Source organism: Aquibaculum arenosum, assembly GCF_029222965.1.
Taxonomy (GTDB): Bacteria; Pseudomonadota; Alphaproteobacteria; order Kiloniellales; family DSM-21159; genus Aquibaculum; species Aquibaculum arenosum.
This window is the reverse complement of the sequence record NZ_JARHUD010000013.1, coordinates 1-53891: the sequence shown is the minus strand read 5'-3', so window position 1 is coordinate 53891 and position 53891 is coordinate 1. Positions and strand designations below refer to the sequence as shown.

Annotated in this window: 50 protein-coding genes; 34 read left to right on the top strand and 16 right to left on the bottom strand. The window is 64.0% G+C overall.

What is annotated here, in order from left to right:
• Nucleotides 1–309 precede the first annotated feature (309 nt).
• Complete coding sequence (locus P2G67_RS15695) at nt 310–1023, bottom strand: PRC-barrel domain-containing protein (RefSeq protein WP_275824235.1); 714 nt, start codon at nt 1021–1023, stop codon at nt 310–312.
• Between the two features lie 258 nt (nt 1024–1281).
• On the opposite strand from P2G67_RS15695, the gene P2G67_RS15690 reads away from it, so the two are divergent.
• The 15 genes from P2G67_RS15690 to gph all read left to right on the top strand — a co-directional run bounded on the left by P2G67_RS15690 (nt 1282) and on the right by gph (nt 15290).
• Nucleotides 1282–1929, top strand: coding sequence for a GOLPH3/VPS74 family protein (locus P2G67_RS15690; RefSeq protein ID WP_275824233.1), 648 nt, complete (start codon nt 1282–1284; stop codon nt 1927–1929).
• A gap of 3 nt (nt 1930–1932) precedes the next feature.
• Nucleotides 1933–2388 carry a CopD family protein gene (locus tag P2G67_RS15685; RefSeq protein ID WP_275824231.1) on the top strand — a complete coding sequence of 152 codons (456 nt, stop codon included), beginning with the start codon at nt 1933–1935 and terminating at the stop codon, nt 2386–2388.
• Nucleotides 2389–2398: 10 nt separating this feature from the next.
• Nucleotides 2399–3232, top strand: coding sequence for a class I SAM-dependent methyltransferase (locus P2G67_RS15680; protein WP_275824230.1), 834 nt, complete (start codon nt 2399–2401; stop codon nt 3230–3232).
• 123 nt (nt 3233–3355) lie between these two features.
• A complete protein-coding gene (locus P2G67_RS15675; RefSeq protein ID WP_275824229.1) occupies nt 3356–3820 on the top strand; it encodes an SUF system Fe-S cluster assembly regulator in 465 nt (154 codons plus the stop codon).
• A gap of 34 nt (nt 3821–3854) precedes the next feature.
• Nucleotides 3855–5309 (top strand): Fe-S cluster assembly protein SufB, encoded by a 1455-nt coding sequence (gene sufB, locus P2G67_RS15670; RefSeq protein WP_275824228.1) that lies wholly within the window; start codon nt 3855–3857, stop codon nt 5307–5309.
• A 56-nt stretch (nt 5310–5365) separates the two neighbouring features.
• Complete coding sequence (sufC, locus tag P2G67_RS15665; protein ID WP_275824226.1) at nt 5366–6115, top strand: Fe-S cluster assembly ATPase SufC; 750 nt, start codon at nt 5366–5368, stop codon at nt 6113–6115.
• 42 nt (nt 6116–6157) lie between these two features.
• Nucleotides 6158–7462 carry a Fe-S cluster assembly protein SufD gene (gene sufD / locus P2G67_RS15660; protein WP_275824224.1) on the top strand — a complete coding sequence of 435 codons (1305 nt, stop codon included), beginning with the start codon at nt 6158–6160 and terminating at the stop codon, nt 7460–7462.
• A 23-nt stretch (nt 7463–7485) separates the two neighbouring features.
• Complete coding sequence (locus P2G67_RS15655) at nt 7486–8751, top strand: aminotransferase class V-fold PLP-dependent enzyme (protein ID WP_275824222.1); 1266 nt, start codon at nt 7486–7488, stop codon at nt 8749–8751.
• Nucleotides 8751–9221, top strand: a complete 471-nt coding sequence (sufU, locus tag P2G67_RS15650; protein WP_275824221.1) for a Fe-S cluster assembly sulfur transfer protein SufU — start codon at nt 8751–8753, stop codon at nt 9219–9221. Before P2G67_RS15655 ends, sufU begins: the two co-directional genes overlap by 1 nt.
• A complete protein-coding gene (locus P2G67_RS15645) occupies nt 9218–9685 on the top strand; it encodes an SUF system Fe-S cluster assembly protein (RefSeq protein ID WP_275824220.1) in 468 nt (155 codons plus the stop codon). The genes sufU and P2G67_RS15645 overlap by 4 nt, the downstream gene beginning before the upstream one ends.
• A 50-nt stretch (nt 9686–9735) precedes the next feature.
• Nucleotides 9736–10074: a HesB/IscA family protein gene (locus P2G67_RS15640; RefSeq protein ID WP_275824218.1), complete on the top strand. Its 339-nt coding sequence runs from the start codon at nt 9736–9738 to the stop codon at nt 10072–10074.
• A 330-nt stretch (nt 10075–10404) separates the two neighbouring features.
• Entirely contained in the window at nt 10405–11721 is a 1317-nt protein-coding gene (locus tag P2G67_RS15635) for an ABC transporter substrate-binding protein (RefSeq protein WP_275824216.1), read from the top strand.
• Between the two features lie 75 nt (nt 11722–11796).
• Nucleotides 11797–13524: an ABC transporter permease gene (locus tag P2G67_RS15630; RefSeq protein ID WP_275824214.1), complete on the top strand. Its 1728-nt coding sequence runs from the start codon at nt 11797–11799 to the stop codon at nt 13522–13524.
• Nucleotides 13525–13553: 29 nt separating this feature from the next.
• The gene (locus tag P2G67_RS15625) at nt 13554–14600 is read left to right on the top strand and encodes an ABC transporter ATP-binding protein (RefSeq protein WP_275824212.1); all 1047 of its coding nucleotides are present in this window, start codon (nt 13554–13556) and stop codon (nt 14598–14600) included.
• A 9-nt stretch (nt 14601–14609) separates the two neighbouring features.
• A complete protein-coding gene (gene gph, locus P2G67_RS15620) occupies nt 14610–15290 on the top strand; it encodes a phosphoglycolate phosphatase (protein ID WP_275824210.1) in 681 nt (226 codons plus the stop codon).
• A gap of 20 nt (nt 15291–15310) precedes the next feature.
• Here the strand turns inward: gph and P2G67_RS15615 are convergent, their stop codons facing one another.
• The 4 genes from P2G67_RS15615 to P2G67_RS15600 all read right to left on the bottom strand — a co-directional run bounded on the left by P2G67_RS15615 (nt 15311) and on the right by P2G67_RS15600 (nt 21434).
• Nucleotides 15311–15694, bottom strand: a complete 384-nt coding sequence (locus P2G67_RS15615; RefSeq protein WP_275824208.1) for a hypothetical protein — start codon at nt 15692–15694, stop codon at nt 15311–15313.
• Between the two features lie 71 nt (nt 15695–15765).
• On the bottom strand, nt 15766–16233 hold the full coding sequence (locus P2G67_RS15610) for a YMGG-like glycine zipper-containing protein (protein WP_275824206.1): 468 nt from the start codon (nt 16231–16233) through the stop codon (nt 15766–15768).
• Between the two features lie 12 nt (nt 16234–16245).
• On the bottom strand, nt 16246–20610 hold the full coding sequence (locus P2G67_RS15605; RefSeq protein ID WP_275824205.1) for a peptidoglycan-binding domain-containing protein: 4365 nt from the start codon (nt 20608–20610) through the stop codon (nt 16246–16248).
• A 140-nt stretch (nt 20611–20750) separates the two neighbouring features.
• Complete coding sequence (locus P2G67_RS15600) at nt 20751–21434, bottom strand: helix-turn-helix domain-containing protein (protein WP_275824203.1); 684 nt, start codon at nt 21432–21434, stop codon at nt 20751–20753.
• Nucleotides 21435–21762: 328 nt separating this feature from the next.
• Here P2G67_RS15600 and P2G67_RS15595 point away from each other — a divergent pair, with 328 nt between their 5' ends.
• From P2G67_RS15595 to P2G67_RS15585, 3 genes are all read left to right on the top strand, one after another.
• The gene (locus P2G67_RS15595; RefSeq protein WP_275824201.1) at nt 21763–23619 is read left to right on the top strand and encodes a PAS domain-containing sensor histidine kinase; all 1857 of its coding nucleotides are present in this window, start codon (nt 21763–21765) and stop codon (nt 23617–23619) included.
• Nucleotides 23612–24223: a response regulator FixJ gene (gene fixJ, locus P2G67_RS15590; protein WP_275824199.1), complete on the top strand. Its 612-nt coding sequence runs from the start codon at nt 23612–23614 to the stop codon at nt 24221–24223. The genes P2G67_RS15595 and fixJ overlap by 8 nt, the downstream gene beginning before the upstream one ends.
• Nucleotides 24224–24336: 113 nt before the next feature.
• A complete protein-coding gene (locus tag P2G67_RS15585) occupies nt 24337–26235 on the top strand; it encodes a propionyl-CoA synthetase (RefSeq protein ID WP_275824197.1) in 1899 nt (632 codons plus the stop codon).
• Here the strand turns inward: P2G67_RS15585 and P2G67_RS15580 are convergent.
• Genes P2G67_RS15580 through P2G67_RS15570 form a run of 3 tightly spaced genes read right to left on the bottom strand, consistent with a single transcriptional unit; the run spans nt 26217 to nt 28347 of the window.
• On the bottom strand, nt 26217–27023 hold the full coding sequence (locus tag P2G67_RS15580) for a phosphate/phosphite/phosphonate ABC transporter substrate-binding protein (RefSeq protein ID WP_275824195.1): 807 nt from the start codon (nt 27021–27023) through the stop codon (nt 26217–26219). The genes P2G67_RS15585 and P2G67_RS15580 overlap by 19 nt on opposite strands.
• Nucleotides 27024–27034: 11 nt before the next feature.
• The gene (locus tag P2G67_RS15575) at nt 27035–27475 is read right to left on the bottom strand and encodes a GFA family protein (protein WP_275824193.1); all 441 of its coding nucleotides are present in this window, start codon (nt 27473–27475) and stop codon (nt 27035–27037) included.
• Nucleotides 27472–28347: a helix-turn-helix domain-containing protein gene (locus P2G67_RS15570; RefSeq protein ID WP_275824191.1), complete on the bottom strand. Its 876-nt coding sequence runs from the start codon at nt 28345–28347 to the stop codon at nt 27472–27474. Before P2G67_RS15570 ends, P2G67_RS15575 begins: the two co-directional genes overlap by 4 nt.
• Nucleotides 28348–28547: 200 nt before the next feature.
• On the opposite strand from P2G67_RS15570, the gene P2G67_RS15565 reads away from it, so the two are divergent.
• Entirely contained in the window at nt 28548–29576 is a 1029-nt protein-coding gene (locus P2G67_RS15565) for a fatty acid desaturase (protein WP_275824189.1), read from the top strand.
• 16 nt (nt 29577–29592) lie between these two features.
• Here the strand turns inward: P2G67_RS15565 and P2G67_RS15560 are convergent, their stop codons facing one another.
• The 6 genes from P2G67_RS15560 to P2G67_RS15535 all read right to left on the bottom strand — a co-directional run bounded on the left by P2G67_RS15560 (nt 29593) and on the right by P2G67_RS15535 (nt 37084).
• A complete protein-coding gene (locus P2G67_RS15560; RefSeq protein WP_275824187.1) occupies nt 29593–31131 on the bottom strand; it encodes a trimethylamine methyltransferase family protein in 1539 nt (512 codons plus the stop codon).
• Nucleotides 31132–31401: 270 nt separating this feature from the next.
• Nucleotides 31402–31869: an Hsp20 family protein gene (locus tag P2G67_RS15555; protein ID WP_275824186.1), complete on the bottom strand. Its 468-nt coding sequence runs from the start codon at nt 31867–31869 to the stop codon at nt 31402–31404.
• A 152-nt stretch (nt 31870–32021) separates the two neighbouring features.
• Nucleotides 32022–33398, bottom strand: coding sequence for a sensor histidine kinase (locus P2G67_RS15550; protein ID WP_275824185.1), 1377 nt, complete (start codon nt 33396–33398; stop codon nt 32022–32024).
• Complete coding sequence (locus P2G67_RS15545) at nt 33385–34062, bottom strand: winged helix-turn-helix domain-containing protein (protein ID WP_275824184.1); 678 nt, start codon at nt 34060–34062, stop codon at nt 33385–33387. Before P2G67_RS15545 ends, P2G67_RS15550 begins: the two co-directional genes overlap by 14 nt.
• A gap of 248 nt (nt 34063–34310) precedes the next feature.
• Nucleotides 34311–36086, bottom strand: a complete 1776-nt coding sequence (locus P2G67_RS15540) for an NAD(P)/FAD-dependent oxidoreductase (RefSeq protein ID WP_275824183.1) — start codon at nt 36084–36086, stop codon at nt 34311–34313.
• A 50-nt stretch (nt 36087–36136) separates the two neighbouring features.
• Nucleotides 36137–37084, bottom strand: coding sequence for a MurR/RpiR family transcriptional regulator (locus P2G67_RS15535; RefSeq protein WP_275824182.1), 948 nt, complete (start codon nt 37082–37084; stop codon nt 36137–36139).
• Nucleotides 37085–37375: 291 nt separating this feature from the next.
• Between P2G67_RS15535 and P2G67_RS15530 the strand changes: the two genes are divergently transcribed.
• The 11 genes from P2G67_RS15530 to P2G67_RS15480 all read left to right on the top strand — a co-directional run bounded on the left by P2G67_RS15530 (nt 37376) and on the right by P2G67_RS15480 (nt 47603).
• Nucleotides 37376–38200 carry an ABC transporter ATP-binding protein gene (locus tag P2G67_RS15530; RefSeq protein WP_275824181.1) on the top strand — a complete coding sequence of 275 codons (825 nt, stop codon included), beginning with the start codon at nt 37376–37378 and terminating at the stop codon, nt 38198–38200.
• Between the two features lie 11 nt (nt 38201–38211).
• Complete coding sequence (locus tag P2G67_RS15525; RefSeq protein ID WP_275824180.1) at nt 38212–39057, top strand: ABC transporter permease; 846 nt, start codon at nt 38212–38214, stop codon at nt 39055–39057.
• Between the two features lie 77 nt (nt 39058–39134).
• Nucleotides 39135–40292, top strand: coding sequence for an ABC transporter substrate-binding protein (locus tag P2G67_RS15520; RefSeq protein WP_275824178.1), 1158 nt, complete (start codon nt 39135–39137; stop codon nt 40290–40292).
• A gap of 79 nt (nt 40293–40371) precedes the next feature.
• Entirely contained in the window at nt 40372–41457 is a 1086-nt protein-coding gene (locus tag P2G67_RS15515) for a Gfo/Idh/MocA family protein (protein WP_275824176.1), read from the top strand.
• 79 nt (nt 41458–41536) lie between these two features.
• Complete coding sequence (locus P2G67_RS15510) at nt 41537–42739, top strand: amidohydrolase/deacetylase family metallohydrolase (RefSeq protein WP_275824175.1); 1203 nt, start codon at nt 41537–41539, stop codon at nt 42737–42739.
• A gap of 12 nt (nt 42740–42751) precedes the next feature.
• Nucleotides 42752–43945, top strand: coding sequence for a hypothetical protein (locus P2G67_RS15505; protein ID WP_275824173.1), 1194 nt, complete (start codon nt 42752–42754; stop codon nt 43943–43945).
• The gene (locus tag P2G67_RS15500) at nt 43942–44721 is read left to right on the top strand and encodes an SDR family oxidoreductase (protein ID WP_275824172.1); all 780 of its coding nucleotides are present in this window, start codon (nt 43942–43944) and stop codon (nt 44719–44721) included. Before P2G67_RS15505 ends, P2G67_RS15500 begins: the two co-directional genes overlap by 4 nt.
• 11 nt (nt 44722–44732) lie before the next feature.
• The gene (locus P2G67_RS15495) at nt 44733–45734 is read left to right on the top strand and encodes a Gfo/Idh/MocA family protein (RefSeq protein ID WP_275824171.1); all 1002 of its coding nucleotides are present in this window, start codon (nt 44733–44735) and stop codon (nt 45732–45734) included.
• The gene (locus P2G67_RS15490) at nt 45734–46075 is read left to right on the top strand and encodes a hypothetical protein (protein WP_275824170.1); all 342 of its coding nucleotides are present in this window, start codon (nt 45734–45736) and stop codon (nt 46073–46075) included. Before P2G67_RS15495 ends, P2G67_RS15490 begins: the two co-directional genes overlap by 1 nt.
• Nucleotides 46072–47193 carry an alanine racemase gene (locus tag P2G67_RS15485; protein ID WP_275824168.1) on the top strand — a complete coding sequence of 374 codons (1122 nt, stop codon included), beginning with the start codon at nt 46072–46074 and terminating at the stop codon, nt 47191–47193. Before P2G67_RS15490 ends, P2G67_RS15485 begins: the two co-directional genes overlap by 4 nt.
• 41 nt (nt 47194–47234) lie before the next feature.
• Nucleotides 47235–47603, top strand: a complete 369-nt coding sequence (locus tag P2G67_RS15480) for a RidA family protein (protein ID WP_275824166.1) — start codon at nt 47235–47237, stop codon at nt 47601–47603.
• Nucleotides 47604–47644: 41 nt separating this feature from the next.
• Here P2G67_RS15480 and P2G67_RS15475 read toward each other — a convergent pair whose 3' ends face one another.
• The gene (locus P2G67_RS15475) at nt 47645–48763 is read right to left on the bottom strand and encodes a serine hydrolase domain-containing protein (protein WP_275824164.1); all 1119 of its coding nucleotides are present in this window, start codon (nt 48761–48763) and stop codon (nt 47645–47647) included.
• Between the two features lie 93 nt (nt 48764–48856).
• Nucleotides 48857–50038, bottom strand: coding sequence for a serine hydrolase domain-containing protein (locus P2G67_RS15470; RefSeq protein WP_275824163.1), 1182 nt, complete (start codon nt 50036–50038; stop codon nt 48857–48859).
• A gap of 357 nt (nt 50039–50395) precedes the next feature.
• Here P2G67_RS15470 and P2G67_RS15465 point away from each other — a divergent pair, with 357 nt between their 5' ends.
• From P2G67_RS15465 to P2G67_RS15455, 4 genes are all read left to right on the top strand, one after another.
• Entirely contained in the window at nt 50396–51904 is a 1509-nt protein-coding gene (locus P2G67_RS15465) for a peptidoglycan-binding domain-containing protein (protein ID WP_275824162.1), read from the top strand.
• 154 nt (nt 51905–52058) lie between these two features.
• Complete coding sequence (locus P2G67_RS15460; RefSeq protein WP_322099729.1) at nt 52059–52658, top strand: class I SAM-dependent methyltransferase; 600 nt, start codon at nt 52059–52061, stop codon at nt 52656–52658.
• On the top strand, nt 52634–52789 hold the full coding sequence (locus P2G67_RS16410) for a hypothetical protein (protein WP_322099728.1): 156 nt from the start codon (nt 52634–52636) through the stop codon (nt 52787–52789). The genes P2G67_RS15460 and P2G67_RS16410 overlap by 25 nt, the downstream gene beginning before the upstream one ends.
• An 86-nt stretch (nt 52790–52875) precedes the next feature.
• A complete protein-coding gene (locus P2G67_RS15455; RefSeq protein WP_275824161.1) occupies nt 52876–53610 on the top strand; it encodes a class I SAM-dependent methyltransferase in 735 nt (244 codons plus the stop codon).
• The last annotated feature ends 281 nt before the right edge of the window (nt 53611–53891 follow it).

The window sequence follows — 53891 nt, the reverse complement described above, 5'->3', positions numbered from 1 at the left end:
CGGTGTTCACCACCGACAGCCGCCCGACAAAGATACCGTCGCTATCACCAGTCATAGCGACAGGGAACAACACTCACATCAAACCGTCAGCACCAAAATCGGCGGCGCTCACCGGAGGGTTACTTTTATGGTGATAATTTCACTTGTTTTTTGGAGGCTAACTCTCGCCACACACGTCAATTCAGAACACACAAAAAGCCCCTCGGACTTCTGTCCGAGGGGCTTCGGTAACATGCGCTGAGTGTCAGCGATTGTGTTGGCAACAATCTACACGAACACCGCAGCCATAGCTTTGTTTGAGCGGAAGATTTACCCCTGTGGCTCCTCATACTCCGGCATCGCCTCGATCTCTTCCTCGGTGAGATCGCTGGGGTATTCCTCGTCCTCGTTCTGGGTAAATTCCACCCGATCGAAACCGACCGCGACCTCCTTCTCCATAAAGCCGAGGAAGCCGCCGAAACCGACCAAGAGGCCCTGCGGTTCACCGTCGGAGTCGATCAGGAGGTCGTTAATGGTGGCGATGCGCTCGCCGTCCTGGTTGACCAGATGGCCGCCGACGATGTCTTCGGCCGGTACGCCTTCAACCACGATCCCTTCAGCATCGCCGCCGTGGGGATGCAGCTGGCTCAGGTCGACCGGCGCCGTGCTTTCCATGGCGTCGTCTGTGTCTGCGCCCGTATCAGTGCCCGTGTCCGTGCCGGTACCCGTATCGGTGCTGGGGGCCTCGTCCATGGAGCTGTCTTCCATGTCCATGTCCGTATCCGTGCCGGTATCGCTATCCATTCCGGTGTCGGGCGTCTCGGCATCGTCGGCAGCAGGGGGAGGAGTGTCGCTGTCCATGGATTCTGCATCAGAAGACCCGCCGGTATCGGAGCCTTCCTCAGTCACGCCCATATCCTCGGTGGTCGACTCTTCCATTGTTTCGGACGTGGCGGCCGGCTCTTCATCGCTTTGCGCCAGCGCCGCGCCCGAGGCGAACAGGAAGGCCGTTGCAGAAACCGCGGTTAACAGGGTCTTTTTCATCTTTACTCTCCACGTCCATTGACGGTCGAAACGGCAGGGGCCGGGACGGCGCACCTGCCGACGTTACACATCCCAAACCCTGTGCACCGCCTTTCGGTTCCCGTCGTCCGCGCAATCAGTGTCGGCAGCTGCGAGAAAAATGCGGCCCGTCCCCTGCTTACCCTCTGGTAATTCACGTCAAAGCAAGTGATCATGCCCAGCGTCGCGATAAGACCGGCCGGCAGGTCGATATAAGGGTCCGGACCAGGGGGAGGCACCATGCTTACAATTGCCGAGGAATTCCTGCTGCTCTCACATGATGAGCAGAGTGGCCGCATGCTCTATGCATCGCAGCCCATCACGCAGATCGCGCTGGTCGGCGCGGTGCTGATGGACCTGGCCATGCATGATCGGATCGATAACGATCTGGAAAAGCTGATGCTGGTCGATGCCACACCGCTGGGTGAGCCGGCGCTCGACCACGTGCTGGGACGGATTGCCGAAGAGAAGGACCAGGAGCGCTCGGTGCGGGACTGGATCGATCGGCTGGCACCGGAAGCGGAGACAATCCGCGAGCTCTCGCTCAAGCGCCTGATCGACCGCGGCATCCTGCGCGAGGAAGAAGGTCGCTTCCTCTGGGTCTTCGCTACCCGGCGCTACCCCCTGATCGACAACAAGGAGCAGACGGAAGTCAAGCTGCGCATCGCACAGATCCTGATGACAGACGACATCCCCGATGCCCGAGACGTCGCCATTCTCAACCTGGCCGACGCCTGCGGCCTCTTGCACGAGGTCTTCAGCAGCCACGAACTCTCCCGCCTGGAGGAGCGCATCGAGCAGCTGACCCGCCTCGACCTGATTGGCCAGGCGGTGAACGCCACGATTGAGGAGCTGCGCGCCGCACTGGTCACAGTCATGCCACGCTGATCCATGCTGGCACTGCTCCTGGCCCTGCATGCCTTGGCCGCCGTTGTCTGGGTCGGCGGCATGTTTTTCGCCTACCTGATCCTGCGCCCTTCCTTGGGCAGCTTCGAAGCGCCCCAGCGCCTTCGCCTCTGGCACGGCGTCTTCGGGCGCTTCTTTCCCTGGGTCTGGGCCGCTGTGGGCATCCTGCTGGCCAGCGGCTATGCCATGATCTTCGGTCACTTCGGTGGCTTCAGCGGGGTGGGCGTGCCCGTGCATATCATGCACCTGACCGGCCTGATCATGATGGCGCTCTTCGCCCATTTATTCTTCGCGCCCTGGCGCCGCTTCCGGCAAGCTGTGGAGCGCGAGGACTTCGCCGCGGCAGGGCAGCAGCTGAACGGCATTCGCCGGATCGTCGCCATCAATCTCGCGCTGGGCCTGCTGACCGTGATCCTCGGCGCCGGCGGCCGTTACTGGTAGGCGGCAGCGCATGACCGACAAGGGCGACATTGCCGGGCACTACGCGCGCGAGGGACGCCTGAGCGAAAAGATCCTGGAGCTCGCTCGCCAGCACCGAGTCAGCCCCGAGGGGCCTCTGACCGTCGCAGACCTCGCGACCTTCGATCAGTTCCATCTGCGCGCACGACAGGGGACAGCGGAACTCGCTGAGCTCGCGCAGCCAGCGCCGGGCAGTCTGGTGCTCGACATCGGGGCCGGCATCGGCGGACCGGCGCGTCAGCTTGCCGAAAGCTGCGCTGTCACAGTGGTCGCCCTGGACCTGACCGAAGCCTACTGCCGCGATGCTGCAACCTTGTCTGCGGCGGTCGGACTGGAGCAAAAGGTGCTGGCCTGCTGCGCCGATGCAGGGCGCCTACCCTTCCCCGACGCGACCTTCGATCTGGTCTGGACCCAGCACGCGGCCATGAACGTGCCGGACAAGCAGGCGCTTTACCGGGACGCTGCGCGCGTGCTGAAGCCTGGCGGTCGCTTTGCCCTGCATGACGTCATGGCCGGACCGGCGGGGCCGCCGCACTATCCCACGCCCTGGGCAAGCCGAGCCGACCAATCTTTTCTTATGCCGCCGGAGCGGATCCGGGAACTCATCGCGTCAAGTGGCCTGACGGAGCTGGCCTGGGAAGATCGTACCGACGCCCTCTTGGCCGACGAGCGTGCGCAGGCCGCGCGACAAAGCGGCGCAGAGCGGCCGCCGGGGCCCTACATGCTGTATGCGGGCTTTCTCGAGCTGTCCCGCAACGTGCGCCGCTCCCTGGTGGAAAACCGCGCTCGGGTCGTCATCGGCCTCTTCGCCAAGCCGGAGGCCTAGAGCCCGTACGCAGGATCCGTTGCCGGAGCATGACGGACACTACCGGCTCCTTTTCCCTTGATTTATCCCCCTTGGTCCGTACATCAGAAACCGGACTGATTAACTCCGATTTAGGAGCGCCGGATGTTTCGGCTCAACCGCCTGACTGATTATGCCGTTGTGGTCATGGCCCGCATGGCCAACGACGGCTGCAAGGTGCGAACGGCGCCGCAGATCGCAGAGGACACCGGCGTGCCCCTTCCGACCGTGGCCAAGGTGCTGAACGCCCTGGCTCGCGACGGACTGATCGTGTCGCAGCGGGGCGCTTCCGGCGGCTATCGCCTCGGCGCACCGCCAGAGCGCATCACGGTGGCCGCGATCATCCAGGCACTGGAGGGCCCGATTGCGCTCACCGCCTGCGTCGACGGACAGTCCGGGCATTGCGAAAGCGAGTCCCTCTGCCCCATGCGGGGCAACTGGGATCGCGTGAACAACGCGATAAGAGGCGCACTGGAAGGCGTCACCCTCGAAGACATGACGGCGGGCCTTTTCGTCCCCATGGGCGAGAGACGGTCGCCGGCCGCGCTGCAGCAAGCAAGCGGCAAGTAGATAAGTTCCCCCAGAGGGTCGAAAAGGAGAGATCATGGCGGCAAGTGTCGAGACCGTCGAAAAGGTACAGTCGCTGGGCGAACGCTATAAGCACGGCTTCGTCACCGACATCGAGATGGAGACAGCGCCGAAGGGTCTGAGTGAGGACACCGTGCGCTTCATCTCGGCCAAGAAGAACGAGCCGGAGTGGCTGCTGGAATGGCGCCTAAAGGCCTTCAGACACTGGCTTGAGATGCCTGAGCCACAGTGGGCCAAGGTGGACTTCCCACCTATTGATTATCAGGACGCCTACTACTTCGCAGCGCCGAAAAGCGACGACGACAAGCCAAAGAGCCTCGACGAGGTGGATCCGAAGCTGCTCGAAACATACGAGAAGCTTGGCATTCCCTTGAGGGAGCAGGAAATGCTGGCCGGCGTCGCGGTAGACGCCGTGTTTGACAGCGTCTCCGTGGCCACCACCTTCAAGAAGAAGCTCGAAGAGGCCGGCGTCATCTTCTGTTCCATCTCGGAAGCGGTGCAAAAGCACCCCGAGCTGGTGCAGAAGTATCTGGGCTCGGTCGTGCCGGCGGCGGACAACAAGCACGCCTGCCTGAACTCGGCTGTCTTCACCGACGGCTCCTTCGTCTACATCCCCAAAGGGGTGCGCTGCCCGATGGAGCTCTCTACCTATTTCCGCATCAACGCGGAGAACACCGGCCAGTTCGAGCGCACGCTGATCATCGCCGACGAAGGCAGCTACGTGAGCTACCTGGAAGGCTGCACCGCGCCGATGCGCGACGAGAACCAGCTGCACGCCGCCGTGGTCGAACTAATTGCGCTGGACGATGCAGAGATCAAGTATTCCACCGTTCAGAACTGGTATCCCGGCGACGAGAACGGTGTCGGCGGCATCTACAACTTCGTCACCAAGCGCGGCCTGTGCGCCGGGCGCAACTCCAAGATTTCCTGGACGCAGGTGGAAACAGGCTCCGCCATCACCTGGAAGTATCCGAGCTGCATCCTCAAGGGCGACAACTCGGTAGGCGAGTTCTACTCCATCGCCATCACCAACAACATGCAGCAGGCCGACACCGGCACCAAGATGATCCACCTGGGGCGCAACACCCGCTCGCGCATCATCTCCAAGGGCATCGCAGCGGGGCGTTCGGCCCAGACCTATCGTGGTTTGGTGAGTCTGGGCGGAGGCGCGGAGAACGCCCGCAACCACACCCAGTGCGATTCGCTGCTGATCGGCGATCGCTGCGCGGCCCATACCGTGCCCTACATCGTCAGCAAGAACCGCAGCGCAAACCTGGAGCACGAGGCGACGACCTCGCGCATTTCCGAGGATCAGCTCTTCTACTGTCGCCAGCGCGGCATCGGCGAGGAGGACGCTGTTGCCCTTGTGGTAAACGGCTTCTGCCGCGAGGTCTTGCAGCAGCTGCCCATGGAGTTTGCCGTTGAGGCCCAGAAGCTGGTGGGTATCAGCCTCGAGGGCTCGGTCGGGTGATTGCGCGTTCCGAGCAGGGCGCCAAGATGAGTTCTTAGGTCAGGAAGAATAGCTAAATGCTGGAAATCAAAAACCTTCACGCCACAGTCGATGGCACGGAGATCCTCAAGGGTATCGACCTGTCTATCGGGGCCGGCGAGGTACACGCCATCATGGGGCCCAACGGCTCGGGCAAGTCCACTCTCTCCTATGTCCTCTCGGGCCGCGATGGCTACGAGGTGACCGAGGGCGAGGTGCTGCTCAAGGGTCAGAACCTGCTGGATCTGGCTCCTGAGGAGCGGGCCGCCGCCGGCGTCTTCCTCGCCTTCCAGTACCCGGTTGAGATCCCCGGCGTGCCCAACACCACCTTCCTCAAGGAAGCGGTCAATGCGGTGCGCAAGTCCCGCGGCGAAAGTGCGCTCGACGCCATGCAGTTCCTCAAGGTCCTTCGCGCGAAGGTCAAGGAGTTGGGTATGTCTGACGAGTACCTGAAGCGCGCGGTTAACGCCGGCTTCTCCGGCGGCGAGAAGAAGCGGAACGAGGTGCTGCAGATGGCCATGCTGGAGCCGGCGCTCGCCGTCCTGGACGAAACCGACAGTGGCCTCGACATCGACGCACTCAAGGCGGTGGCCGATGGCGTCAACGCACTGCGCGGGCCGGAGCGCTCCATGCTGGTGATCACCCACTATCAGCGCCTGCTGGACTACATCGTGCCAGACCGCGTGCATGTGCTGTCGCAGGGTCGGATCATCCGCAGTGGCGGACCGGAGCTGGCCAAGGAGCTGGAAGCGAAGGGCTATGCCGACATAATCGAAGCGGCGGCGTAAAAAGGTAAAGGTTTCAACATTATGGCCACAGAGGCTCTGACAGTGAGTGAGATCGAAGGACGCTGGCGCGATCTCGCCGGAACCCTCCCCGGCGCGGGCATCGACTGGCTGGATGACTTCCGTGCCCAGGGGCTGGAACAGTTCCGTGCCAGCGGCCTGCCCGGCCCCAGGCTGGAAAGCTGGAAGTACACCAACCTGCCCCGCGCTTTGCGCGATCGCAGCTATACACCAGCCGCGACGGCGCAGCGGACCAGCCTCGATCGGGTGGCCTCGCTCTTGCCGGCGGAGAGCACTCGCTTGCGTTTGGTCTTCCTCGACGGCCGCTTTTCCGCCGAGCATTCCCAGCTCGCCGATCTGCCGGAGGGAGTCACTCTCGCGCCGCTTTCCCGAGTGCTCCGCGACGCACCGCAGCGGCTGGAAGGTCTGCTGCAGGCAGCAGACTATGACCGGGAGCGTGCGCTGCAGGCTTTGAACGATGCCCTCTTCGACGAGGGCCTGCTATTGAGCGTGTCGTCGGGCATTCAGCTCGATACCCCCGTGGAAGTGATCTTTGTCGGCGGCACCAGCGACGAGGCGGTCGAGAGCCACCAGCGCCTGGTGGTCAGCATTGGCCGTGGCGCTGAGGCCACGCTGGTCGAGCATCATCAAAGCGTGGGCAGCGGCAATGGGCTGCTCAACCTGGTCTCCGACATTCATGTGGCGGCCGGAGCTGGCCTGACGCATCTGCGCGTTCAGGAAACCGGGGATGAGAGCGTTCATCTGGCAGGCACGCACCTGCAGCTTGAGCGGGACGCCCGCTATCGCAGTCTGGCCTTCACCAGCGGCGCGGCCCTCTCGCGGCACGAGATCGATGCGACCCTTTTGGGTGAGAATGCTGACGTCACCCTCGATGGCGCCTATCTGCTGCGCGGGCGTCAGCACGGTGACACCACCAGCGTGATCCGCCACACCGTGCCCCACACTTCGGCTCGCCAAACCTACAAGGGGGCGCTGGACGACCGGGCCCGCGGGGTCTTCCAGGGGCGGATCGTCGTGGAGCAGGACGCGCAGAAGACCGATGGCCGCATGTTGAACAAGACACTGCTGCTCTCGGAAAAGGCGGAGATCGACAGCAAGCCCGAACTGGAAATCTTTGCCGACGACGTGCAGTGCGCCCATGGCGCCACCGCCGGCGAGCTCGATGCGGACGCGCTCTTCTACCTGCGCAGCCGCGGGCTTAGCCAGGAAGGCGCTCGGGCCCTGCTGGTAGAAGCTTTCGTTGCCGAACTGATCGAAGACTTCCCTGTGGAAGCCCTGCGCCCGGCCCTGCTGGAGCGGTTGCAGCACTGGCTTCTGGGCACGAGCTGAGGCGAAGAGGAGAGAAGCCTTACATGTCGACCCTGATGCAGGCCGCGCCCGGCGGCAACTCAGTGAAAGCGCTGGATGTGGAGCGGGTGCGTGCCGACTTCCCGATCCTGGAGCGCGAGGTCTACGGCCGACCGCTGGTCTATCTCGACAGCGCCGCCAGCGCCCAGAAGCCGCGCGCCGTGATCTCCGCCATGACGGGGATTATGGAGACCTGCTACGCCAACGTGCACCGCGGCGTGCATCGCCTCAGCCAGGAATCCACCGACATATTCGAGGGTGCTCGCACCAAGGCGGCGGGCCTGCTGAACGCGGCGAGCAGCGATGAGATCGTGTTTACCCGCGGTGCCACCGAGGCGATCAATCTCGTGGCTCACAGCTTCGGTGATGCCTTCCTGGAAGCGGGTGACGAGGTCATCATCAGCGCCCTGGAGCATCACTCCAACATCGTCCCCTGGCAGCTGCTGCGCGATCGCAAGGGCATCGTGCTCAAGGTCATTCCTCTACTGGACGACGGCACTTTGGACCGTGAGGCCTTCAGCGCGCTGCTGGGCCCGCGCACCAAGCTGGTCGCCCTCACCCACATCTCCAATGCGCTGGGCAGCGTGGTGCCGGTGAAGGAAATGATCGCCGAAGCCAAAGCCCGGGGCGACATCACGGTGCTGGTGGATGGCTGCCAAGCGGTGCCGCACATGGCAGTGGATGTGCAGGATCTCGGTGCCGATCTCTACACCTTTTCCGCCCACAAGCTCTACGGCCCCTCGGGCATCGGCGTGCTCTATGGGCGTAAGGAGTTGCTGAACGCCCTGCCGCCCTATCAAGGTGGCGGCGAGATGATCTCCTCCGTCACCTTCGAGAAATCGACCTGGAAGCCGGCCCCGCACAGGTTCGAAGCCGGTACGCCGGCCATCGTCGAGGCGGCCGGTCTGGGCGCGGCCATCGACTACGTGCAGAGCCTCGACTATGCGGCCATCCAGGCGCACGAGCAGGGGTTGCTGTCCTACGCCACCGCCAGGCTCTCGGAGATCGAAAGTCTGCGCATCTACGGCACCGGCCCCGACAAGGCGGCGATCGTCTCCTTCACATTGGACCAGGCGCATCCGCACGACATCGGCACGATCCTTGATCGGGCGGGCGTGGCGGTGCGGGCCGGGCACCACTGCGCCCAACCAGTGATGGATCGCTTCGATGTCGCCGCCACGGTGCGGGCCTCCTTTGGCCTCTACAACAGCGAAGCGGAGGTCGACGCCCTGGTCGCGGCCGTGCACAAGGTTAAGGAACTCTTCGGCTGATGCTCGACGAACTGCGTGAACTCTACCAGGAAGTCATCCTCGACCACGGCAAGCATCCGCGGAACTTCCGGCACCCGGATGAGTCCAACCGCAACGCCCATGGCTACAACCCCATGTGCGGCGACACGCTCTTCATCTACCTGACGGTGGACGAGGACGGCGTGATCCAGGACTGCGCCTTCAAGGGTAAGGGCTGCGCCATCTCCCTGGCCTCGGCATCGTTGATGACCGAAACCCTCAAGGGCTTGAAGGAAAGCCAGGCCCGGGCGCTTTTCGAGCGCTTCCACTGGCTGTGCACCCATGACGAGCCGCCGGAGCATGAGCCCGAGGACCTGGATGCGGAGGCGATCGAGCGACTGGAGGTTCTCGCCGGCGTTCGGGAGTTCCCGGTGCGGGTCAAATGCGCCACGCTTGCCTGGCACACCATGACGGCCGCCCTCGACGGACAGCAGGAGGTCTCGACGGAATGAGCGAAGATCAACGCGACAAGCTGCGCAGCGATACCCTGCCGGACGATCTGCCGGCGCGGCCGCACTACAACCCCTACCTCTGGGCCGGAGGCGGGATGTCCGAACCGGTGGAGGAAGGCTTTACCGCCCGTGCCGGCGAACCGCGGCAGGAAGGCGAACCGGTCGCGACCCAGGAACAGGTCGTGGAAGCGATGCGCGACGTCTACGATCCGGAGATTCCGGTCAACATCTATGACCTGGGCCTGATCTACGATCTCACCATCGCCGCTAACGGCGACGTCGGCGTCACCATGACGCTGACCGCACCGGCCTGCCCCGTGGCCGGCGAGATGCCGGGCCAGGTGGCCGACCGTGTGGCCATGGTCGAGGGCGTTGGCCTGGTTTCGGTCACGCTCACCTGGGATCCGCCTTGGGACAAGGACCGCATGAGCGAGGATGCCAAGCTTGCGTTGGGGATCTTCTAATCCGGCCAGGCAATGGCTACATTCGGGAGGAACGGAAAGGACGAGTGTCTATGACTGGTAGCGTACTGACCCTGACGGATCGCGCCGCCGATCGCGTCAAACACTTGATGAGCAAGAGCCCCGAGGACGGGGTTCTCGGGCTGCGCGTCGGCGTGAACACGCGCGGCTGCTCCGGGCTGAGCTACTTCGTCGAGTACGCCAAGGAGCAGAAGAAGTTCGAGGACGTCGTCGAGGACAAGGGCGTCAAGATCTTCGTCGATCCGACCTCCGTGATGTTCATCCTCGGCAGCGAGATGGACTATGTGGAGGACAAGCTCGAGTCCGGCTTCGTCTTCAAGAACCCGAATGAAACCAGCCGCTGCGGCTGCGGGGAAAGCTTCGCCGTCTGACACTCCGGCCGAGGCGGAAACTCACGCCTCGGCCTGTTTTTGAGATGGCGCGGTTTACCAGATCTGGCTCCGGTTTCACGGCACCCTTAGGTCCGGACCCGCGGGCGCGACCTCTGCCTATGGTTATCCTGCGCTCATCCTCTCAGTACTGATCCCCTCAACCCCTCTCAGCCAACCCCTTGCGCCGGCGAAGGCCTGCGCAGGGGTTCGAAAAATCTTGAGCGCGCTATTGCTTGATCCCGCGCGCGACATGGGCAGACTGTGCCCCACGCCACCCCGAAAATCATCAAGAGGCGGACAGACCGCCACACTCGATTGGGAGGAAACACTATGAAGAAACTGTTGCTGGGCACCGCTCTGGGCCTGCTCGCCGTCTCCACGGCCTCAGCCGACACAATCACTGTGGTCACGTCCTTTCCCCAGGACCTGACGGGTCCCTTCAAGGCGGCCTTCGAGGAAGCGCATCCGGACCACGAACTTGAGGTGGTGAACCGGAACACCAACGCCTCTGTGGCCTTCCTCCAGGAAACCCGTGACTCGAACACCACGGATATCTTCTGGGCCTCGGCCCCCGACGCCTTCGAGGTGCTGAAGTCCGAGAACCTTCTGGCCAAGGTCGACATTCAGGCCGAAGGCATCCCGGACGAGATCGGCTCCTATCCGATCAACGATCCGGATGGCTTCTATTACGGCTTCGCCGCCTCCGGCTACGGCATCATGTACAACACCCGCTATGTCGAGGCGAACGAACTCCCGGTCGCGCAGGAGTGGGAAGACCTCATGAGCGCCGAGTACAACGGCCATGTGGCCATGTCCGCGCCCTCGCGCTCCGGCACCACGCATCTGACCGTCGAAACCCTGCTGCAGGGCGACGGCTGGGAAGAGGGCTGGGCCAAGTGGAAGTGGATCGCTGGCAACATGAACACCGTGACCGAGCGCAGCTTTGGCGTGCCCGACGCGGTTAACTCCGGCAGCGCCGGATACGGCATTGTCATCGACTTCTTCGGTCTCGCCTCCAAGGCCACCGGCTTTCCGGTGGAACTCGTCTACCCCAGCGTGACCGCGATCGTGCCGGCAAACATCGGCGTCATCGAGAATGCACCTAATGAGGAAGGTGCAAAGACCTTCGTCGAGTTCGTGCTTTCTCCCGAAGGTCAGGAAGTGCTGCTGAATCCCTCGATCATGCGCCTGCCGGTCAACCCGGAGGCCTACGCCAACGCGCCTGAGGGCTTCCCCAACCCCTTCGACGAGGACTTCGCGCCAGGCGCCATCGCCTTCGACGTCGACAAGTCCGGGGCGCGCTACAATCTGGTCAACTCGCTCTTCGACGTGATGATCACCTACCGCCTGGACGATCTCCGCGCGGCGGTGTCTGCGGTGCAGGAAGCCGAGGCGGCACACGCTGACAGCGGCAACGAGGAAGCCCAGGCGCTGATCGCCGAGGCCCGCACTCTCATCGAGGCGCTGCCGATCACCGAGGAAGAATCCCTCGATCCCTCCTTTACCGGCGTGTTCCAGGTGGCCCGCAAAACGGAAGACACCGAAGTGGTAGGTCGCCAGGCCGAGGTGGAGCAGGAGTGGGACAGCTTCACCGTCGACAATTACCGCAAGGCCAGGGAACTGGCCGAACAGGCCGCCGCACTGTAAGCAGTCCTCTTGTCGGCCCGCCCTGCCCTTGCGGCAGGGCGGGCCCTTTTCTGCCGTGCTCTCGGAAGGCTGTTGATGAGCGCCACCTCCACCCAGTCGTCACGCTTTACCCTGTTCCCGCGTCTCTCGGGGGCAGCGGTGGCGGGCATCCTGATCGCCATACTGCTGATGGCATTTCTCGTCCTGCCGGTGGCGCAGGTCATCTACGTGGCCTTCCTGGACGCCCGGACGGGGGCGCTGACGCTCCAGAACTTCGAGGACTTCTTCAACACCACGCTGTTCCAGCAGAGCTTCGTCAATTCCTTCTACGTCTCGGCCATGTCGGTGGTGGTTGCGACCATCATTGCCTTGCCGCTCGCCTACATCACCACGCGCTTCAACTTCGCCGGCACGGCAATCATCCAGAGTCTGGGTTTCATCCCGCTGATCATGCCGCCCTTCGTCGGCGCGGTCGCCATGTCGCTGCTCTTTGGGCGCAACGGTACGGTCAATCTGCTGCTCAACGACTACTTCGGCTTTCGCATCCCCTTCATGGAGGGGCTAAACGGCGTCATCCTGGTGCAGTCGATCCACTACTTCCCCTTCATCCTGATCAACCTCTCTGCCGCGCTGCGCAACATCGACCGCTCCATGGAGGAATCTGCCCAGAACCTCGGCGCCTCGGGCTTGCGCCTCTTCCGGCGCATCGTCTTTCCGCTCGCGATGCCGGGCTACCTTGCAGGCGCCGCCCTGGTCTTCATCAAGGTGTTCGACGACCTGGGCACGCCGCTGCTGCTGAATGTGAACACCATGCTGGCGCCCCAGGCCTATCTGCGGATCACGGGTGTGGGCATCAACGACCCCATGGGTTACGTGATCTCCTTCATCCTCGTCGCCTTCTCTGTCTTTTCCCTCTGGGCCTCCTTCCTGTTCATGCGCGGCAAGGACTACGCCACAACGCAGAAAGGCGGCGGCGGGCTCTCGAAGCGCGAGCTTTCGACCAAGGAGAAGATCCTGGCCTACGGGGTGATCCTGCTGATCCTGGCCCTGGTGCTGTCGCCGCACTTCGGATTGGTGCTGCTCGCCTTCGGCACGATCTGGTCCTTCAGCCCCTTGCCCGACGGCTTCACGCTGCAGCACTTCCACACCGTCTTCACCGAGTCCGCGCAGTACATCTACAACACCCTGCTCTATGCCGGCACGGCGGCGATCCTGGACGTGGTGGTGGGCACCGCCATAGCCTACATCGTCATTCGCACCGGTCTACCCGGGCGTAAATGGCTGGACTACATGGCGACCGCGGCCCTGGCCGTTCCCGGTGTCGTGCTTGGCATCGGCTACCTGCGCATGTTCCACGGCATCCAGCTTCCCTTCGGACTCGGCCCCATGGCGAGCTGGTGGGGCATCATCATCATCGCGTTGATGATCCGGCGCCTTCCCTATGCCCTGCGGTCCTGCATGGCGGCGCTACAGCAGCTTTCTCTGGCGCTCGAAGAAGCGGCCGAGAACCTCGGCGCCAGCAAATCGCGCACCATCCGCCGAGTGGTGGTGCCGCTGATGGCGGGCGGCATCCTTGCCGGCTTCGTCACCAGCTTTGCCACCGCCGCGGTCGAGCTCTCCGCCACCATCATGCTGGTCAGCCGCGCCAGCGAGGCGCCGCTGGCCTACGGTATCTATCTTTACATGCAGTCGCCGGCCGGGCGCGGGGCCGGTGCGGCGTTGGGCATCCTGGCGGTGGTGATCGTGGCCCTGGGCACCTATCTCTCGCACCGCATCATCGAACGCGACCGCCTTCGCACCGGCCGCGGGGAGGCCGAGCAGTGATGGTTGGCGCGTCGAACAAGGAGAAGAGCATGATCCGCGAGACCGCCGGGATCCGTATCGAGAACCTTCATCTCTCCTTCGGAACCACCAAGGTCCTGGCCGGTATCGACATGGAGATCAAGCCGGGTGAGTTTTTCGCCTTTCTCGGTCCCTCCGGCTCGGGCAAGTCGACTTTGCTGCGCGCCATCGCCGGCTTCGGGCCGCGGCCGAAGGGACGCATCCTGATCGGCGATCGTGACGTGGTCGACCTGCCGCCCTGGAAACGCAACGTCGGCATGGTGTTCCAGTCCTACGCGCTCTGGCCACACATGTCGGTGCGCGCCAATGTCGCCTTCGGCCTGGAAGAGCGCCGGATGCCCCGGCGCGAGATCGGCCCCAAGGTGGAGGCGGCTCTGGAATTGGTGGGTCTGCTGGATCTGGCCGAACGCATGCCCTCGCAGCTTTCCGGCGGGCAGCAACAGCGTGTGGCGCTTGCCCGCACCATTGCCATCGAGCCGCAGGTACTCCTGCTGGACGAGCCACTCTCTAATCTCGATGCCTCCCTGCGCGTCCAAATGCGTCGCGAGCTTTTGGCTCTGCAGCGTAAGCTGCAACTCACCACCATCTTCGTGACCCACGACCAGGAGGAGGCCAACACGACCTCCGACCGCATGGCGGTGCTCGACGGCGGCGTGATCCAGCAGATCGGCACACCCCAGCATCTCTACGATCACCCCGCCAACGGCTTCGTGGCCGGCTTCCTCGGCACTGCGAACATCATCGAAGGCCGGGTGCAGGACGGAGCCTTTGTCACCAAGAGCGGTCATCGCCTTCCCGTCCCGGCACCGCCCCAGGGCGCCGACCGCATCGTCCTGCGCCCGCAGAACATCGCTCTGACCGAGGAGCGCGGCGAAGGCATCCTGCCGGGCCGCATCCGGCATCGCGAATTTCTCGGCAGCCAGATCCGCTACCTGATTGAAACGGCGGACGGAACGATCATCGTCGACACCCAGCATGGTCCCGATACCCACGACCACGCGGCCGGAAGCGAAGTGGCCCTGCGGATCGATTGCCGCAACGCGCCGCTGCTCACCTGAGTGCCTGTCATGACCAGTATCATCTTCGACCTCGACGGCACCCTGATCGACAGTGCGCCAGACATTCACGCCGGCATTGCCAAACTGCTCCAGGAGGAAGGGCTGGCCCCGCTCGACCTGGCCACCGTGCAGAGCTTCATCGGCAATGGCGTGCCGGTCTTGATTGAAAGAGTGATGCAGCACTGCTTCGGGTCGGTGGATCCGGCCCGGCGGGACAGCTTCATCGCGCGTTTCATGGCCCACTACAACGCCGCACCAACCGCGCTCACCCGGCTCTATCCCGGCGTGAAGGGCGCGCTGGTCCAGTTGCAGGACGAAGGCCACGCAATCGGCCTGTGCACCAACAAACCGGCCGCCATCTCCGGGGCCATTCTCACCGGCCTGGATGTGGCGCAGCATTTCCGAGCCATCATCGGTGGCGACAGCGTGGGCGCCAAGAAGCCCGATCCGGCACCACTACACGCGGCTGTCGAGGCCCTGGGTGGCGGGAAGGCCATCTACGTTGGCGACAGCGAGATCGACGCCACCGCCGCCGCCGCGGCCCGTCTGCCCTTCCTTCTCTACACCGAGGGCTACCGCAAGCGGCCCGTGGCCGAGATCGCGCATCTGGACAGCTTCGCTGATTTCCGTCGCCTGCCGGCCCTGGTCACCGCGGTTGCGGCCAAAGCTGCGGAGGCGGCCCCGCAATAGCCAGGCAGCCGCGGCCTTTCTCAGCCGACCTCGAGGCCGAAACGCGCGACCACCTGCTCCTGAATCAAGCCGGCGTGGAGCATCAGCAGCACCAGGCGCGCATCCAGGCTGTCGCCTTCGGCAAGCGCCGCCTCAATCCGGTTCTCAGCGGCTTCCACCGCCGCATCGCCATTATCGGCAGCATACTGTTCGGCGCCCACTTGGCAGTAAACCAGCAGGGCGGCGGCGTGCTCATGTACCGATTCCGCAGGACTGCGCTCGCCAGTGGCTTCCTGCAGCAGTTTGAGTGTGGTGAGCTTTGCCGCATCGGGCATCAACCGCGGATGCAGCCCCTGCGCCCGCAGCGCCCTGTCCAGGCGCTGAAGGTCTTTCGAACGCCCGAAGAGTCCAAATAATCCAAGCATGCAGCCAGCATAGCAGAGGTCGGCGGCGACGTCTCACTGCGATGCCGCAAGGGAAACCCGCGTGGCGAAGGCTAAACCGCCTGGGTATAGAACTCGCCGTCGCGTTCGCAGACCTTGTAGCGGGTGGTCTCCGAGCGGCCGTCCTCCAGGCGAATCGTCTGCTCCTGGACCTGGCAGCTGTCACCGCTCTCCGCCACCTGCGCCTGACTTACCGGACGAACGGTGCCCTTCGTGCCCGTCTCCGGATTTTCCCAGGAGCGGGGCGTCCCGGAGTGATAGGTATCTACCGTGGTCTCCTCAGCCAGCTGCTTGTCGCGCTCGTCCAGGTAGGCGCCGATCTGCTGGCCGATCAGTACGCCCACGCCCGCACCGATGCCCGTGGCGATCAGCCGGGTGGACCCGCTGCCGATCTGAGAGCCGAGCAGCCCACCCAAAAGGCCGCCGGCACCTGCGCCCACGGTCTGATTGGTGCTGCTGGGGCAACCAGCAAGGGCCACGCCTGCAGCGAGCAGCGTGGCGGCCGCGAAGGTTTTCATCATCACCCATCCTCCTCAGAACTTCAGGTCGATTTCGGCAGTGCTCTCGCTAGCGGAGCCTTGCATCATGCTGGAACGGTTGGCTTCGACCGTCTCCTCCAGGGCAAGGGGATCGGCAAGCCCGGTCAGGAGGCGCAGCGCTCGCCCATCCGGCCCGGCAACGATGAGGGCGAAGAGGGTCTCGGGGCAGCGGGCGCCGCTTAAGCCCGGCCCAATGAAGCCGCTCACCCTGAAGGGGAAAGCCCCGTTCTGCGAAATGGTGCGGGCTGCGCCGCCGGGATGGGCAGCGTGTGCCCGTGGCAGTTCCAGAGCCCCTTCCGTCCCCTGCCAGGGATGATGGTCCACTCGCCATTCCTGCCGCGCCAACATCGAGAGACTGTTTTGGCAGCGGCGATCGGCCTTCTCGCGATCAGCATGCCAAGCGAGGAGCACGGCTGTTGTCGCGTCGGAGCGAATGTCGGCACTCCCGTAGTGTTTGGTCAGCAGTTCTTCTACATTCGATAGCGGCGGACCGCTCGTCCCGAAATCAACCCATCGTGTGAGAGCCGTCACGCGCTCGGCAGCTGTTGGAGGTTCGCTATAGACCATCACCGCCTCCCGGCCATCGCCGGAGCGGACCATTAACGCTTCGTTGAAGGAGTCCCAGAGATTGCCCTCTTGTGCGGCGCTGCGTTCCGCACGCTCGGTGCCAAAGACTTCCGCATCAGTGAATTCCTGGGTCAGAAGCTCGATGGCATCATCCAGCGGGCTGCCAAGCGACACGCCGAGAATGGCGAGCGGTTCGGCCCGGCCTTCCGCCTCGCCCGCGGCCGCATCAGCATCCGGTTGATCCCCCGCCATCGCAGGCGTGTGCGGAACCTCCTTCTGATCGAGGGTGCCGCGGTAGAGCACTCGTTCGTCGCGCACCGACAAGGTCGCATCACGATCCAGCACCTCGAACTCCAGGACGCGTAGCTGCAGCCGTCTCGACGTCGCGCCCTCCGCCACCACGCGAGCACGCAGTGCGTACCGGGGATGGGAAGCGTTGTCGCTCTGCCATCGACGGGCTTCATCAGGCGTCATCAGAACATCGAATTGCGCACGATCGGCAGCCGCTAGAGTGATGGTGCTTCCATAGCTGCGTTCATGGTCATCCAGGGAGAGAGCTCTGACGGGAAAGCGTTCCGTGCCGAAGTCGTATTCGCTGAATGTCACGTCTCCGACCACCCAGAAGCCTTCATCCCCCGGATCGAAGTTTCGTGCTGTCGCTACCGCTTCCTCCGCACGCTGGCGTCGAGTGAAAGCGTCAAACCGACTGCCATATGATTTGTAGACCATCTCCACAGCATCACCGCCGGCCATGCGTGCATGCAGAACAGCCATGTAACCCTCTGGCGGAAACGCGATTGCTTCCGGCTTGGCCTCCGGCTCTTCCTGGAACTCGGTGCGCGCCAGTTCTTCGCCAGTTTCACGCGCAAGCAGCCGCGCCACGCCCGGCTTTGCATCCAGGAGCAGGACCGAACGTCGATTCAGCTGCACAAGACGAGGGTTAGCGAAGGTCAGGTGCAACTGTGGTCGCACTGAGAGGTTTGGGAGCATCGGCGTGCCTTGCAGATCGATCGCGTAGGACTCCGCCGCTGCTGGCAAGACCAGCGCCAGCGTATCGATTGGGAGGGGATGCTTGTCTTCGTTTCTTAGCCTTTGCAGGTACAGGTAATCGTGAGGCACGCCGAGTTCCTCAGCGAGAGTCCGTTCATCCTGGCTGCTGTTGACGGTCAGCAACGGCAAGCGCCCCTCAGCCTGCTGCGCGGACGTCAGTTTCGTGGGACCCGTTTCCAGACGCAGGGTCGCCGGCAGGGCTGCCGCGCGTTTACGAGTCCATTGCTCAAACAGACTAAGCAGTTCGTCGCTGATTCGATTTTCCGGACCGCCCTGCCCCCGCACCTCGATACTGCCACCAAAGAAGCTGGGCCAGATGGCCTCTTTACCTCCCGCTTCCGCCCGGACCCTGGCACCCGCCCATTGCCGCCAATCCTCGCCGGATGGTTCGAGCAATCCCGCTTTCAGCATCGCAAGCATGAGCGTTGCGCTGTCGGTCAGTTCCGGTACTTCAAGCGGCTCTGACGCTACCGAAGCCGGGTCATGGACTTGGAAGTCCAGTCTGCGCAGCGGCGTGGTTCGATCGCTGTCGGTGGCCGAGAACAGCACGATGCCTTCAACTTTGATCTCTGCGTTGAAGACTTGGTGTCGGATCCTCTGCTCACTGCTTGGGAACACCGTCGAGAGTGACATCTCGATGCCCAGGCGGGCAGTTGGACGTCCGGTTACAACCCTTTTTCCCACCTGTCTCCGCTCGATCAGGTGCTCGTCGCGGAAGGACACCGCCTCATCCATACCAACGGCAATGCCCAAAGGCGCGCCATCCAGGGGGACAACCGTCCTGAAGCCGCTTTCGCGAAAAGCATTGAGTTGGCTGCAGGAGCTGTCCAAAGGTTGGAAGAATGGAAAGAACGATCGCTCGAAATCGTACTCGCCTAGACCCACATCGCAGTACAGCAGCAGGGGCAGCGGCAACTCGGGCGTCACCTCTAGAAGGTGCGCTGAAAACTCCTCGCGGAAGGCTTGGAGCAGCCGTCGGCGCGCAAATTCGTCGAGATTGTATCGGACCTGCTGCGCAACCCGGTCGCCTTTCCCGAAGATCGTCTCGTAATCGACACCCGCTGCTTCAGCCAAACGTCGCTTCTGCTCGGCGTTGAGTCGCGCCATGTAGTTAAAAGCGCCTTCATCTGAATCTAGGATGCCCGGAGCAACTGTCAGAGCCAGCATCGCGAGATGATGCTCCAACAGCTCTCGATCCTTACCCTCCCAGCGGCGGTCGTTCTTGACGATCAGACGGCGCGGGTCGAGCATCGGCCCGTCCGCCACAAGCTGTTCTGGGCCTGCATCGAAACCAACACGCGCAAGCTCAACCTGCAGCTCTGCGTCTTCGTAGAAAATGAGGGTTTGGGGAGAGAGCGTAAGATCAAACGCATTGTTCCGCCGCTCTTTAGGTGCAATGCCAACGATCTGTACCTCAACCGCCGCATAGAGCCGGTTTCCATTTTCGAGCCGAACGCGGAGCAACTCTGCTTCCTCCGGCGTCTTGTCAATGTGGGTGGGAGCACCAGCAAGAAAAAGCTGGGCGTAGACCCGCTGCGACCCAGTTTTCACGTCGGCGCAACTGTGTTCCAGAGTGAAGCGTTGTTGCTCGAAATCATAATTTCCCAGTTCACCGCCGCATACGATCAGCGCCGGCAGCGGCAGTTCAGGGGCTTCGGAAATCAGCCTGGGCTGCCCCTCGCTTCTATAGCCCTGCAGCAATCGCTGATACTCAAATTCGTTTAGTCCGAGACGCCGCATATCCCAGGTCTTAAGGCTCCAGGCGCGCATCTCCAGGGTCCGATGCTGGCCCTCCGTCATCTCGGTCAATGCGCCGCTGATGATGCGCCGTCGCACTTCGCGCGGTAGCATTTCGAGGTAGGCTAAGGCTGCGGAGTCGTCAGCCGTCATCTCCGGCGCAGCACGCAGGGCCAAGCGGTCCAGCAGTCCAGCAGGCTCACTCTGCTTTATCCGCTGGGGCGACCAATGTCCGGCGGGCAGCGCTACTCGACCGTTGACCAGCACGAGATTGTGAGCGGCCGCAAAGTCCTGGAGCTTGCCCGACGCAGCCGGAGCAGGTGTAGCTGTCGGTGCTGTCGGCACCGGAGCCGTCACAGGACCCGTTTCGGCGACGGGTGAGATGACAGCCGGCGGGCGTGTTGCCAACTCCGCCAGTTCCTCTTCCGGCGCCTCGGAGGCTGCGCCGCGCTCGCGTCGCAGGGCGAGCAGCACGTCGGCTGAGGGCCTGTCGCTTCCTGCCAGTCCGCGCGACGCCCGCCAGGCGCGGATCGCCGCTCGAGTGCGCGGCCCGGCCATGCCATCGGGTGAACCGGTATCGAAGCCGAGGCTGTTGAGAGTGCTCTGGATTTCCAGCGTGCGCTGTCGCTCGTCCAGCGGCACCAGATCGCCCTGAGCGGGCGTCGACAACACCCGCAACTCCCCAGAGGCGGCTCCGGCAGCCGCGCGCCACACCGGCGTGCCGCCGACCGTGCCGACCAGCTCCATCTCACGGGCCTGAGGACACTCCAGCGGCAGCAAACTGCCCAGGATCGCCACGGCACGACGCACCTGAAAGGCATCGCCGGCAAAGCTTTCTCGCACAGGCGTGCGCAGTTCGACGTAAATCCGCTCCGCACACCACTCGCCGTCGGCAACATGCGCCTCGATGGCGCCATCCTGGAGCAGGCGGCGCGCCTCGACTGTTCCAGGCAGAAGCGCAGCCAGAATAACGGGAAGTGCCAACATCGTCAGCAGACGGCGCATCGCCTCTCTCCGAACCTGCCTCAAGCAGGATCAGGGTCAGGCCAGCGGCGCGCAGGCACAAGCTATGCGAAGGGGGTACTACTGCGTAGCAACCGGGGAAGCGAAAGGAATCTCGCTCCCTTTCGGTCGGGATCGATCGGTTAATCCCCCTCGGCGATCTCGCTCAGGGCTTCTGGGTCCAGCAATTCGATCCAGCCGTTGCGCTCGGTCGAGATCAGGTGCTCGCGGCGCAGGCGGGAGAAGACGCGGCTTACCGTCTCCAGGGTCAGGCCCAAATGATCCGCAATGGCCTCACGGCGCATGGGCAGCCAGAGATAGGTGGTGGAATCGCCATTGCGGGCCGCCCGCTCGGCGAGCTCCAGCAGGAAAGAGGCGACCCGTTCCACGGCGGTCTTGCGTCCCAAAAGAAGCTGGCGCCCCTGCACCGCGGAAAGCTCATCGCTGAGGTGGGACAGGAGTCCCTGGCCGAAGCCCGGCAAGCGATCATTGAAGTCGGAAAGGGTTTGCCGGGAGAAGCGGCGCAGAACAGCGTGCGTGGCTGCCTCGGCGGAGCAGCTATGACGGGCGCCGAAGGTCAAGCCAACGAGCTCACCCGGGTAGTGGAAGGCGGTGATGATGCGCCGGCCATCGGGCATCATCTTGTATTCCTGCACCACACCGGCCGCGACAATATAGATGTGCGCGGCATCGTCGCCTTCCTCGAAGACAAGGGTGCCGGCCCGTCGTTCGACGGGCGCGCTGTGCGACTGCAGCCGCCGACGATCCTCCAGGCCCAGACTACCATAAAGCGCACAGCCCGCTTCGGCGTCCGTGCGCTGCGGCATGCTCCTTTGGGGAAGGGATACGGGAAGGGGGTCAATCTCACTGGGACTGACGCTGGCAAGCTGGATGGCCATGGTGCTGGTCCTTTTCCCGTTGGACATTTGGCTGCATGAGCATCGTCAGGGATAACCAGCGGACAAACCATGCCGATAGTTGGGAATGACCACTAAGGGTTTTCCCTTAGATCGGTTCACCAGCGACCCTGCCCCTTCATTTTACCCAAAGCCTGCAGGCGCCTCCGCGAGGCCCGTAGACAGCCTGCGGAGCATTGTCGCTTCCGGGCAAGCCGCCTATCGTGGCATGGCAAGCCTCAAACGAGGGAACGCCTGCATGGGCCTGTCACATGAGCGCACACACGGCTGGCAGTCCAAACCCGCCGTGGTTGCTGGACTGGCAGGCTTGGCGCTGCTGGTCACTTTCGTGTTTGACCTTTTGTCGGAGATGGGTGTCGCCGTCGGCGTGCTCTACGTGCTGCCGGTGATGCTGGCGAGTCTCTTGCCCTGGCGGCAGGCGATCATTGCCTCCGCCACCACGGCCTCCGCGCTGACTCTGGTCGGCTACATCGTGATGGCGACAGCGCCGGAATCCACGCCAGCGACCTTTCTTGGCCTCAGCAACCGCTTGCTGACACTCGTTGCCATCTGGGCAACGGCGACGCTCGGCCTGCTCTGGACGCGCAAGGACGAACGACTGCGTGAAGAGCGCGCACGCCTGGAGGCCGTGATCGGAACCTCGGCCGATGCCGTCATCACCATCGACCAGAAAGGCATCGTCCAGTCCTTTAGCCGGGTGGGCGAGAAGCTTTTTGGTTACCGCGCCGACGAAGTGATCGGCCGTAACGTCAGCATGCTGATGCCGTCCCCTGACCGGGAGAAGCACGACGGCTATCTTGAGCGTTATCTTCGCACCGGGGAAAAGCGCATCATTGGCCTGGGGCGACTGGTTCAGGCACAACGCAAGGATGGCAGTGTTTTCCCGGTCCACCTCATGGTGGGCGAGGTGACCCAGGCCGGGCAACGGCTCTTCACCGGCTTCATTCATGACATGAGCGAACGCGTGGCCGCCGAACAGGCCGTAGCGAGCGAGCGCAACTTCATTGCAGCGATGTTGGACACCACCCAGGCCCTGGTTGTCGTCCTCGACCAACAAGGCCGCGTGGTGCGCAGCAATGCCGCCTGCCAGCGCCTGTCCGGCTACGGCGCCGGCGAACTGGTCGGCCGCAGCATTCTCGAACTGATCCCCGACGCGAACACCAGTTTGCACGGCCTGTTGCAGCGCGGCCCCTTCGACGCACAGGTGCCCAACCGTTGGGAGGGCAGCTTGCTCTGCAAGGGCGGCGAAGTCCGGCTTGTCTCCTGGTCCACCGCCGCCATTCAGGACGACAAGGGCGTTCCTCACTATCTCGTGACCACCGGCATCGATATGACGGAGAACCGCCGCAGCGAAGCCCGGGCGCAAGAGTTGCAGCACCACCTCTATCGCATTGGCCGCATCAGCGAACTGGGCGAGATGGCGTCCGCCATCGCGCACGAACTCAACCAGCCGATGACCGCCGTCGCCAACTACGTGAACGCCAGCCGGCGCATGCTGGACGGCGTAGAGGATGAAAAGGCCGAGCGGATCATTGGCTTGATGAACCGCGCGGTGGAGCAGACCGAGCGCGCCGGACAGATCGTAAGGCGACTGCGGCAACTAATTGGAAGAGGGCAGAGCGAGCTCCAACCCACCGACCTTAATGCGGTGGTGCGCGAGGCCTCCGGCTTGGCGTTGATCGGCGCACGGGAAGAGGCCATTGAGGTGCGTTTCGATCTTCAGGAGAACCTGCCGCTGGTCCTCGCCGACGCAACCCAGCTGCAGCAAGTTGTGCTCAATCTTGTGCGCAACGCCATCGAAGCATTACAGGCCGTGGACCACCGCAGTCTGCTGGTCTCAACCAGCACCACAGCAGATAACGTGGAGCTCAGCGTGAGCGACAGCGGGCCAGGACTGGATCCCGAGGTGGCCGACCAGCTCTTCATGCCCTTTGTTTCGACCAAGGCTAACGGTATGGGGATTGGACTGTCGATCTGCCGCTCCATACTGGACGCCCACCAGGGGCAGATTCGGGCGGAACCGGTCGAGGGAGGCGGCACACGCTTTCGCGTCTCCCTTCCAGTAATGGACAAGCGGGCTGCGACGTATGACTGACCATCCCATCTACATTGTCGATGATGACCCGGCGGTGCGGGATTCGCTTGCCGTGCTGCTCGAGGTCGAGGGCTACACCACCATCGGCTTTGAATCGGCCCAACTCTTTCTCGACGCCTGGAGCCCCACCCTGCGCGGTGGCTTGCTGCTCGACGTGCGCATGCCGGGTATGGACGGGCTGGAACTGCTCGACCGCCTGCGCCAGCAAGGATCGGAACTGCCCGTTGTGGTGATGACCGGCCACGGCGACGTGCCCATCGCGGTGCGTGCCATGAAGGCGGGTGCACTCGACTTCATCGAGAAACCCCTGACGGAGTCACTCCTGCTGGAAGCCGTACGGCGCATGATGGCCTATGAAAAGGAGCGCCAGGGGCGTACCAAAGAACGAGCTGAGGTCGTCGAGAGACTGGACAGCCTCACGCCGCGCGAACGCGACGTGCTGGAGCAGCTCGTTCTCGGGCAGCCCAACAAGGTGATCGCCTTTGAACTCGGCATCTCGGCACGCACTGTGGAAGTGCACCGCAGCCGGGTCATGGACAAGATGGGCGCCAAAAGCCTGTCCCACTTGGTGCGCTTGGCGCTACAGGCCGGCATCGAGGTGTAAGCAAGCAGCACCAGCCTGCTCACACTCCGAACTGGTTATGCCGATTTACCCGGCCGGCCTTTTGCGCAACACTCCAGGACAAGAGGTAAACAACCCCGGGAGGACCCTTGGCCATGGGTGAGTTCGACGAAGTGCATGCCCGTTCCCTGCGCGACCCTGAAGGCTTCTGGGCCGAGGCCGCGGAGGCGCTGGAGTGGGAGAAGCGCTGGGACCGCGTGCTCGATGACAGCGACGCACCGCACTATCGCTGGTTCACCGGCGGCCGCATCAACACCTGTCACAACGCCTTGGATCGCCACGTCGCAGCCGGCCGCGGTGAGCAGTGCGCCCTGATCTACGACTCCCCGGTCACCAACACCGTGGCGCGCTTCACCTATCGCGAACTGCGTGACCGCGTGGCGGAGCTGGCAGGTGCGCTTAAGGCGCGCGGCGTGGGCGTGGGGGACCGTGTCATCATCTACATGCCGATGATCCCGGAAACGGTCATGGCAATGCTGGCCTGCGCCAGACTGGGAGCGGTGCACTCGGTCGTCTTCGGCGGCTTCGCCGCGCATGAATTGGCCAAGCGCATCGATGACTGCGCGCCCAAGCTGGTGCTCTCCGCCTCCTGCGGCATCGAAGGGGAGCGGGTGGTGGCCTACAAGCCGCTGCTCGACCGGGCGATTGAGGAAGCCCGGCACAAGCCGGAGAGCTGCCTGATCTTCCGCCGCCCGCAGCAGGACTGCAGCCTGCAGCCAGGGCGCGACGAGGACTGGATGGAGGCGGTGAGTGGTTCACCCCCTGCCGACTGCGTGGCCATCGCGGCCACCGATCCCCTATATATCCTCTACACCTCCGGCACGACGGGACAGCCCAAGGGGATCGTGCGCGACACCGGCGGCCACGCCGTCGCCCTGCCCTGGTCCATGAAGAACATCTACAACATCGAGCCGGGAGAGGTTTACTGGTCGGCCTCTGATGTCGGCTGGGTGGTCGGCCACAGCTACATCGTCTACGCACCGCTGCTGCACGGCGCCACGACCGTCCTCTACGAAGGCAAACCCGTGGGCACGCCGGATGCCGGCGCCTTCTGGCGGGTCATCGCCCAGCATGGCGTGGTCACTCTCTTCACTGCGCCCACCGCGTTCCGCGCCATCCGCCAGCAGGACCCGCGGGGCGAGCTCATCGCCAAGCACGACCTCTCGCGTTTCCGCGCCCTCTTCCTGGCCGGCGAGCGCTGCGACCCCGACACCCTGCTCTGGGCCCAGGACAAGCTGCAGGTGCCGGTGATCGACCACTGGTGGCAGACGGAAACCGGCTGGCCCATCGCAGCCAACTGCATGGGCATCGAAGCGCTGCCGGTCAAGCCGGGCTCCCCCACCCGCGCGGTCCCAGGATGGGATCTGCGCGTGCTCGATCCCGAAGGCAAGGAGGTGGCGGCCAACACCATCGGCGCCATCGTCGGCAAGCTGCCACTGCCGCCAGGCACCTTCCCAACGCTCTGGAACGCGCGCGAGCGCTTCGAGCAGACCTATCTCTCGACCTATCCCGGCTTCTACCAGACCGGCGATGCGGGTTACCTCGACGAAGACGGCTACGTTTTCGTCATGGCCCGCACCGATGACATCATCAACGTGGCCGGCCACCGCCTCTCCACCGGTGCGATCGAGGAAGCCCTTGCGACCCATCCGGACGTTGCGGAGTGCGCAGTGATCGGTGTGCACGACAGTCTCAAGGGGCAGCTGCCCGTGGGCTTCCTGGTGCTCAACGCCGGCTGTGATCGCCCGGAAGAGGAGATTGTCACCGAAGCCATCAAACTGGTGCGTGAGCAGATTGGCCCCGTGGCGGCCTTCAAGTCGGCCACCGTTGTCCAGCGGCTTCCCAAGACACGCTCGGGCAAGATCCTGCGCGCCACCATGCGTAAGATCGCCGATGCGGAGACCTATACGCCGCCGGCCACCATCGACGACCCGGCAATTCTGGGCGAGATCGAGGTAGCGCTGCAGACGCTGGGTTATCCCCAGAAATCCTGAGGCGCTGCTTGGGCCATGGCCGGAATAACGTCGTAGGACTCTAAGGGAAGCACTACCAACCCGGTCAGGCCCAAAGCCGCCCGGTGCTGTGCCAGCACCGGGTCGGCGAAGGCGGCAGCCAGGCCCCTGCGCAGGCTTTCCAGTTCCGCGTCTCCAGCCGCGGCGCGGGTGACAAGCGGCAAGCCCGGTGCCGGCGCTGACCAGGCCAGGCGGCGCAGCCCCTCAGTCTCGGCTGGCGCACAGCGCGTCAGCAGCGCAAGCGTGACGCAATCCACCACGGCCACATCCACCTCCCCCGCCTGCAGCGCAGCGAGGGAGGCGCGGTGACTGCCGGTAACCCGCACTTCCCGAAAGAACGGCTCCGACCCTGCGTAGGGCAGCAGGCTGTGGCGCAGCGCATTCATGCCCGACTGGGAGTGCCAGTCGTTGACCCCGGCGCGGCGCCCCTTCAGGTCGGCCAGACCTGTGATCCTCGCATCCGCATGCACCAGGATGGCGCTGCAATACAGTGGGCCCTCGCAGCCGGGCGCTCCGTAACAGGGCGTGGCCACATAGCGCACGCGGCCCGCCAGGGCATGGGTCAGGGGATAGCCACAGGTCTGGGCGAGCGCCAGATCCTGCGCCAGCCACAGTTCCTCCGGCGCATCCGGCCGGCAGGGTCGCTCAGGCAGCCCCTTCAGCCCCGCCGCTTCCAGGTGATGCACCAGCCCGAGCCACCAGGCATCGGTCTGCCCGATCAGTTCCGGCAGATCGTACATGGGCAACCCGCCGCTGCGGCGTCCCGGCATGGGCGACAGGCTCACGTCTTCGCGACGCTCAGCCCAGGCAGGCTATCGTCTGGCGCCCCAGCGTGGCACGGAAGTCCATCCGCGATTTCATAGTAGTCGCCCTTGTCGGCAACGAAGATGTGCGCTTCTGCCCCCAAGCCCGTGGGTTCCTCCAGAGACCCGGCGGCAAGGGAAACATAGTCCGCGCTCTTGGGCTCCCAGAAGAGGCTCGCACCGCATTCCGCACAGAAGCCGCGGCGCGCATGTGCGCTGGCGGCATACCAACGCAATCCCCGGCTCTCCAGCAAGCGCAACGCAGCGCGCGGCGTAGCGCTATAGGCTGCAAAGTGCCCGTGAATCCGTCGACACTGCCGGCAGTGGCAATAGACGACGGGACGCAAAGGACCGTCGGTCTCGTAGCGCACGGCGCCACAGTGGCAGCCCCCGCGATAGTTGTGGGTTGTGGAGGTCATGCCTTTGCCTGCCTGCCTTTCCGGCCCTTATCCAGATCCTGCAGCAGATCGCCGAGGAACCCCTTCACTTCCGTGGGCTGCACCACGGCGGCACGGATCAAATCATCGAAGTGGCGCGTGAGCACGCGGATCTGTTCGGTCGCGTTGAAGACGAAGAACATGTCCCCGATGTAGAGCGTCGCCCGCTTCGGCCCGAAGACATTCATCGGCGCGGCGAAGCGCCGGCGCCCGTCATAGAGGAACCAGCGGAAGGTCGGATAGAGTTCGTCCACCAGTTCGATCATCTGCACAAGTTGTTCGCGCCGGTCGGCCACCGGCAGGTCGCGCCAGATCATCTCGCCACGGGCGAAAGCCTCCACGGTCTGCAGGGCGCAGCAGGCCTCCATCTCGGTTTCCGGGCGACGGCTGTACGCGAGCCGCGCCTCGGCATGCTCGCGCTGGCGGTCGTGTACCAAGCCATCCTCCCCCACCTCATAGCGTATGACCGCTTCGGTCTTCAGCAGGTCGGGCAGCGTGGTCGGTACATAGCGAATCTTGTAGCCGGCAGCCTCCGCGTGCCAGCGCTGCAGTCTGGCATCCAGCGGGCTCCCGGCGCCTGCCTCGATCTCCATCGCGGCCTGGACCAGTTCGGCGCCGGGCCGCGCGTCCTGGCTCACGCCCAGCAGCCAGTCGCAGCTCACCTGCGCTTGCCGCGCGATGGCCACCACGGTTTCCGCCCGCGGCAGACGCTGGTTCTCGGGCGAAAGCAGCTGGGTCAGCGTCGAGCGATCGAGGCCGATGCGCTGCGCGAAGGCGGCCCGGTTCAGACCCGATTGCTCCAGAACTTCGAGCAGTCTCAAGCGAAACTGCTCGACCGTTTCTTCTCTTTCCATCAGCTCCGCCCCTGAAGGCTCGTCCTCACACCGGACCAGATGACTCCGAACACCTCCCCATACCGCAGCACAGAACGTCCCCTGCTCCAAGCCAGCGAACAGCAGCGCACCCTTGCACGCCAACGCCGTATGCTGTATATAATCAACACACGCGGCATTAATTCAACAAACGGACATCTTGTCTCATTACGTAGCCCATCATGAACATCGCAGCACACCCCCTCGAATCAGGCCGACATCAGTCTGGCAGCCCCTCCAGCACGCGGCGCCCCTTTGGCTGGCCGACGCTGCTGGTTGCACTGGCGATATATGGCGCCTTTGGGCTTGTAACCTGGTTTCATGATCCGCTTCCCTGGTGGAGCTTGGCGTTGCTGGGCGGATACTTGGTTGCCTGGCAGGGCTCGCTGCAGCATGAGATCGTGCACGGCCATCCCAGCCGCTATGACTGGTTCAACCGCCTCCTCATACTGCCCAACCTTGGCCTCTGGTTGCCTTTCGACATCTATCGCAGCAGCCATATCCGTCACCACAACGATGAACGCCTGACTGACCCGCTGGACGACCCGGAGTCCTGGTATCTGACGCCGGAGCGCTGGGCCAGTGCCGGCAAGGCGCGGCAGGCGCTGCTCTGGATCAACAACTGCCTATTGGGCCGTCTGGTTCTGGGGCCGCCGCTGGTGGTTGGGCGTTTCCTGTGGGGCGAGATCCTCGCCCTTGTCAGCGGTTCACTGCTGTGGCGCGCCTGGCTGTTCAATCTGCTTGGCAGCGGGCTGGTTCTGGGCTGGGTTGTTGGTGTCTGTGGCTTGTCGCCACTCAGCTATCTGCTGCTCTTCGTCTATCCCGGCACGGCTCTCACACTGCTGCGCTCCTTTGCCGAGCACCAGGCACGCCCCACGGTGTCCGAGCGCAGCGTGGTCGTGGAGGCCGCCGCGCCGATGGCGCTGCTCTATCTGAACAACAACCTGCACGCCCTGCACCACGCTCAACCTAACGAACCCTGGTTCCGCCTGCCCGCGCTTTGGCGCCAGGAAAAGGCGCGGCTGCTGGCAGCCAATGGCGGCTATCGCTTCTCCGGCTATGCTGAGATCGCGGCCCGTTACCTGCTCTGGCCGAAAGAGCGGATCGTGCACCCCGGGCTCTTCGACCTGGCACCGCTACCGAGTTCGAGCGAGACCGTCGGCGCAGCCTCTGCCCTGCCGCGGCCACCATTGCAGTCACACCCCCAGTAAAGCACCGACACCGTCATCACAGCGGCGGGGCACCGCCTTCGCGCTTGCGGCGCTGCACGAAGGCCTCCAGCTCCTCGGCGATGGCAGGATCCAGCGGCGGCGGCTCGAAATCGGCCAGGAGTTGCTTGTAGAGGCGGTGAGCCCGCTGGGTGGCATCCTCCGCCCCGGCCTCACGCCAGGTTTCGAAATTGCGCCAGTCGCTCACGATGGGCGCGTAGAAGGCCTGCTCATAACGCGCCAGAGTGTGCGCCGTACCGAAGAAGTGGCCACCGGGCCCGACATCGCGCACCGCCTCGAGCCCCAGCTCTTCCTCATTGACCGGAAGCGGCTGCAGGAACTCGGCCATGTGCTGCAGCATCTCGGCATCGAGCACCACCTTCTCGAAAGAGGCCACCAGTCCCCCTTCGAGCCAGCCGGCGGCGTGCATCACCATGTTGCTGTGCGCGAGCGTCACCGGCCAGAGCGACATCATCGACTCATAAGCCGCCTGGCCGTCGACGCAGTTCGAAGCATTCACGTTCGAACTGCGATACGGCAGGCCATAGCGTCGTGCAAGCTGCCCGCCCACCAGCACGGCCTTCGCATATTCCGGTGTGCCGAAGGCCGGGGCACCGGACTTCATGTCTACGTTCGAGGTAAAGCCGCCGTAGACCATAGGCGCACCCGGATTGGCCGCCTGGGCAAAGGCAATGCACCCCAATGCCTCGGCATTCTGCAGCGCCAGCGCGCCGGCGAGGCTGGCCGGTGCCATGGCGCCCGACAGGGTGAAGGGGGTGAGCACCACGGGCTGGCCCAGTCGCCCCATCTCGAGCATGCCCTCGATCATCGGCCCATCGAGCCGCAGGGGTGAGGAGGAGTTGACCACAGTGAAAAGGCTGGGTTCGCGCGCAAGCTGCGTCTCATCGATGCCGCGCAGAATCCGGGTCATCTCCAGCGCATCGAGAATGCGGGTTCGCCCCAGCGAATAGGCATGAAAGACCTTGTCGGAGAGCGTGCCAAGGGCCTGCAGGGCATCGAGGTGCCGGGTTTCCGGCGGTAGATCCTGCGGCTCCACCGGGTAGCCGCCAAACAGGTGCACGATGTTGAGCGCCTGCATCAGGCGCACCAGATCGCAGAAGTCTTGATAGTTGCCCGGCCGGCGCCCGCCCACCAGGTCGCTCACATTGGGTGCACTGGCCACGGAGCAAAACACCATGGCCGAACCGCCTATCTGGAGATTGTGGGCGGGATTGCGCGCGTGCAGGCGAAAGCGCGCGGGCGCCTTGGCGACCAGTTCCTCCACCAGTGCCGGATCGAAACGCACCCGCTGGCTGCCGGCCTCGCAGTCGGCCCCGGCCTCCTTGAGGATGGTGAGTGCCTCCGGGTGCAGAAAATCCAACCCGACCTCGGCCAGGATCTCCAGCGACGCGGTGTGGATGGCCTCCAGCGCTTCCTGGTCCAGCAGATCCATCGGCGCCTGATGGTTCTCCAGGGCGCGCCAGGGGAGCTGATTGATCCCGCCAACGGTTCTGCGTACGCGCCCGCCCTCGCGCCGTCTGCCTCTTGCCTGCGTCATGCACGCCCTCCCCTTGCTGCCGGTCTCTGCTGGCCGGTCTGTCTTGCTCTCTATCAGCAATCTCGCAGCCTGCCCACAGGCTGCTTGCCTGACTGCGACGCCTCGCAATTTTTATCTCAAGGATCGCTGCAGTAACCGAACGCCCTGCGCTTGCAACGAACCAAACAAAAGAAAAGGCCGGGCATCACTGGGATGCCCGGCCGGCAAGGCTTGGGGAGGGTTGCTAGGGGTGGGCCGGCGCGCTGCGCCGGCCCGGAACGATAGGGAAGATTAGGCCGCCTTGTTCTCCAGAACCTGCGTGCGTCCGGCAGACCCGGCCGATTCGATGGAGATGGTGCGCGGCTTCATGGCCTCGGGAACCTCGCGCACGAGGTCAACGTGCAGCAGGCCGTTCTCCAGCTTCGCGCCGGTCACCTTGATGTGATCGGCCAGGCGGAAGCTGCGCTGAAAGGCCCGCTCAGCGATGCCTCGGTGCAGATAGTTGCCCTCTTTGGCCTGGTCGCGCTCCTTCTTGCCCTCCACCGTCAGGGCATTGTCCTGCACGGTGATGGAGAGATCCTCTTCGGAAAAGCCAGCCACAGCCATGGTAATGCGATAATCATCCTCACCATGCTTTTCGATGTTATAGGGCGGATAGCTTGGCGCCTCGTCGAAGCGAGCCGGATTGTCGAGCATATCCATCATCCGCTCGAACCCGACGGTGGCGCGCAGAAGGGGGGAAAGATCAAAAGTACGCATGAGTCCATATCCTCCTTGAGCGATACAGAAATGTGCGGGCGCATCTATGGGATCGCGCCCCGTCCCCTGTCGTGCGGACCCGAAACCGGCCTCCGCCGGGGACGTCACTGAGGTGGTTTTTGCGAAACGGCCTGTCAAGAGGCTGCCCGGGCCTATGAGGGCGCCAATGGAAAGGTCCAGCACACCCGCAAACCGGGCTCCGCTGCCTCGAGGCGCAGGTCGGATCCATGCAGCCGCGCCACCGCCGCCACCAGGCTGAGACCCAGCCCACTGCCCGGGAGCGAGCGCGCCGCATCCAGGCGCACAAAGCGCTCCAGAACGCGCTGGCGCGCCTCCTCGGGAATGCCGGGGCCATGGTCCCGCACGGTCAGTTCCGCTTGACCGTCCGTGCAAGCCAATGCCAACTCGACCCGGCCGCCATCGCCGGCATACTTCACGGCGTTGTCGATCAGGTTGGCCAGCGCTTGCGCCAGGAGTTGGCGGTGGCCCATCACATGCACCGGCTCCAGCGTGCCCACCTCCAAGGTCAAGCCTGCCTCCTCGACAACGGGGCTGTAGAGCTCGGCCACATCCGTGACCATCTCATCCAGCGCCAGAGCCTCGAGACGCGTGCGCGACGCCCCCGATTCCGCTTCGGCGATCGCAAGCAGCGCGTTGAAGGTGGACTGGATGATGTCGATCTCGGCCAGCGCCTGCTCCAGTGCCTGACGATAGGCCTCGGGATCGTCCGGCCCCAGCAGGGTGAGCTCGATCCGTCCCTTGAGTCGGGTCAGCGGACTGCGCAGGTCATGCGCAAGGCTGTCAGTGACCAGCCGCATCCCGTTCATCAGCGCCTCGATGCGCTCCAGCATGCGGTTCAGGCTCTCGGCCAGGCGGTCGAGTTCGTCGCCGCTGCGATCCAACGGCACCCGCTGCGTGAGGTCGCCGTCCATGATGCGGCGGCTCGTCTCCGTCACCGCATCCACCCGCCGGAGCAGGCGCCGACTGACGAGAAAACCGCCGGCCAGCCCGATCACCAAGGTCAAACCAAGCGTGATGGCCAGGTTGCGCAGCAGCGTCGTCTGAAAGTGCCGCCGGGCCTCCATGTCCCGCCCGACCAGCAGACGCGAGCCATTGGGCAGATGAAAGGCCCGGGCACCGACGAGCACCGGCCCGCCCTCCTGGTCGCGGCGGTAGAGCTGGAGTTGCACCCAGGAGCCGTCCGGCACGGCCTCTTCCGGCCAGTTGCGCAGATTGCCGGCCAGCGGCTGCAGCCCCGCATCGGCCAGCAGGTAGACGCTTTCCGGGTCGGCGCCGGCGGCGCTGCGCTGTTCGATCGCAAGCTGCAAGCCCGACATGCCCTCGCTGCGGTAGCGGTCGGAAAGTGCGCGCAGTTCCGCGGCCACCGTGTCCGCCACCTGGCGCTCGATCAGCGCCGCGGTGGACCAGTAGAGCCCGCCGAAGAGCAGCAGCGCCGCAAGCCCGAAGAGCAGCGCATAGAGCAGCGCAAAGCGGAAGGTACCGCTGCTGGAGAGTCTATGCGTCTGCACGAAGTGCGTATCCGGCGCCGCGGACCGTGTGAAGCAGCGGCCGCTCGAAGCCCTTGTCGATCTTTTGCCGCAGGCGGCTGATGTGGACGTCGATCACGTTGGTTTGTGGGTCGAAGTGGTAGTCCCAGACCGCTTCCAGCAGCATGGTGCGGGTCACGGTCTGCCCGGCATGGCGCATGAGGTACTCCAGGAGCCGGAACTCACGCGGCTGCAGGTCGATACCCCGCCCGGCGCGCGTCACCCGCCGCGCCAGAAGGTCCATTTCCAGATCGCCCACCGTCAGGCGCGTCTCCACAGCCGGCGCGTTGCTGCGGCGCACCAGAACTTCGAGCCGGGCCATCAGCTCGGAAAAGGCAAACGGCTTGGTGAGATAGTCGTCGCCGCCCGCACGCAGCCCCGCCACACGGTCATCGACCTGGGCCAGCGCGCTGAGGATCAGCACCGGCGTTTCCACCTTGGCCGCGCGCAGCGCCTGCAGGACACCAAGGCCATCGAGTTTCGGCAGCATTCGGTCGAGAACAATGGCATCGTAGGCACCCTCTGAGGCCAGAAAGAGCCCCTCATGCCCGTCGCCGGCCCGATCGACCACATGACCGGCCTCACTCAGGCCCTTGACCATGTAGTCGGCCGTTTTCTCGTCATCCTCCACCACCAGCACACGCATTGCGTCACCTCCAAGACCAGCATAGCACAGCCATCCGCCCAGTCGGGCCATGCTCTCGACAGAAAAAAGGAGGCCAGCCCGGGGGTAAGACTGGCCTCCTCCATGGAGTTTGGAGAGCTAGCGATGAGGTATCTCGCTTGGGGGAAAACCACGCCGCTGATCCCCGTTCTAAGACAACAGCGATTACCGGCCTGTGGCGGCTAGATTACAAAAAGTTCATGTCGGCGACAGGCGTCCGCTCGAATCTACTAAGGGCCGCCATAGATCGGCCCCGCCAGCCCCTCCTGGCGTGCCTTGATCTGCAGCGCGAGAAACTTGGAGAAAAAGCGGCTGAGCGCCAAATTGCCGCCGTGGAACCAGAGGTTCTGCTGCGCAACCGGTTTGTACATGTTGCGCAGCTCGCCGTGCCAAGGTCCGGGATCGTTGCGCGTCCCCGAGCCCAGGCCCCAGCAGGGGCCGATGCGGTCGGCCGTTCTCCGGTCCACGATCTGCGCGACCACTTCGTGCATCGAATGAAAGCCGGTCGACTGAATGATCACGTCGGCCTCGATCTCGCTGCCGTCGCTGAACGCAACACCGCTCGGCGTCAGGTGGTCGATCTCGACGCCCGCCTTGATCCGGATGTGTCCATCGATGATGAGCTGTGAAGCGCCGACGTCGATGTAGTAGCCGGAGCCGGTCCGATAGGCCTTCATCATCAGACCCGTCTCGTCGGGGCCGAAATCCAGCAGGAAACCGGCCTCTTCAAGCTGACGGTAGAAGTCCGCGTCATATTCCCGGATGCGATCGTATAAGGCCTTCTGCGAGGGCGGCAGCAAGGCGAAGGGCGTTGCCGCAGCCATCAGGTCGGCGGTATCGACATCGATGCCCTGCGCGACGGCCTCCTCGGAATAGATGTCGAAGGCGAACTTCATCAGCGTTTCCGAGCGCACCACCGTGGTCGGCGAACGCTGGATCATGGTCACCTCGGCTCCGGCTTCCCAGAGGTCGACCGAGACATCGTGACCGGAACTGGCCGCCCCAATGACGACGACCTTCTTGCCCGCATAGCCGGAACCATCGCTGTACTGGCTTGAATGCAGGACCTCGCCCCGGAAGTCCTCCTGTCCTGCCAGTTGCAGCCGTTTCGGCGGACCGTAGGCGCCGGTCGCGAAGACCAGCTGCGTTGGCCGAAGCGTGACCGGGCGTCCATCGCGCAGCAATTCCACGGTCCAGCGCTGCTCAGACTCGTCGAAGCGCGCGGAGACGCACTCCGTTCCGCCCCAGTACACCAGTTCCATCACCTTGGCGTACATCTCCAGCCAATCGCCCATCTTGTCCTTCGGCGTGAAGACGGGCCAATGCTCCGGAAAGGGGATGTAGGGAAGATGGTCGTACCAGACAGGATCGTGCAGCACGAGCGAGCGATAGCGATTGCGCCAGGAGTCGCCGGGCCGCGGGTTCTTCTCGACGATCAGCGTCGGCACGTTGAGCTGGCGCAGTCGGGCTCCCAGCATGATGCCGCCCTGCCCGCCCCCGATGATCAGGCAGTAGGGGTCCTGGCCTGTCTCGAAGCCGGAGAGTTCAGCCGCGCGCGCCTCCGCCCAGGTCGTGCGGTTGCGGTCCGCGCCGTGCCGAACGCCCAGCGGCCGGGTCGGCCCGCTGGCCTCCTCATGGCCGTCGAGCGATTGAAGCGTGGTCAGGATGCTGCGGCACCGGCCGTCGTGTAGTGTTGCAATGCCCAGCCCCTTGCCGACAGCCGTGGTGAAGGTGAACCAGAGCCGGGTTTCCGTTGGGGAAACCGTCTCCGCATCGGTGATCTGCCAGCCCGAGGGGGTGGTGTGCGCAAGGGTGCGTCGCAGCATATCGGCAAGGGCTGCCTTACCCTCAACCGTCTTCACGTTCCAGGTAAAGGCCACGAAATCGCGCCAATAGCAGTCGTCGTGGAACAGCGCGAGCGTGGCGTCAACGTCCGCTCGCGCAAGGGCATCGCCCAGACCACTTAGCCAGCGCGCGGCTTCGCTGCCATCCACCCTGTCATGCATTGCTTCCCCTCCGAGCTTTTCCAACTGGGCAGATATCGCCGTCCGCCGGGTCAGTCGCCCAGCGGCTCTAGCACCTTGCCCTGGCGGTGATTGAGAACGGTGTACTTGATCCGGCGCAGCGTCTCGCGCGCATGCGGATCGAGCCGGTAGCCCACGGCCGTCGAAACAAGGTCGATGATGGCAAGAAAGGCGTAGCGCGACGCCGTCGGCTTCAGGGGATCGGGATACTCCGGAATATCCACCGTCAGCGCGACATCCGCCGTCGAGGCGAGATCCGTGTTCGGCGCGGTGATCGCCAAGGCACCGGCGCGGTAGTGTTTGGCAAGCGCCACCGCTTCCACAACCTCCCGGGTACGGCCCGTGCCGGAGATCGCTATGACCAGATCGTTCCGCTTGAGCGTGGACGCGGTCATCTTCATCACGTAGGGGTCGGAATGGGCCGCAACTGTGATGCCGTAGCGGAACAGGCGGTTCTCCGTTTCCAGCGCAAGAAAGCTCGAGCTGCCCCCAAGGCCAAACACCAGGACCTTGCCAGCCCTGGCAATCATGTCTGCAGCCTTCAACACCGCACGTGGGTCAACGCTGTGCTCAACGGCGCTCAGTGCATTGCGCACTTCCTGGAAGACCACATTCCACAGGGGAGAGCCATCTTCTCCGGGCTCGCCCGGCGCCATTGGAGTCAGGTAGAGGCGCCCCACCACCACGCTTTGCGCCAGCTTCAATTTGAAGTCGCGCACCCCGTCACAGCCGATCGCACGGCAGAAACGTGTGACCGTCGGCTCACTGACATCGGCGCGCCGTGCAATCTCGGCATTTGAAGCGCCGACACTGAAGGTGACATCCGCCAGCACCGCATCGGCAACCCGTCGTTCGGCCGGTCGCAATTCGCCATAGGAGTCCTTGATCAGGGAGAGGATATCCGGGATCGGTTTCCCATACGCCTCCCCTTGACCGTTCTCCGGCAATGGCCCGTTGAGCTGCTCCTCGGTGGTACTCAAAGTGGCTCCTCTCTCAGCCGCTCAAACCTGATCGACCGCCGTGATCGCAGTGTGATCGCGCCGTGATCACCCTGCGCCACAGGCGCGCCGATTTATGCAGAATGTAGGAAACCTACAAACTAGGCAAGAGCGCAAACCTCAGAAAATTGCGGAAATAGCCCCATGGTCCCAAGATCGCTTGACTCAGAAAGTCGGATAGTTACAGACTGATTTCCGAACGATGACCGGCGCGAAAATCACCCCTGGAAAAGGGCAAGTCGCGCACGGTTGAGCAGGGCAGCGCGAGGGACCATGGCCGCGAGGGATTCCCAATTCCCCAAACTGGACGTGAGGGAAGCCACCAAGGTTTACCACACGCGCTCGGGTGACCTCCTGGCGATCGACCGCTGCTCCCTCGCCGTCGAGGAAGGTGAGATCGTCTCGATCGTCGGCCCCTCAGGCAGCGGCAAGACCACCCTCCTCTGGTCGATGTCCGGCCTGCACCACCTCACCAGCGGGGAGATCGCGCTCGACGGCCAGCGGGTCGACGGCCCGCATCCGGACATCAGCATGGTGTTCCAGGATGCCAACCTCCTGCCCTGGCGCACCATCGTCGCGAACATTCGCTTTCCTTTCGAGATCAAGGGCGCGAAGCCGGACACCGCCTGGATCGATCAGTTGATGCATCGCGTGGGGCTGGAGGGCTTCGGCCAACGCATGCCGCGGGAGCTGTCCGGCGGCATGCAGCAACGCGTGGCGCTGGTGCGGGCCCTGTCATTCAAGCCTTCCGTGCTGCTGATGGACGAGCCTTTCGGTGCGCTCGATGCCTTCACCCGGGAAGAGATGAACCACCTGATCGAGGAGATCTACCTCGATACCCGCACCACCATCGTGCTGGTGACCCACTCCATCGACGAGGCGATCTTCCTGTCCGACCGGATCGTGGTGATGAGCGCGCGTCCGGGGCGGATCGCGAACATTCATCGGGTTCCCTTCGAGAGACCACGCTCGCTTGAGATCATGGGCACCAAGGAGGTCTTTGACCTGACCCACACGATCAAGAGCGAGATCGTCGGCGACCAGATCAGCAAGGCGCGGAACCGCAAGAACGCCGCGAACCTGTCCAAGGCCTCTTGAGGAAGCGTGTGATGGCAAGCAGCGACGCAATACCCGATTTCAAGCAGTCCCCGGATGGCGGGGGAGAGGTCGGCGTTGCCAACATGTCGGGACTCGCTGCGGGCCCGGGCATCAAGTCCGCACGCGAGGTCGCGATCATAGCGCTGGTCGCTGTCCTCGTCATCGGCGGCGCCGAACTGCTCTTGCTCGCCTTCGGCGTGCCGCAGTACGTGCTGCCGCGTCCCAGCGAGATTGCCTGGGCATTGGTGACCGACTTTCACCTGATCGCCCCACACCTGGGCCACACCTTGGTCGAGCTGATCTCGGGCTTCACCATCGGCGCAACGGTCGGGCTCATTCTGGCCGCCGTTATCACCCAGTTTCCCTTCGCCGAGAAGATCATCACGCCCTACATTCTGCTGCTCGTCACCACCCCGATGCTGGCTCTGGTGCCCTTGCTGATCCTGCGTTTCGGCTTCGGCTACGAGCCGCGCATCATCGCAGTGGCGCTGGCTTCTGGCCCCATGGTGATGATCAATGCCACAACGGGCTTCCGGCGGGTCGACAGCGCGAAGATCGCACTCGCGCGCTCCTATGGCGCCTCCACGCTGCAGATCTTCTGGAAGATCCGCGCGCCCATGGCGCTGCCGATGATCTTCGTGGGCCTGATGGTCGGTTCGATCTTTGGCCTGCTGACCGCAGTGGGCGCGGAAATGGTCGGCGGCGGCTTCGGTCTCGGCAACCGCCTGACCTCCTATTCGTCGATGATCCAGATGCCGCAGTTCTTTGCGGTCGTGCTGATCCTCTCGTTCCTGGGGATCCTGATCTACATGATCTTTTTCCTTCTGGCCAAGCGCTACGCGAGCTGGGAGGCGTGACAACAACCTGACGGAAGAACAGGCGGCCCGGTGCGCGGGCCCTCAGCAAACAACCACCTGACAGGGGGATAACCGATATGAAAAAGCTTCTGATGCCCAGCGGCATAGGCCGCCGCACCTTCCTTCAAGTTTCTGCCGGTGGCCTTGTCACCGCCTCTGCACTGGGACGCTTTAATCCGGCCTCGGCGGAAACCTACGACGGCTTCACCTGGATCTCGCCCCGCGGCTCACTGGAAGTGCTCGACGACTACGGTCTTTGGGCCGGCAAGAAGATGGGCTACTTCGGAGACCTGGAGTTTGACACCCAGCCCGGCCCATCGGACGGCACGGCCACGGTGAAGTTTGTGGACGTGGGTCAGGCTGACATGGGCTACCCCTCCCCCGGCATCTTCTCCTTCGCCATCGAGAATGGCATGGCGTTGAAGTCGGTGTTCCACATGGGCGCCCGCGACACCTTCAGCCTCGCCTTCCGCAAAGGCGAAGGCTCGAGCGACCTCAAAGACCTGGAAGGAAAGACCGTTCTTCTCGGCTCCGCGGCCTGGCAGTCGATCGTCGATCCCATGTTGGCGGTGCAGGGTGTCGACATCTCCAAGGTGGAGTATGTCGAGGCGGGCTGGCCGACGTGGGCCACGGCCCTGCAGGCGGGCCAGGGCGACGCGGCCCTCAGCTGGGAAGGCTTGCGCGCTGAGTGGATCGCGACGGGTCTGGACTTCGAGTATTGGCTGGGTGTGCAGCACTCACCCCTCTTCGCCAACTCCTTCGTTGTCCGCGAGTCCGACCTCGAAGACGCTGACCGCCGCGCCTTCCTCGTGCAATACCTGCGCGGCTGGGCCATGGGTCTGGAATTCGCCTACCACAATCCGCGTGCCGCGGTGGAAAGCGTGTTCGAAGAGTTCCCGTCGCTTGCCAGCAACCTCGGTCCGGAGCTCGGCACCACCTCGATTCTGCAGCAGATCAACGTCTATCGCGGCGACATGGACCAGCGCGCCGGCTGGGGCGATCACGACGTAGAAGCCTGGCAGGTCTTCTTCGACACCATCCACGAACTTGGTCAAATCTCCAGCGCCGTGAACGCGGAGGACTACGTGACCAACGAGTTGATTGCCGAAGCCAACGACTTCGACAGAGACCAGGTGAAGGCCGATGCCGAAGCCTACACTCTCTCCGAAGAGTTGGAGGCCGTGGATGTCGAAGAGATCCAGGCGCACCTCTTTGACCAGGCCGTGTCCGATTAAATACTGCGACAAATGATGACGGCGGGCGGTCCCGGTCGCCCGCCGTCACAGAACCCAAAGAAACTCCAGGGAGGAATGCATGGCCGAGAAGGTGAAAGTCCTAGTTGTCGGACTCGGCAACATGGGGGCGTCCCACGCCAGCGCCTATCACCGCAATTCCGGCTTCGAGATCGTCGGGCTGATGAGCCGCACGATCAAGTCGAAGCAGATCCCGGAAGAGCTGCAGGGCTACCCTCTCTTCGAGGATTTCGAGCAGGCACTGGCAGAACTCAAGCCCGACGCCGTTTCGATCAATTCCTGGCCCAACACCCACGCAGAGTACGCCATGAAGGCGATGAACGCCGGCGCCCATGTCTTCATGGAGAAACCTCTGGCCACGAACATCGAGGATGCCGAGGCGGTGGTGCGGCTGGCCCGGGAGAAGAACCGCAAGCTCGTGCTCGGCTACATCCTCAGGGTTCACCCCAGCTGGACCAAGTTCATTGAACTGGGCAAGACACTGGGCAAGCCGCTGGTGATGCGCCTCAACCTCAATCAGCAGAGCAGCGGGCCCGCCTGGGCCTGGCACAAAAACCTCATCGACAGCCTAATCCCGATCGTCGACTGCGGCGTCCACTACGTGGATGTGATGTGCCAACTCACCGGGGCGAAGCCGGTGCGGGTGCATGGCATCGGCGCCAAGCTCTGGGACGACGCGGCCCAGCCGAACTACGGCCACCTGCACGTCACCTTCGATGACGGATCGGTCGGCTGGTACGAGGCCGGATGGGGGCCGATGATGAGCGAGGTCGCCTTCTTCGTGAAGGACGTGGTCGGGCCAAAGGGCGCGGTCTCGATCGTGCCGGATCCGTCCAAGGCCAAGGCCGAGGAGGATGGCATCTCGGACTCTGCCGACATCGACCGGCACACGACCACAGATGCCATCCAATACCACCACGCCGAGTTGGACGCAGACAAGAACTTTGCCCGCCAGGACGAGGTTTTCCAAATGGCTGATGAGCCCGGCCACCAGGAACTCTGCGATCGCGAACAGGCCCTTTTCCTGCGCGCCATCCAGGAGGACCTGGATCTAAGCGAGTCCATGGACGCTGCGGTCAACAGCCTGCGGATCGTGTTGGCGGCAGAGCAGAGTATCAAGGAGGAGCGCGCGATCGACCTGACGTGACCGCCAGCCTACTCGGGCAGGAGGGCAGGTGCGCGGTTTTCCGGCCCTGCCCTTCCTGACACCAAGCGGAGACAATACCATGAGCCAAGCGGCAGGCGCGGCGCCATTCGATCGCGTACTGAAGGGTGGTCGCGTCCTCGATGAACGGCACGGCCTGGACGAAACACTGGATGTGGGAATCAAGGCGGGACGCATCGCAGCCGTGTCCCCCGCCCTCCCCACGGAGGGCGCTCAGGTCGAGAATGTCGCCGGGGCGCTGGTCGTTCCGGGACTGATCGACATCCACACCCATGTCTATCACAAGGCCACGTCGCTGAGCGTCGACCCCGGCCTGATCGCCCGCCGTTCGGCCACGACCACCCTGGTCGATGCCGGCAGCGCAGGTGCCGGAAACTATGACGGCTTTCGCGACTACGTCATGGCCCATTCGCCCTACCGCATCTTCGCTTTCCTGAACGTCTCCTTCCCCGGCATCTTCGGCTTCGAAAAGGGCGTCTCCATCGGCGAGGCAACCCTGCGCGAAATGCTGCCGGTCGACCGCTGTGTAGCGAAGATCGAGGAGAACCGGGACCGCATCGTCGGCGTGAAGGTGCGCATCGGCGGTCCTGTCACCGGAGACCTGGGCCTGGGTGCGCTCGAGCTGGCATTGGAGGCGGCCGAGGCCGTGCAACTCCCGCTCATGGCCCACATCGGCACGGCGCCGCCAAGCTACGCCGACGTCGTATCCATGCTGCGCCCCGGCGACATCCTGACCCACTGCTTCAGGCCGGAACCGAACTCCGCACTTGCGCCGGACGGTGACCTGCTGCCGGAGGTGCGGGCTGCGCGCGAGCGCGGTGTGCTCTTCGACATCGCGCACGGGATGGGCGCCTTCGGCTATCACTCGACGGAACAGGCACTTGAACGCGGCTTCCCGCCCGACCTGATCTCCTCGGACGTTCACGTCATCGCCATCGAAGGCCCCGGCTACGACCTGCTCCACACCATGAGCAAGCTGCTCAACTGCGGCCTGCCGCTCCCGGATGTGATCGGCATGTCCAGCAACCGGCCAGCACTGGCGATCAACCGACCCGACTACGGGCAGCTTGGCGTGGGCGCTCCGGCGGACATCACCGTGCTCAAGCTCGAGGCCAGCGACTTCCCCTTCCGGGACGTGGCCGGCGAGACCCGCCAGGGGACGCACCTGCTGCAACCGCTCGCCGTCTATCTCGCCGGAAAGCCGATGGAGCTCGGCCGCCGGCCCTTCGAGGAGCCGCACCTGCTTCGGAATGCCGGGCACTGAGGGAAGGAAACCATGAGCTACAAGGCAATATACAGCTACGCCTGGGACTTGGCGGAGACCGGCGTGGCCGAGGCCACCCGGACCTTCCGCGGGCTCGGGCTCGACACCGTGACCCTCGCCGGCAGCTATCATGCCGGCAAGTTCCTGCGGCCCCACGGCAAGACGGGAAAGGTCTACTTCCCCGAGGACGGCACCGTCTACTTCAACGCCGATCCGGACCTCTACGGCGCCATCAAGCCGGTCGCCAACAGCCTGGTGGCGGAACGCGACCTCTTCCGCGAACTGACCGATCAGGGGGAGATGGCGGTCAATGCCTGGCTGGTGCTGCTGCACAATACCCCCCTGGGGATGGCGCATCCGGAGGCCGTGGTCCGCAATGCCTTCGGTGACCCCTACTTCTACAATCTCTGCCCCTCGGCGCCTGAAGTGCGACGCTACGCTGTCGGCCTGGCACGCGACGTCACCGAGAACTATCCCGTCAGCGGCGTATCGATGGAATCGCCCGGCTTCACGCCCTATGCCCACGGCTATCATCACGAGTTCGCGCTGATGAACTCGAACGCCTGGCTGGAGAACCTGTTGGGCCTGTGTTTCTGCGACCACTGCGTCAGCGGCGCGGAGGCGAAAGGCATCGACGCCCGCCGACTGAAAGCCAGAGTTGCCGAAGACATCACAGGCTACCTCGAGAGCGACCTGGACTACCCGGACGACATGGCCGAGGCCTTCTGGCGGGCGGACCTCGTCGAGAACGCGGACTTGCGCCGCTACCTGGACTACCGTTCCTCCGTCGTCACCTCGCTGGTGGCGGACATCCGCGCTGCCGTGCGCCCGGATGCCACGGTGGCCGTCATCCCCTCCGTGGCCCGTCCGACCGCCGGCTGTTGGTACGAAGGCAGCGATCTGCAGGCGTTGGCGCGCACGACGGGCTTGGTCGAGGCCTGCTTCTACGAAGCCGGGCCGGAGCGCGTGAAGGCCGACCTCTTCGACATCCAGCGCCGTCTCAAAGGCGAAGGAAAGCTGCGTGGCATCCTGCGCCCGGCGCACCCGGACTTCGACTCACCGGCCGCGCTGAAGGCCGCAGTCGAGGCGCTGCAGGCCGGTGGGGTGGAGGAGATCGCCTTCTACAATTGGGGCCACCTTCGCCCGCGCAACCTGGCCTGGATCGGCAAGGCCCTGGGAGGCACGACCCCGGGAGGTTCAGCATGAGCGGACAGTTCGCAGGCAAAACCGTCGCCATTACCGGGGCCGCCGGTGGGATCGGGCGGCAGCTCTGCCGCTTCTTCGGTGCCGAGGGCGCGGCGATCGCGGCGCTGGATCGCAATCCGGATGTGAAAAGCCTAGTCGACGAGCTGGCGCAAGACGGCATCGCCTGCCGCGCGGCGGTCGCCGAATTGTCGGATGCACCAGCAGTGGAGGCCGCCTTCGCCAAGTTCGGCGCGGTGCACCTGCTCATCAACAACGCCGGCGTTTCCCGCCACAACACCCTGCGCCAGACCGACCCGGCCGGTTGGGACGAGGACATCGACGCCAATCTCAACGGCGCCTACCGCTGCGCCCATGCCGTCCTGCCGCAGATGGTGGAACGGCGGTCGGGCTCGATCGTCAGCGTCGGCTCCATCAACGGCCTCTACGCGCTGGGCGACCCGGCCTACAGCGCCGCCAAGGCAGGCATCATCGCCATGACCAAGGCCATCGCCATGGAGTACGGCCGCTTCGGCATCCGCGCCAACTGCGTGCTGCCGGCAACCGTGCGCACACCGATCTGGGATGCGCGCAAAGCCAAGGATCCGGAGGTCCTGAAGCGTCTGGAGCGCTGGTATCCGCTGGGCCGCATCGTCGAGCCAGAGGAGGTCGCCCGAGTGATCGCCTTCCTCGCCTCCGATGCCGCCAGCGCCGTAACCGGCGTTGCGCTGCCGGTGGACTGCGGCCTGACCGCCGGAAACATCGTCATGTCGCGCGAACTCACGCTGGAAGATTTCTGAAGGAGGTTCCCATGGACCGTTTGCGAATGGGCGTGATCGGCCTCGGCTGGTTCGGGGAGATTCACGCCGAAACCATCGCCGGGGTGCCGAACCTGGAGCTGGCCGCCCTGTGCACCCGCACCCCGGAGCGGCTTGCCGAGATGGGCAAGAAGTTCGGTGTCTCCAAGCTCTATCGCGACTACCGCGAGATGCTGGATGATCCCGATATCGATGCGGTGTCGATCTGCACCATGTGGGATCAGCACACGGCACCCGCCGTCGATGCCCTGAAGGCCGGCAAGCACGTCTTCCTGGAGAAGCCCATTGCCTCCACCGTGGCCGATGCCCGGACCATCACCGCGGCCGCCAAGGACGCGAAAGGCATCCTCTTCATCGGCCATGTGGTGCGCTTCAACCCGCGCTTTCGCATGGCCAAGCAGGCAATCGATGAGGGACGCATCGGCAAGATCGTCGCTCTGTCGTCGCGCCGTAATATCCCGGCCGCCTGGACGCCCACCATCCTGGAAAAAATCGGCCCCATCGTCGGCGATGCCATCCACGACACCGACATCATGCTCTGGATGACCGGGGACCGGATCGTTTCGGCCTATGCCCAGACCGTGGATGTTCGTGGGCTGAAGTATCCGGACATCGGCCAGACGATGTACCGCTTCGCCGGTGGAGCCAGCGCCACGCTGGAGACCGTCTGGTGCATGCCGGAAAAGACACCCTTCGATATCGATGAGCGCATGTCGATCATCGGCTCCGAAGGCATCATCCACATTCAAGATACCTTCCCGAACCTGGCGATCGTCGACGACAACAAGCTGCACTCGCCGGACACCACCTACTGGCCGATGTTCAACGGCGTGCGGGGCGGCGCCCTGCGCGAGGAGTTCAACTACTTCGCCTCCTGCGCCCTGAAAGGCGAGGCTGTCACCATCGGTACGGCCGAAGATGCAACGGCGGCTCTCGAGGCGACCTTGGCCGCCGAGGAATCAGCAAGAACCGGTGAACTGGTGAGGATAGGATGATGCGCAAGTACGAATTCGATCACGTGGGGATCACCACCACCGAACCTCAACCCGAGGAGAACTGGGTCGAGGACAGCAAGGTCTGGGTCACCAACCCGCGTAAGCACCCGGAACACATCGAGTTCCTGCGCTATCGGGAGGACAGCACGGTACCGGCCGCGGTGCGGGACAATCCCCATGTGGCCTACCGGGTCGAGGCGCTGGAGCCCTACCTGGAAGACGCCGAGGTGCTGATACCGCCCTTCGTCGTCGGCGATTTCCTTGAAGTGACCTTCGTGCGCAAGCACGGCATGATCTTCGAATATATGCACTATCTCAAGGAGGGCTGGTTCGACGAATGACCTTCCGGAGCAAGGATGACCTTCCCGCACCGCTGGCTGCCGCGCTGCAGCCGCTGGAGCGAACGCTGGAGACGCTGGAAACCCCTGCCGTTCTGGTGGACGCCGAGGTGGCGGATGCCAACCTGCGCCGCTGGCAGGCGCGCTGCGATGCGGCGGGCCTGATCAACCGTCCGCACATCAAGACCCATCGCAGCGTCGCCTGGGCGCAGCGCCAGATCGAACTGGGGGCGCGCGGCATCACCGTGCAGACCGTGGGCGAGGCCGAGGTCATGGTCGCCGCCGGCATCACCGACATCTTCCTCACCACCAACGTACTCGGTCCGGCCAAACTCGACCGACTGGCCGCCGTCGCGCGGCGGAGCAGTCTCGCCGTCGTGGCGGACAGTGCCGAGGTCGTGGAGGGCATAGCCGTTGCGGCGCGCAGTGCGGGCGAAAGCATTCGCGTCTTCGTGGAGTGCGACACCGGCGCCCACCGTTGCGGGCTGGCCGAGCCGGAGGACATTGCCAGCTTGGCCGCGGCCGTAGACGGAACGGACGGACTGGTTTTCGGCGGTCTCATGACCTACCCCGCCGCCGGCCAGCGCCTGCAATCCGGCGAGCGCCTGGAGACAGCCCGCGCCGCCTGTCTAACACGCGGCCTCCAGGTTCTGGTCATCACCTCCGGCGGCAGCCCGGACATGTGGTCGGACGAGGGATTGGCGCCGATCACCGAATATCGGGCCGGAACTTACATCTACAATGACCGCTCCCTGGTCGCCGGTGGTGTCGCGACCATCGAGCAGTGCGCCCTGACAGTCCTGGCCACCGTCGTCAGCCGGCCAACGGCGGACAGGGCCATCCTCGACGCCGGCTCCAAATCTTTGACCTCCGACCTGCTGGGGCTGGATGGTCACGGACTGGTCCTGCCCTATCCGGAGGCCCGGCTCTACGGGCTGAGCGAGGAGCACGGGCATCTGGATGTGTCGAGATGCGCCACGGCACCGGAGGTCGGCGAAAGGCTGCGCATCCTGCCCAACCATGCCTGCGTCGTGTCCAACCTCTTCGACCGCGTTTTCCTGACCGCAGGCGACACACTTCTGGGCGCCCTGCCGGTGGACGCTCGCGGCCGGTCCAACTGAACCCGCAACAACGCGATCAAGCACAGACAAGGAGTTCCGCCATGACCAAGCAATGCTTCGGCAACGCCAAGGTGCCGCTTTCCCCGGCCGTACGCGCCGGCGATTTCGTCTTCATCTCCGGCCAGGTGCCGGTTGACCAGAGTGGAGCCATCGTTCCCGGCGGAATCAAGGCCGAAACCGAACAGGTGATGAAGAACATCGAGGCCGCGCTGGCCCTGGCCGGCTGCAGCCTTTCGGACGTGGTCAAGACCACGGTCTGGCTGAAGCACGCCGAGGACTTCGCCGACTTCAACGCGGCCTATGCCCCCTTCTTCCCGCAGGATCCCCCCGCACGCACCACGGCCGAGTCCCGGCTGATGATCGACATTCGGGTCGAGATCGAGGCCATCGCTTACAAGCCGCAGTCCTGAGGTCGAGCGCAGCCCCGCTCACGTCGGCAGAAGCTGCGCATCTACTGCGCGTTCAGGCTCGGCAGCAGTGCCTGGAAGATGTCGGCCGGTAGATTCTGGTTTTCGCCGGTGCCGTTCATCAGGATGGCCACCACTCGCTCAGTCCCGGGGGCGTACATCACCAGCGACTGATAACCGAGCCCGGCTCCGGTGTGGCCGATCCAGCCGCCAATCTCACCCATGGCGAAGCCGTAGCGGTCATAGTAGGGGCTGCTCGGGTCGTCGTCGGTAGGCCCGAAAGCGGCGAGCCGCTGCGCATGAATGTCATCGTCCAGCAGACTGCCGGAGCCCAGGGCCTCTCCCCAGGCCACAAGATCGCTGAGCGTGCCGGTGAGGGCGCCGGCAGCCCCGAACCAGCCGGGGGCCACGGTGGGGAGCGGCTCCGCTGCGCCGCCCTCTTCCAGTTGGAACGCGCCCGCCGCAAGCTCTTCACGACTGAAGCCATAGTGCACGGATGTCAGGCCCAGGGGCTCGAGGATCCGCTGCCGCACGACAGCCTGCCAGGGCTCGCCCGTCACTTGCTCGATGACCGCCCCCAGCAGCAGCGTGTTGGTGTTCGAGTACTGGTAGGCAGTGCCCGGGGCAAAGCTGATCTCCTGCGCAAACGCCAGTTCCAGCAGCTCGCGTCGCTCGGGCTCACGTTCTGGCGCCGCCAGCAATGCATCGACCAGCGCGGGGTTGTCGGAATAGTCCGGCAGACCCGAGCGCATCGCCCCGAGCTGACGCAGAGTGACCTCATCGCCTCCCGGAATGTCTTCAAGGTAGGTGCCCAGCGGCGCATCGAGATCCAGAACGCCTTCCTGCACCAACTGCAGCACCACGGTGCCAACGAAGGACTTGGTGATGCTGCGGTAGGCGAAGCGCAGTTCCCGTGCGCCCTCATCCTCGGCATTCGGGTGCTCCGGCCGCACGAGGCTGATGACCGAGGTGCCGTGCTCATCGGAAATAGCCAGTTGCACGGTGGGTGGCCGCTCGACATCGATCACCGTTTCGATAAGGGCTGCAACATCGATCGCCTGAGCGACCGGCTGCGGTCCGCTTGCCTCCTGTGCCGCTACACCCGGGACGTTCAGAGACGCCAGCAACAACAGCACTGCCCCGGCAGCTAGTTTCAAGCTCACGCAGCCCTCCTCCCGATCAGAAGCGCCTCGACCCAAATCCTGGCGCGCCTGCCGGCACGGCGACGGCGGCCTTTGCATCCAAGCGCAGCAGGCTCACTGGCCATAGCGGGCAAAGAGCTGCTCCAAGGCCTGCTCGGCGGCCTCGTCGGCTGCCTGTCCCGGCGCGTTTGTGACGACGGCGATGGACAGTTCGCGTTCAGGGTCGACCAGGATCTTCGCCAAATTCATGCCGTTTGAGCCATTGTGCATGAGCTTTGGCCCATCCGCCCAGGGCGGCGTCACAACGCCCCATCCCATGGCATACTCGCCCTGATCCGGCGTGCCCGGCGGGGGGTTCTCACGACGAGGTGTGCGCACCTGGGCACGATGCAGATGATCGAGAGTCTTGCGCGTTACGATGGCAGGGTTGGGATCCCCCGGGGCGGCGTTCCAGGCGCCCCAGCGCACGAAGTCCAGCACCGACATGTGCGCCGCACCCGCCGGCCCGAGCAGGGCCGGCACATCGGCCGCGGGGCCCCAGAGGATCGGTGTCAGCTCCCCGTCCTCCTGCGCCAAATGACCGACCGGCGCGTCATAGCGCCCACGTGTGGCCTGTGGGCCGAGCCCGGCACTCTCCATTCCGAGCGGATCGAAGATCACCTCGTGGATCAGCGCTTCCCAGGGGCGCTCGGCCGCTGCTTCGGCCATCGCACCGGCAATCAGGTAGCCAAAATTGGAGTACTGGAAGGGCGAAGGACCGTCCGGCACAACCGGGGCCTCCTGCTTGACCTGCTCGATCGCCCACAGTCGCGCCTCGACGAGGTTCAGTTCCGCTGCTTCCGGAGAGAAATAGAGTTCAAGGAACTCAGCCGTGTCGCTGGGAATGCCGCTCGAATGCGACAGTAACTGCGTGAGAGTCACCTCGGCCAGCGCCGGGTTCATGTCCTCAACGCGCTCGCCAAGAACCTCACCTACCTGACTCTCCCACTGCAGAGCGCCCTGCTCCACCAAGCTGCCCAGGATGGTGGCCGTCATGGCTTTGGTATCCGAGCCGATGTGGAAGCGGTCATCAACGGTAACAGGCAGCTCCATACCCTGCACCCGGGTGCCGACCGCTCCGGCGGCGACGATCTCCCCGTCCCGGCTGACCGCCGCAGCAAGCGCCGGCAAAGCCTGCGCTTCGCGCAAGGGTGCGAGCAGCTCAGCAAGATCATCCTGGGCTGAGGAGGTTTCCGGCAGGCCGCCGACAAGCAGGCCAATGATACCGACTGAAGCCAGGGCTTTGAGACTGGTCATTCTTGTTTCCGGACGTTGAGCCAACACCTTCGCGCAGCTTAGAGACCACTTTGACTGGCGACAAGCGCCCAGCGGCACGCCCCGTCAGCAACACCATTGTCCCATTGAGACAACAGGCTCCGGAAGAGGCCGCACTTAATCAGGGGCGCTCGGCGCGGGTTCCGACGCAGATTGAAATAGAGCCGATAAGGTCACATGCATGTCATGAACTGACTCTTGTAAGGCGACTGAAATAGGCTGCATTTATGCATTTAATTGTGATCGCTGTTCGGTTCGCGTGCTGTCTTCTCATTGAACATGAACAGACGATGGTCATCTGTGATCGATACAGTTGCGATAATCAGGAGGTATCTGGTCATGATCCACATGCGGCACCCAACAGCACTAGCCGCCCTTCTCTTGGCCACCACGGCAATGCCGGGTGTGGCCTTTGCAACTATCGAGGGAGCCGAGCCACGCGCCTGGGCTGCTGCCGATCGCAGCGCCGTGGGCGCGCAGTCCGCTTCAGGTGAGATAGGCCTCATACAGCTCGCGCAATCGCGCAATGTCTTGGACATCCAAGCCCGGCTTAACCGCCTGGGATACCAGGCCGGTCCGGAAGACGGTATGATGGGATCGCAGACGCGCAGAGCAATCGAGGCCTATCAGTCGGATGAAGGCTTGCTCGTGACGGGCGAGCCCTCGCAATCCCTGCTGAACCACATCGAGGAGAGCGTCGAACAGCGTTTCGGCCGCGCCGAACAGCCCGAAGCGGACACACGTGCCCAGGAAGCCGGCGAGGAGGCCACTGACGACCAGGCTGATATGATCGCGGCAATTCAATCCGAGTTGCGCCAGCGCGATTATCGCATGCCCACCGTTTCCGGCGAAATGAACGATGCGACGCGTGAAGCGATCCGAGCCTATGAGCGCGATCGGGGCTACCTCGTGACCGGCCGCGCCACCCCGGAACTGCTGGAAGATCTACGCGCGGACAGCAACCGCAGCGACCGCGACAATCTTACGAGCAGCAACATCGCCGCCATCCAGCAGGGTCTGAATGAGCGTGGATACCAGGCCGGGCCGGCCGATGGTGTCATCGGACCGGCAACCCGAACCGCGATCCGGACCTATCAATCCGACGCCGGGATGGACCCGACAGGCCGTGTCTCGGCCGAGCTTCTCAGCCGTCTGCAAGGCGACAGGGCCGATGATGAAGATGGCGCCGAGGCGAACGATGATCGCGACGCCGGCGCGTTCGTCACGCTGCTGTCCGACGATTTCGACGACGGCGATTACACTTCGAACCCCGGATGGCGCATCGCGTCGGGGGAGTTCTCCGTACGCAACGGCGGATTGACGAGCCGCATGGACCCGCCGCGCAGGGATACGGTGGAAGGCGTCGGCCTGCAGCTGCTGGGTTCCGTGCTGGAACGGGAGCTGGGCATTCGCCTGCCGTCTCAGGGCGGCGTGGCCACCGCCCACACCGCCGTGGCTATTCCCGAAACCTTCCGGATCAGCGCGGAACTGTCTGGACGCGACCTCACCCGCGGCCAGGTCAACATCGGCCCCTATCGCGGCAACCAGCTTGGCCATGGCTACCGCTTGGCCTATCTCGACAACAACGCCGAATCCCTGGCGCTCTTGCGTATGACAGGAGACGACCAGGTGGTGCTGGACAGCACATCACTGTCGCTGGCCAACGATCAGACGGTGTCGCTGGATTGGGAACGCCGGGAGGATGGGGCTATGACGGTCGCGCTGAACGGCAACGTGGTGCTGCAAGCCAACGACACGGCCTTCTCCGGGGGCTTTGACGGCTTCTCGCTGATCAACGCAGGCGGCGAATGGACCCTACACAGCGTAGCGATCGAAAGCCGCGAATAGACTCTATCGAGCTTCACAGGTCAGTCCGCACCCCTCCAAAGGTGACGGGCTGACCCCCGCGTCTCGGTGCTCGCCTGCCTCGGCCTCGCCCCTTCCGACGAGGTTGTTTGGTGTGGAAAACGTGCCTCGTCCTCCCTTTTCGCTGGAGCTAGACATGGCACAGAATGTTTACGACAACCCCGATTTCTTCGCCGGCTACAGTCAACTGCCCCGGCAGGTTCAGGGATTGGACGGTGCGCCGGAATGGCCCGCCGTTCGTGCCCTGCTGCCGGACCTGGCCGGCAAACGTGTGGCCGACTTGGGCTGCGGCTTCGGCTGGGCGTCGCGCTGGCTTCGCGATCAGGGCGCGGTATCCGTTCTCGGTGTTGATCTGTCACAGAACATGATCACAAGGGCACGTGCAGACACCGACGACTCAAGTATTGAGTACCGGATCGCTGATCTGGAAACACTTGACCTGCCCGAGGCCGCCTTTGATCTTGTCTATAGTGCTCTGACCTTCCACTATATTCGCGATTTCGAGCGGCTGGTCAGCATGATCGCCTCTGCGTTGGTGTCTGACGGAGGTCTGGTGTTCACCATCGAACACCCAATCTTTATGGCAGCCGCCCATCCGGACTGGATATCAGACAAAGAGGGTCGGAAGACCTGGCCGGTCAACGGCTATTCCGTTGAGGGCGAACGCCGCACCGACTGGTTCGCCAAAGGTGTGCTGAAGACCACCGGACTTTGGCAACAACGATCAATGGCTTGATCCGCGCGGGATTTGAGTTGCGCCGGGTGGAAGAGTTCGCGCCCACGCCTGATCAGCTCATAGAGATGCCGTTCCTCCCAGAAGAACTGGAGAGGCAGATGATGTTGCTCGTTTCGGCGCGCAAGAACTGAGGGCTTCAATCTCCCCACCCTCCAAAGGCCGGATGAAAGATCATAGCGGTTTGGCTTGGGACGGGACCAGATGAGGGTGAAGCAGTATGGCCGATGATACCGGCAAAGACCGCGCGCACTGGACCAAAGCCGCAAACGAGTGGATCGCCTGGGCGGGAAAACCCGGCCACGACGCGTTCTGGGCGTACAAAGACCATCTGATCAACTATATCGGCGAGGGTTGCGGGCAAGCGCTCGAGGTGGGATGCGGCGAGGGGCGCGTCTCGCGTGTACTCAAGCACTGCGGCTATGAAGTAACGGCGACCGATCCGGTGGCTGAGCTCGTCAAGGCAGCTCAGAACTCAGATTCTGCTCATCACTATGCTGTTTGCGCGGCTGACGCCTTGCCCTTTCCGAGCCTCAGTTTCGATCTGGTGGTGGCCTATAATGTGCTGATGGATATTGAAAGTATGCCGGCTGCGCTCACCGAGATGCGCCGGGTCATGCGACCCAAGGGATTGCTGATGATATCGATCGTGCATCCCCTCGCCGATGCCGCACGCTTCACAGACGGGGGGCCGGAGGCACCTTTTGTCATCACCGAGCCGTACTTCGGGCGAAAGCAATTCGAAGGCACCGAAGTCCGCGATGGCCTGCGAATGTCCTTCTTCGGCTGGTCTGATTCCCTTCAGGGCTATGCTGACGCGCTTGAGAATGCTGGTCTAGCGATTGTCTCCCTGAAGGAGCCGATGCCCGACACTCATTTCGGCGCCGACCAGATGAAGAGATGGACTCGAATGCCACTATTTCTATGGTTAAAGGCTCGGTCTTTGGCACCGTGAATGAATGATAAGGATGGGCGAAAGCTCGGCTTTGGCGGACCCCCTCCCTACCAGTCGCCAAGCGAACCTCCGGATATTCCGCTAAGAAGTCAGTCTCGGTTCACTCGAACCGTCAGAATGCTTGCTCCGGCAAGTGCTTTTGGCACAACACAAAAATCAGCTGGGCACCTCTATTAACCTCACAGCGCTGGCCTGTTTATGATTCACTGGGCTGGTGGACGCGCGGGGAGGCAAGGGATGGCGAAAGCTCCGGGATTGTTTGACGTGGAGGAGCGGCTGCA

Coding starts and splice junctions, on each gene's coding strand:
- P2G67_RS15695 (WP_275824235.1), bottom strand. CDS start 1,023: ATGAAAAAGACCCTGTTAACCGCGGTTTCTGCAACGGCCTTCCTGTTC.
- P2G67_RS15690 (WP_275824233.1), top strand. CDS start 1,282: ATGCTTACAATTGCCGAGGAATTCCTGCTGCTCTCACATGATGAGCAG.
- P2G67_RS15685 (WP_275824231.1), top strand. CDS start 1,933: ATGCTGGCACTGCTCCTGGCCCTGCATGCCTTGGCCGCCGTTGTCTGG.
- P2G67_RS15680 (WP_275824230.1), top strand. CDS start 2,399: ATGACCGACAAGGGCGACATTGCCGGGCACTACGCGCGCGAGGGACGC.
- P2G67_RS15675 (WP_275824229.1), top strand. CDS start 3,356: ATGTTTCGGCTCAACCGCCTGACTGATTATGCCGTTGTGGTCATGGCC.
- sufB (WP_275824228.1), top strand. CDS start 3,855: ATGGCGGCAAGTGTCGAGACCGTCGAAAAGGTACAGTCGCTGGGCGAA.
- sufC (WP_275824226.1), top strand. CDS start 5,366: ATGCTGGAAATCAAAAACCTTCACGCCACAGTCGATGGCACGGAGATC.
- P2G67_RS15655 (WP_275824222.1), top strand. CDS start 7,486: ATGTCGACCCTGATGCAGGCCGCGCCCGGCGGCAACTCAGTGAAAGCG.
- sufU (WP_275824221.1), top strand. CDS start 8,751: ATGCTCGACGAACTGCGTGAACTCTACCAGGAAGTCATCCTCGACCAC.
- P2G67_RS15645 (WP_275824220.1), top strand. CDS start 9,218: ATGAGCGAAGATCAACGCGACAAGCTGCGCAGCGATACCCTGCCGGAC.
- P2G67_RS15640 (WP_275824218.1), top strand. CDS start 9,736: ATGACTGGTAGCGTACTGACCCTGACGGATCGCGCCGCCGATCGCGTC.
- P2G67_RS15635 (WP_275824216.1), top strand. CDS start 10,405: ATGAAGAAACTGTTGCTGGGCACCGCTCTGGGCCTGCTCGCCGTCTCC.
- P2G67_RS15630 (WP_275824214.1), top strand. CDS start 11,797: ATGAGCGCCACCTCCACCCAGTCGTCACGCTTTACCCTGTTCCCGCGT.
- P2G67_RS15625 (WP_275824212.1), top strand. CDS start 13,554: ATGATCCGCGAGACCGCCGGGATCCGTATCGAGAACCTTCATCTCTCC.
- gph (WP_275824210.1), top strand. CDS start 14,610: ATGACCAGTATCATCTTCGACCTCGACGGCACCCTGATCGACAGTGCG.
- P2G67_RS15615 (WP_275824208.1), bottom strand. CDS start 15,694: ATGCTTGGATTATTTGGACTCTTCGGGCGTTCGAAAGACCTTCAGCGC.
- P2G67_RS15610 (WP_275824206.1), bottom strand. CDS start 16,233: ATGATGAAAACCTTCGCGGCCGCCACGCTGCTCGCTGCAGGCGTGGCC.
- P2G67_RS15605 (WP_275824205.1), bottom strand. CDS start 20,610: ATGCGCCGTCTGCTGACGATGTTGGCACTTCCCGTTATTCTGGCTGCG.
- P2G67_RS15600 (WP_275824203.1), bottom strand. CDS start 21,434: ATGCCGCAGCGCACGGACGCCGAAGCGGGCTGTGCGCTTTATGGTAGT.
- P2G67_RS15595 (WP_275824201.1), top strand. CDS start 21,763: ATGGGCCTGTCACATGAGCGCACACACGGCTGGCAGTCCAAACCCGCC.
- fixJ (WP_275824199.1), top strand. CDS start 23,612: ATGACTGACCATCCCATCTACATTGTCGATGATGACCCGGCGGTGCGG.
- P2G67_RS15585 (WP_275824197.1), top strand. CDS start 24,337: ATGGGTGAGTTCGACGAAGTGCATGCCCGTTCCCTGCGCGACCCTGAA.
- P2G67_RS15580 (WP_275824195.1), bottom strand. CDS start 27,023: ATGCCGGGACGCCGCAGCGGCGGGTTGCCCATGTACGATCTGCCGGAA.
- P2G67_RS15575 (WP_275824193.1), bottom strand. CDS start 27,475: ATGACCTCCACAACCCACAACTATCGCGGGGGCTGCCACTGTGGCGCC.
- P2G67_RS15570 (WP_275824191.1), bottom strand. CDS start 28,347: ATGGAAAGAGAAGAAACGGTCGAGCAGTTTCGCTTGAGACTGCTCGAA.
- P2G67_RS15565 (WP_275824189.1), top strand. CDS start 28,548: ATGAACATCGCAGCACACCCCCTCGAATCAGGCCGACATCAGTCTGGC.
- P2G67_RS15560 (WP_275824187.1), bottom strand. CDS start 31,131: ATGACGCAGGCAAGAGGCAGACGGCGCGAGGGCGGGCGCGTACGCAGA.
- P2G67_RS15555 (WP_275824186.1), bottom strand. CDS start 31,869: ATGCGTACTTTTGATCTTTCCCCCCTTCTGCGCGCCACCGTCGGGTTC.
- P2G67_RS15545 (WP_275824184.1), bottom strand. CDS start 34,062: ATGCGTGTGCTGGTGGTGGAGGATGACGAGAAAACGGCCGACTACATG.
- P2G67_RS15540 (WP_275824183.1), bottom strand. CDS start 36,086: ATGCATGACAGGGTGGATGGCAGCGAAGCCGCGCGCTGGCTAAGTGGT.
- P2G67_RS15530 (WP_275824181.1), top strand. CDS start 37,376: ATGGCCGCGAGGGATTCCCAATTCCCCAAACTGGACGTGAGGGAAGCC.
- P2G67_RS15525 (WP_275824180.1), top strand. CDS start 38,212: ATGGCAAGCAGCGACGCAATACCCGATTTCAAGCAGTCCCCGGATGGC.
- P2G67_RS15520 (WP_275824178.1), top strand. CDS start 39,135: ATGAAAAAGCTTCTGATGCCCAGCGGCATAGGCCGCCGCACCTTCCTT.
- P2G67_RS15515 (WP_275824176.1), top strand. CDS start 40,372: ATGGCCGAGAAGGTGAAAGTCCTAGTTGTCGGACTCGGCAACATGGGG.
- P2G67_RS15510 (WP_275824175.1), top strand. CDS start 41,537: ATGAGCCAAGCGGCAGGCGCGGCGCCATTCGATCGCGTACTGAAGGGT.
- P2G67_RS15505 (WP_275824173.1), top strand. CDS start 42,752: ATGAGCTACAAGGCAATATACAGCTACGCCTGGGACTTGGCGGAGACC.
- P2G67_RS15500 (WP_275824172.1), top strand. CDS start 43,942: ATGAGCGGACAGTTCGCAGGCAAAACCGTCGCCATTACCGGGGCCGCC.
- P2G67_RS15495 (WP_275824171.1), top strand. CDS start 44,733: ATGGACCGTTTGCGAATGGGCGTGATCGGCCTCGGCTGGTTCGGGGAG.
- P2G67_RS15490 (WP_275824170.1), top strand. CDS start 45,734: ATGCGCAAGTACGAATTCGATCACGTGGGGATCACCACCACCGAACCT.
- P2G67_RS15485 (WP_275824168.1), top strand. CDS start 46,072: ATGACCTTCCGGAGCAAGGATGACCTTCCCGCACCGCTGGCTGCCGCG.
- P2G67_RS15480 (WP_275824166.1), top strand. CDS start 47,235: ATGACCAAGCAATGCTTCGGCAACGCCAAGGTGCCGCTTTCCCCGGCC.
- P2G67_RS15470 (WP_275824163.1), bottom strand. CDS start 50,038: ATGACCAGTCTCAAAGCCCTGGCTTCAGTCGGTATCATTGGCCTGCTT.
- P2G67_RS15465 (WP_275824162.1), top strand. CDS start 50,396: ATGATCCACATGCGGCACCCAACAGCACTAGCCGCCCTTCTCTTGGCC.
- P2G67_RS15460 (WP_322099729.1), top strand. CDS start 52,059: ATGGCACAGAATGTTTACGACAACCCCGATTTCTTCGCCGGCTACAGT.
- P2G67_RS15455 (WP_275824161.1), top strand. CDS start 52,876: ATGGCCGATGATACCGGCAAAGACCGCGCGCACTGGACCAAAGCCGCA.